51 protein-coding genes and 2 pseudogenes (2 of these 53 only partly in view) are annotated in these 56,165 nt (G+C 71.7%); 31 read left to right on the plus strand and 22 right to left on the minus strand.

Annotation, left to right across the window (positions count from 1 at the left end; genetic code table 11):
- The 9 genes from lepB (OG410_RS29470) to OG410_RS29510 all read left to right on the plus strand — a co-directional run.
- Nucleotides 1-376: the 3' portion of a signal peptidase I gene (gene lepB / locus OG410_RS29470; protein WP_329301867.1), read on the plus strand. 566 nt of this gene lie to the left of the window's left edge; 376 of the gene's 942 nt are visible here — the last part of the coding sequence; the start codon falls outside the window, past its left edge; it ends in the stop codon at nt 374-376.
- 149 nt (nt 377-525) lie between these two features.
- Nucleotides 526-1,299 (plus strand): signal peptidase I, encoded by a 774-nt coding sequence (gene lepB / locus OG410_RS29475; protein WP_329301868.1) that lies wholly within the window; start codon nt 526-528, stop codon nt 1,297-1,299.
- The gene (locus OG410_RS29480) at nt 1,289-1,813 is read left to right on the plus strand and encodes an NUDIX hydrolase (RefSeq protein ID WP_329301869.1); all 525 of its coding nucleotides are present in this window, start codon (nt 1,289-1,291) and stop codon (nt 1,811-1,813) included. Before lepB (OG410_RS29475) ends, OG410_RS29480 begins: the two co-directional genes overlap by 11 nt.
- 55 nt (nt 1,814-1,868) lie before the next feature.
- The gene (locus OG410_RS29485; RefSeq protein WP_069765426.1) at nt 1,869-2,177 is read left to right on the plus strand and encodes a DUF2469 domain-containing protein; all 309 of its coding nucleotides are present in this window, start codon (nt 1,869-1,871) and stop codon (nt 2,175-2,177) included.
- A 204-nt stretch (nt 2,178-2,381) separates the two neighbouring features.
- Nucleotides 2,382-2,753, plus strand: coding sequence for a YraN family protein (locus OG410_RS29490; protein ID WP_329301870.1), 372 nt, complete (start codon nt 2,382-2,384; stop codon nt 2,751-2,753).
- Nucleotides 2,753-4,378 carry a YifB family Mg chelatase-like AAA ATPase gene (locus tag OG410_RS29495; protein ID WP_329301871.1) on the plus strand — a complete coding sequence of 542 codons (1,626 nt, stop codon included), beginning with the start codon at nt 2,753-2,755 and terminating at the stop codon, nt 4,376-4,378. Before OG410_RS29490 ends, OG410_RS29495 begins: the two co-directional genes overlap by 1 nt.
- On the plus strand, nt 4,375-5,520 hold the full coding sequence (gene dprA / locus OG410_RS29500; RefSeq protein ID WP_329301872.1) for a DNA-processing protein DprA: 1,146 nt from the start codon (nt 4,375-4,377) through the stop codon (nt 5,518-5,520). The genes OG410_RS29495 and dprA overlap by 4 nt, the downstream gene beginning before the upstream one ends.
- Before the next feature lie 271 nt (nt 5,521-5,791).
- Nucleotides 5,792-6,634 carry an RNA polymerase sigma factor WhiG gene (gene whiG, locus OG410_RS29505; RefSeq protein ID WP_326785273.1) on the plus strand — a complete coding sequence of 281 codons (843 nt, stop codon included), beginning with the start codon at nt 5,792-5,794 and terminating at the stop codon, nt 6,632-6,634.
- A gap of 155 nt (nt 6,635-6,789) precedes the next feature.
- Entirely contained in the window at nt 6,790-7,347 is a 558-nt protein-coding gene (locus OG410_RS29510) for a TetR/AcrR family transcriptional regulator (protein WP_329304286.1), read from the plus strand.
- Between the two features lie 158 nt (nt 7,348-7,505).
- Here the strand turns inward: OG410_RS29510 and OG410_RS29515 are convergent, their stop codons facing one another.
- On the minus strand, nt 7,506-8,105 hold the full coding sequence (locus OG410_RS29515) for a murein hydrolase activator EnvC family protein (RefSeq protein ID WP_329301873.1): 600 nt from the start codon (nt 8,103-8,105) through the stop codon (nt 7,506-7,508).
- A gap of 269 nt (nt 8,106-8,374) precedes the next feature.
- On the opposite strand from OG410_RS29515, the gene rpsB reads away from it, so the two are divergent.
- From rpsB to OG410_RS29540, 5 genes are all read left to right on the plus strand, one after another.
- Nucleotides 8,375-9,319, plus strand: coding sequence for a 30S ribosomal protein S2 (gene rpsB, locus OG410_RS29520; RefSeq protein WP_329301874.1), 945 nt, complete (start codon nt 8,375-8,377; stop codon nt 9,317-9,319).
- Between the two features lie 96 nt (nt 9,320-9,415).
- On the plus strand, nt 9,416-10,252 hold the full coding sequence (gene tsf / locus OG410_RS29525; RefSeq protein WP_329301875.1) for a translation elongation factor Ts: 837 nt from the start codon (nt 9,416-9,418) through the stop codon (nt 10,250-10,252).
- A 182-nt stretch (nt 10,253-10,434) separates the two neighbouring features.
- Complete coding sequence (gene pyrH / locus OG410_RS29530) at nt 10,435-11,205, plus strand: UMP kinase (protein WP_037625128.1); 771 nt, start codon at nt 10,435-10,437, stop codon at nt 11,203-11,205.
- Nucleotides 11,206-11,377: 172 nt separating this feature from the next.
- Nucleotides 11,378-11,935 carry a ribosome recycling factor gene (gene frr, locus OG410_RS29535; protein ID WP_037625129.1) on the plus strand — a complete coding sequence of 186 codons (558 nt, stop codon included), beginning with the start codon at nt 11,378-11,380 and terminating at the stop codon, nt 11,933-11,935.
- Nucleotides 11,935-13,074, plus strand: a complete 1,140-nt coding sequence (locus tag OG410_RS29540) for a phosphatidate cytidylyltransferase (protein ID WP_329301876.1) — start codon at nt 11,935-11,937, stop codon at nt 13,072-13,074. Before frr ends, OG410_RS29540 begins: the two co-directional genes overlap by 1 nt.
- A gap of 71 nt (nt 13,075-13,145) precedes the next feature.
- Here OG410_RS29540 and OG410_RS29545 read toward each other — a convergent pair whose 3' ends face one another.
- Both OG410_RS29545 and OG410_RS29550 read right to left on the minus strand, forming a co-directional pair.
- The gene (locus tag OG410_RS29545; protein WP_443063809.1) at nt 13,146-13,469 is read right to left on the minus strand and encodes a hypothetical protein; all 324 of its coding nucleotides are present in this window, start codon (nt 13,467-13,469) and stop codon (nt 13,146-13,148) included.
- A complete protein-coding gene (locus OG410_RS29550) occupies nt 13,466-13,816 on the minus strand; it encodes a DUF6233 domain-containing protein (protein ID WP_329301877.1) in 351 nt (116 codons plus the stop codon). Before OG410_RS29550 ends, OG410_RS29545 begins: the two co-directional genes overlap by 4 nt.
- Nucleotides 13,817-13,968: 152 nt before the next feature.
- Between OG410_RS29550 and OG410_RS29555 the strand changes: the two genes are divergently transcribed.
- The 3 genes from OG410_RS29555 (at nt 13,969) to OG410_RS29565 (ending at nt 15,834) form a co-directional block, all read left to right on the plus strand.
- A complete protein-coding gene (locus OG410_RS29555) occupies nt 13,969-14,442 on the plus strand; it encodes a carboxymuconolactone decarboxylase family protein (RefSeq protein WP_328671758.1) in 474 nt (157 codons plus the stop codon).
- A gap of 449 nt (nt 14,443-14,891) precedes the next feature.
- Nucleotides 14,892-15,212, plus strand: a complete 321-nt coding sequence (locus OG410_RS29560) for a GYD domain-containing protein (protein ID WP_329301878.1) — start codon at nt 14,892-14,894, stop codon at nt 15,210-15,212.
- A gap of 85 nt (nt 15,213-15,297) precedes the next feature.
- Entirely contained in the window at nt 15,298-15,834 is a 537-nt protein-coding gene (locus OG410_RS29565) for a DUF4240 domain-containing protein (RefSeq protein ID WP_329301879.1), read from the plus strand.
- 62 nt (nt 15,835-15,896) lie between these two features.
- On the opposite strand, the pseudogene OG410_RS29570 reads toward OG410_RS29565, so the two are convergent.
- A pseudogene (locus OG410_RS29570) lies at nt 15,897-16,124 on the minus strand (hypothetical protein); the annotation flags it as partial.
- An 18-nt stretch (nt 16,125-16,142) separates the two neighbouring features.
- Nucleotides 16,143-16,796 (minus strand): hypothetical protein, encoded by a 654-nt coding sequence (locus tag OG410_RS29575; RefSeq protein WP_329301880.1) that lies wholly within the window; start codon nt 16,794-16,796, stop codon nt 16,143-16,145.
- A gap of 852 nt (nt 16,797-17,648) precedes the next feature.
- Here OG410_RS29575 and rlmN point away from each other — a divergent pair.
- The 4 genes from rlmN (at nt 17,649) to OG410_RS29595 (ending at nt 22,953) form a co-directional block, all read left to right on the plus strand.
- Nucleotides 17,649-18,755, plus strand: coding sequence for a 23S rRNA (adenine(2503)-C(2))-methyltransferase RlmN (gene rlmN / locus OG410_RS29580; RefSeq protein WP_329301881.1), 1,107 nt, complete (start codon nt 17,649-17,651; stop codon nt 18,753-18,755).
- A 314-nt stretch (nt 18,756-19,069) separates the two neighbouring features.
- Nucleotides 19,070-20,128, plus strand: coding sequence for a thiamine ABC transporter substrate-binding protein (locus OG410_RS29585; RefSeq protein ID WP_329304288.1), 1,059 nt, complete (start codon nt 19,070-19,072; stop codon nt 20,126-20,128).
- A 167-nt stretch (nt 20,129-20,295) separates the two neighbouring features.
- The gene (locus OG410_RS29590) at nt 20,296-21,894 is read left to right on the plus strand and encodes an ABC transporter permease (protein WP_329304289.1); all 1,599 of its coding nucleotides are present in this window, start codon (nt 20,296-20,298) and stop codon (nt 21,892-21,894) included.
- Complete coding sequence (locus OG410_RS29595) at nt 21,895-22,953, plus strand: ABC transporter ATP-binding protein (RefSeq protein WP_329301882.1); 1,059 nt, start codon at nt 21,895-21,897, stop codon at nt 22,951-22,953.
- Between the two features lie 72 nt (nt 22,954-23,025).
- On the opposite strand, the gene OG410_RS29600 is transcribed toward OG410_RS29595, so the two are convergent.
- The 7 genes from OG410_RS29600 to OG410_RS29630 form a co-directional block, all read right to left on the minus strand.
- A complete protein-coding gene (locus tag OG410_RS29600) occupies nt 23,026-23,685 on the minus strand; it encodes an LAETG motif-containing sortase-dependent surface protein (protein WP_443063810.1) in 660 nt (219 codons plus the stop codon).
- A gap of 186 nt (nt 23,686-23,871) precedes the next feature.
- Nucleotides 23,872-24,987 carry an LOG family protein gene (locus tag OG410_RS29605; protein WP_329301884.1) on the minus strand — a complete coding sequence of 372 codons (1,116 nt, stop codon included), beginning with the start codon at nt 24,985-24,987 and terminating at the stop codon, nt 23,872-23,874.
- 405 nt (nt 24,988-25,392) lie between these two features.
- Entirely contained in the window at nt 25,393-25,800 is a 408-nt protein-coding gene (locus OG410_RS29610) for a VOC family protein (RefSeq protein ID WP_329301885.1), read from the minus strand.
- Between the two features lie 141 nt (nt 25,801-25,941).
- Nucleotides 25,942-27,609 (minus strand): hypothetical protein, encoded by a 1,668-nt coding sequence (locus OG410_RS29615; protein ID WP_329301886.1) that lies wholly within the window; start codon nt 27,607-27,609, stop codon nt 25,942-25,944.
- Nucleotides 27,591-28,328 carry an ABC transporter ATP-binding protein gene (locus OG410_RS29620; RefSeq protein WP_329301887.1) on the minus strand — a complete coding sequence of 246 codons (738 nt, stop codon included), beginning with the start codon at nt 28,326-28,328 and terminating at the stop codon, nt 27,591-27,593. The genes OG410_RS29615 and OG410_RS29620 overlap by 19 nt, the downstream gene beginning before the upstream one ends.
- 272 nt (nt 28,329-28,600) lie before the next feature.
- Nucleotides 28,601-29,983 carry an aspartate aminotransferase family protein gene (locus OG410_RS29625; protein ID WP_326785221.1) on the minus strand — a complete coding sequence of 461 codons (1,383 nt, stop codon included), beginning with the start codon at nt 29,981-29,983 and terminating at the stop codon, nt 28,601-28,603.
- Complete coding sequence (locus tag OG410_RS29630) at nt 29,968-30,483, minus strand: Lrp/AsnC family transcriptional regulator (protein WP_329301888.1); 516 nt, start codon at nt 30,481-30,483, stop codon at nt 29,968-29,970. The genes OG410_RS29625 and OG410_RS29630 overlap by 16 nt, the downstream gene beginning before the upstream one ends.
- Nucleotides 30,484-30,670: 187 nt before the next feature.
- Here OG410_RS29630 and OG410_RS29635 point away from each other — a divergent pair, with 187 nt between their 5' ends.
- A complete protein-coding gene (locus tag OG410_RS29635; RefSeq protein ID WP_329301889.1) occupies nt 30,671-32,110 on the plus strand; it encodes a gamma-aminobutyraldehyde dehydrogenase in 1,440 nt (479 codons plus the stop codon).
- Nucleotides 32,111-32,216: 106 nt separating this feature from the next.
- On the opposite strand, the gene OG410_RS29640 is transcribed toward OG410_RS29635, so the two are convergent.
- Nucleotides 32,217-32,876: a hypothetical protein gene (locus OG410_RS29640; protein WP_329301890.1), complete on the minus strand. Its 660-nt coding sequence runs from the start codon at nt 32,874-32,876 to the stop codon at nt 32,217-32,219.
- A 314-nt stretch (nt 32,877-33,190) separates the two neighbouring features.
- Between OG410_RS29640 and OG410_RS29645 the strand changes: the two genes are divergently transcribed.
- Genes OG410_RS29645 through OG410_RS29655 form a run of 3 tightly spaced genes read left to right on the plus strand, consistent with a single transcriptional unit; the run spans nt 33,191 to nt 36,501 of the window.
- The gene (locus tag OG410_RS29645; RefSeq protein ID WP_329301891.1) at nt 33,191-33,847 is read left to right on the plus strand and encodes a response regulator transcription factor; all 657 of its coding nucleotides are present in this window, start codon (nt 33,191-33,193) and stop codon (nt 33,845-33,847) included.
- Nucleotides 33,844-35,259 carry a sensor histidine kinase gene (locus OG410_RS29650; protein ID WP_329301892.1) on the plus strand — a complete coding sequence of 472 codons (1,416 nt, stop codon included), beginning with the start codon at nt 33,844-33,846 and terminating at the stop codon, nt 35,257-35,259. The genes OG410_RS29645 and OG410_RS29650 overlap by 4 nt, the downstream gene beginning before the upstream one ends.
- A gap of 51 nt (nt 35,260-35,310) precedes the next feature.
- Nucleotides 35,311-36,501, plus strand: coding sequence for a polyamine ABC transporter substrate-binding protein (locus OG410_RS29655; protein WP_329301893.1), 1,191 nt, complete (start codon nt 35,311-35,313; stop codon nt 36,499-36,501).
- A gap of 13 nt (nt 36,502-36,514) precedes the next feature.
- Here OG410_RS29655 and OG410_RS29660 read toward each other — a convergent pair whose 3' ends face one another.
- The 4 genes from OG410_RS29660 to OG410_RS29675 all read right to left on the minus strand — a co-directional run bounded on the left by OG410_RS29660 (nt 36,515) and on the right by OG410_RS29675 (nt 46,932).
- Nucleotides 36,515-37,573 (minus strand): PucR family transcriptional regulator, encoded by a 1,059-nt coding sequence (locus tag OG410_RS29660; RefSeq protein ID WP_329301894.1) that lies wholly within the window; start codon nt 37,571-37,573, stop codon nt 36,515-36,517.
- Between the two features lie 373 nt (nt 37,574-37,946).
- The gene (locus OG410_RS29665; protein ID WP_329301895.1) at nt 37,947-41,285 is read right to left on the minus strand and encodes an ATP-binding protein; all 3,339 of its coding nucleotides are present in this window, start codon (nt 41,283-41,285) and stop codon (nt 37,947-37,949) included.
- Nucleotides 41,286-41,404: 119 nt separating this feature from the next.
- Complete coding sequence (locus tag OG410_RS29670; RefSeq protein ID WP_329301896.1) at nt 41,405-44,374, minus strand: FG-GAP repeat domain-containing protein; 2,970 nt, start codon at nt 44,372-44,374, stop codon at nt 41,405-41,407.
- Entirely contained in the window at nt 44,374-46,932 is a 2,559-nt protein-coding gene (locus OG410_RS29675) for a S8 family serine peptidase (protein WP_329301897.1), read from the minus strand. The genes OG410_RS29670 and OG410_RS29675 overlap by 1 nt, the downstream gene beginning before the upstream one ends.
- A 347-nt stretch (nt 46,933-47,279) precedes the next feature.
- Here OG410_RS29675 and OG410_RS29680 point away from each other — a divergent pair, with 347 nt between their 5' ends.
- The 3 genes from OG410_RS29680 to OG410_RS29690 all read left to right on the plus strand — a co-directional run bounded on the left by OG410_RS29680 (nt 47,280) and on the right by OG410_RS29690 (nt 48,877).
- Nucleotides 47,280-47,645 carry a sortase-dependent protein gene (locus tag OG410_RS29680; protein WP_329301898.1) on the plus strand — a complete coding sequence of 122 codons (366 nt, stop codon included), beginning with the start codon at nt 47,280-47,282 and terminating at the stop codon, nt 47,643-47,645.
- The gene (locus OG410_RS29685) at nt 47,642-48,274 is read left to right on the plus strand and encodes a class F sortase (protein WP_329301899.1); all 633 of its coding nucleotides are present in this window, start codon (nt 47,642-47,644) and stop codon (nt 48,272-48,274) included. The genes OG410_RS29680 and OG410_RS29685 overlap by 4 nt, the downstream gene beginning before the upstream one ends.
- 111 nt (nt 48,275-48,385) lie before the next feature.
- Entirely contained in the window at nt 48,386-48,877 is a 492-nt protein-coding gene (locus OG410_RS29690) for an RNA polymerase sigma factor (RefSeq protein ID WP_329304290.1), read from the plus strand.
- An 84-nt stretch (nt 48,878-48,961) separates the two neighbouring features.
- Here OG410_RS29690 and OG410_RS29695 read toward each other — a convergent pair whose 3' ends face one another.
- Nucleotides 48,962-49,267 carry a hypothetical protein gene (locus OG410_RS29695; protein ID WP_329301900.1) on the minus strand — a complete coding sequence of 102 codons (306 nt, stop codon included), beginning with the start codon at nt 49,265-49,267 and terminating at the stop codon, nt 48,962-48,964.
- A gap of 271 nt (nt 49,268-49,538) precedes the next feature.
- Between OG410_RS29695 and OG410_RS29700 the strand changes: the two genes are divergently transcribed.
- Nucleotides 49,539-50,903 (plus strand): FAD-dependent oxidoreductase, encoded by a 1,365-nt coding sequence (locus tag OG410_RS29700; protein ID WP_329301901.1) that lies wholly within the window; start codon nt 49,539-49,541, stop codon nt 50,901-50,903.
- Between the two features lie 63 nt (nt 50,904-50,966).
- Nucleotides 50,967-51,221, plus strand: a complete 255-nt coding sequence (locus OG410_RS29705; RefSeq protein WP_329301902.1) for a hypothetical protein — start codon at nt 50,967-50,969, stop codon at nt 51,219-51,221.
- On the opposite strand, the gene OG410_RS29710 is transcribed toward OG410_RS29705, so the two are convergent.
- From OG410_RS29710 to OG410_RS29720, 3 genes and pseudogenes are all read right to left on the minus strand, one after another.
- Nucleotides 51,214-52,404 (minus strand): serine hydrolase domain-containing protein, encoded by a 1,191-nt coding sequence (locus OG410_RS29710; RefSeq protein WP_329301903.1) that lies wholly within the window; start codon nt 52,402-52,404, stop codon nt 51,214-51,216. The genes OG410_RS29705 and OG410_RS29710 overlap by 8 nt on opposite strands.
- A 254-nt stretch (nt 52,405-52,658) precedes the next feature.
- Entirely contained in the window at nt 52,659-53,342 is a 684-nt protein-coding gene (locus OG410_RS29715) for a glycerophosphodiester phosphodiesterase (protein WP_329301904.1), read from the minus strand.
- Between the two features lie 17 nt (nt 53,343-53,359).
- Nucleotides 53,360-54,535, minus strand: a pseudogene (locus tag OG410_RS29720) (adenosine deaminase).
- Nucleotides 54,536-54,788: 253 nt separating this feature from the next.
- Between OG410_RS29720 and OG410_RS29725 the strand changes: the two are divergent.
- Nucleotides 54,789-55,643: a hypothetical protein gene (locus tag OG410_RS29725; protein ID WP_329301905.1), complete on the plus strand. Its 855-nt coding sequence runs from the start codon at nt 54,789-54,791 to the stop codon at nt 55,641-55,643.
- Nucleotides 55,644-55,709: 66 nt separating this feature from the next.
- Here the strand turns inward: OG410_RS29725 and OG410_RS29730 are convergent, their stop codons facing one another.
- Nucleotides 55,710-56,165 carry the 3' end of an MFS transporter gene (locus OG410_RS29730; RefSeq protein WP_329304291.1) on the minus strand. The gene runs 1,140 nt beyond the window's last position, so only the last 456 of its 1,596 coding nucleotides appear in the window; its start codon lies beyond the right edge, outside the window — the gene reads right to left on this strand; the stop codon is at nt 55,710-55,712.

Consider the following 56,165-nt stretch of genomic DNA (forward strand, 5'->3'; position numbering starts at 1 on the left):
GAACGAGTCGTCGTACGTGTACGCGGGGAACACCCCGTGCAGCCAGGACGAGGACGGCGGTCAGTTCAAGGTCAAGGTCCCCAAGGGCATGATCTGGGTGATGGGCGACCACCGCCAGAACTCGCGGGACTCGCGCTACAACCAGGCGGACAAGCACCACGGCATGGTGCCGGTGAACGACGTCGTCGGCCGCGCCATCGTCAAGGCCTGGCCCATCAACCGCTGGGGCACCCTCCCGGTGCCGGACACTTTCGACCAGCCCGGTCTGAGCGCCCAGGCGGCCGCGGCGGTCACCTCGCCGGGGTCGGTGGCCCTGCTGGGCGCCGTGCCGCTGGTACTGGTGCGACGCAGGCGCAAGGCGTCCAAGGACGACTGAACCGCCGCACGGCCTTCGGGGCCGGCCTCTCCGGACATGTCCGGAGAGGCCGGCCCCGCTCGTTTCCCCGCACGGATCCGGTCCGCTCCGGCGATCGTGATCCAGCGGGGGCTGACCCCGCACCGTACCCCCGGGTAAGGTGCGGGCCCATGGGTGGCGAGAGCGCAACACGTACGGCCCCGCGCAGCGGCGGCACCGGCAAGGCCCCGGTGGGCAGCAAGACCGGACAGCGGTTGTCCGGGCTGGCTGTCGCACTCGGTCTGGTGCTGTTCCTCGGCGGATTCGCCTGGGCGGCGTTGGTCTACCGGCCGTACACCGTTCCCACGAGTTCGATGGCACCGACGATCAAGATCGGCGACCGGGTCCTGGCGCAGCGTGTCGACGGCAGCGAGGTCCGCCGCGGTGACGTCGTCGTCTTCGAGGACAAGACCTGGGTCACGGGCTCGTCCGTGGTCAAGCGCGTGGTCGCCGTCGGCGGCGACACCGTCGCCTGCTGCACCGACGGCAAGCTGACCGTCAACGGCAAGAAGATCGACGAATCGTATCTGCCCGAGGGAAGCCTCGCCGAGCTCACGGGCTTCCCGACCGTGAAGGTCCCCGAGGGACGGCTGTTCCTGCTGGGCGACGAGCGGCGCGGCTCCCTGGACTCCACCGCGCACCTCACGGACGCGGCCGGTGGCACCGTGGCGCGCGGCGCCGTCGAGGCCCGGGTGGAAGCCGTCGCCTGGCCGATGAACGGCATGCTCGCCCGCCCCGACGGCTTCAAGGAACTCGGTGCCCTGTCCCGGCCCGGACCGCTCCCCACGATGATCGCCCTGGTGATCGCGGGCGCCGTCCTCGTACTGGGCGGCGCGGCGTACGGGCCGGTCGCCAAGCTGGCCGGCCGTTCCCGCGCGCGCACGGAGTCCGCCGGTGCCCGCTGAGGCGGCTGTTTCGGACGAGGGCCCCGGCCGGGACGGGCTGCGCAAGGTCGCCCGGGTCGTGCTGCTCGACCCGAGGGACCGCGTCCTGCTGCTGCACGGTCACGAGCCGGACGATCCCTCCGACGACTGGTGGTTCACGCCCGGCGGCGGCGTGGAGGGCGACGAGACCCGGGAGCAGGCGGCCCTGCGGGAACTCCTGGAGGAGACTGGGATCACCGAGGTCGAACTGGGCCCCGTGCTGTGGCGGCGGACCTGCTCGTTCCCGTTCGCGGGCAGGCGCTGGGACCAGGACGAGTGGTACTTCCTCGCCCGTACCACCCAGACCGCCACGGCGGCCACGGGCCTGACGGAGCTGGAGCGGCGCAGCGTCGCCGGATCGCGTTGGTGGACGTGCCGGGAACTGACCGAGGCACATGAGACGGTGTATCCGACCAAGCTCGCCGAGCTGCTGCGCAGGGTGCTCGACGAGGGGCCCCCGGCCACGCCCGAGGTCCTCGACACGGAAATCGTCTAGGGGCTCTCCGGGCTGGCGCACAATAGGGGAACGCACGGCTGAAGGGGAACATGCCATGAGCGCCGAGGACCTCGAGAAGTACGAGACCGAGATGGAGCTGAAGCTCTATCGGGAGTATCGCGATGTCGTCGGTCTGTTCAAATATGTGATCGAGACCGAGCGGCGCTTCTATCTCACCAACGACTACGAGATGCAGGTGCACTCGGTCCAGGGTGAGGTGTTTTTCGAGGTGTCCATGGCGGATGCCTGGGTTTGGGACATGTATCGGCCCGCCCGCTTCGTGAAACAGGTGCGCGTCCTTACTTTCAAGGACGTGAACATCGAGGAGCTGAACAAGAACGATCTGGAGCTGCCGGGCGGCTGAGATCCGGGTGACGGAGATGCGGATGGGTGAGGTCCGGCGGCCGAGGTCGGGCCGGCCGGACCCAGGCCCGCCCGCCAAGGGTGAGCGGCGATCACGGTGGTGACTCGTACGGGTGACGGGGTTCTCCACAGCCGCCCGCTCGTCCACCAAGATCCAACAGCTGGGTGACAAGGCCTCAGTGTCGGTGCCGGAGGTGGTGCCGACATGAAGACACCCGAGGCACGTAAGGCACTGGGAGCCTACGGCGAGGAACTGGCCGCACGACGGCTGACCGGGGCCGGAATGACGGTCCTGGCACGCAACTGGCGCTGCGGCAGGACCGGCGAGATCGACATCGTCGCCCGGGACGGCGACGCGCTGGTCGTCTGCGAGGTCAAGACCCGCGGGGCGGGGGCGTTCCAGCATCCGATGGACGCCGTCACACCGGCCAAGGCCCGCCGGCTGCGCGGTCTGGCCGAACGCTGGCTCCAGGAACACGGTGGAGCCCCGCCGGGTGGCGTCCGCATCGACCTGGTCGGCGTCCTGATCCCCGAACGCGGCGCGCCCGTGGTCGAGCACGCGCGGGGGGTGGCCTGATGGGATTCGCGCGTACGTGTTCGGTCGCCCTGGTGGGCGTGGAGGGCGTCGTCGTCGAGGTCCAGGCCGACCTGGAGCCGGGCATCGCCGCCTTCACACTGGTCGGACTCCCCGACAAGAGTCTGACCGAGAGCCGGGACCGGGTCAGGGCGGCGGTGGTCAACTCCGGCGCGTCCTGGCCGCAGAAGAAACTGACGGTGGGGCTGAGCCCGGCCTCGGTGCCCAAGGGCGGTTCCGGCTTCGATCTCGCCGTGGCCTCGGCGGTGCTGGGCGCCTCCGAGCGGATCGACCCCCGCGTGCTCGCCGACATCGTGATGATCGGGGAACTGGGGCTCGACGGCCGGGTGCGGCCGGTCCGCGGCATCCTCCCGGCCGTCCTCGCCGCGGCGGACGCCGGGTACGTACAGGTGGTGGTGCCGGAGTGCGCGGCGGCCGAGGCCTCACTCGTGCCGGGGGTCTCGGTGCTCGGGGTCCGCAGCCTGCGCCAGCTGATCGCGGTACTGGCGGACGAACCGGTGCCCGAGGAGGAGCCGGACGAGCGGGGCCGCCCGGACCCGCTGTCCGCCGGCCTGCGCCTGCCCGGCACGGGCGAGGCCACCGGCCTCTGCGGCATCGCCGTGCCGGAACACGACCGGGGCCACGACCTCGGCGACGTCGTCGGCCAGCTCTCGGCACGCACCGCGATGGAGGTGGCGGCGGCCGGCGGCCACCATGTCTTCCTCCAGGGGCCGCCCGGCGCGGGCAAGACGATGCTGGCCGAGCGGATGCCGCTGATCATGCCGCGCCTCACCCGGCAGGAATCCCTGGAGGTGACGGCGATCCACTCCGTCGCGGGCCTGCTGCCGCCCGGCAAACCGATGGTGGACGTCGCGCCGTACTGCGCACCCCATCATTCCGCGACCATGCAGTCGCTCGTCGGCGGCGGCAAGGGGCTCGCACGGCCCGGAGCGGTGTCCCTGTCACATCGTGGCGTGCTCTTTCTGGACGAGGCACCGGAGTTCAGCGGCTTCGCGCTGGACGCCCTGCGGCAGCCGCTGGAAGCGGGACACGTGGTGATCGCGCGCAGCGCCGGTGTCGTGAGGTTCCCCGCGAAGTTCCTGATGGTGCTGGCCGCCAACCCCTGCCCCTGCGGCCGCTTCAGCACGACGAACGACTTCTGCGAGTGTCCGCCCTCCGTCATCCGCCGCTATCAGGCGAGGCTCTCCGGGCCGCTGCTCGACCGGGTCGACCTGCGCGTGGACGTCGAACCGGTCAGCCGGGCCGAACTCACCGCGCGCGGGGCGCGGGGCGAGTCGACGAAGACGGTCGCGGACCGGGTCCTCGCCGGCCGTGAACGGGCCGCCGAGCGCCTGAAGGGGACCCCCTGGCACACCAACAGCGAGGTGCCGGGGCGCGAGCTGCGCGGACGCTGGCAGGCGCGGGCGGGAGCGATGGACGAGGCCGAGCGGGGCCTGGAGCGCGGGCTGCTGACGGCTCGTGGCCTGGACCGGGTGCTCCGGGTCGCCTGGACGGTCGCGGACCTGTCCGGACACGACCGGCCCGACGCCGGGGACGTCGCCCTGGCCCTCCAGCTGCGCACCGGCATCCCGCGCGGTGTGCCGATGGCGATCGGCTCGCCGGCATGACAGCCGTCGAACGCGAGGCCCGCGTCACGCTGTCCCGGGTCGTCGAACCGGGTGACGAGGTCTGCGGCCGCTGGATCCGGGAGGTCGGGGCCCCGGAAGCGGTCCGGTGGCTGTACGGGAACCTGGGACAGCCACGGGGAATGACCGACAGAAGGTGGGCCGGGCTGCGGGCCAGGGCCGCGCGGGCCGCCCCGGAGCGCGACCTCGCCCTCGCCCGGGGCGCCGGGGTGAGGTTCGTCTGTCCCGGTGAATCCGAATGGCCCGCGCAGCTCGACGACCTGGGGGACGCCCGGCCCGTCGGACTGTGGGTGCGCGGGCCGGCCGGTCTGCGGTTGTGGGCCCTGAGATCGGTGGCCGTCGTCGGCGCCCGTGCCTGTACGGAGTACGGCGCGCACATGGCCGCCACCCTCGGCGCCGGTCTTGCGGAGCGGGGCTGGGTGGTGGTGTCCGGCGGCGCCTACGGCATCGACGGCGCCGCGCACCGCGGCGCCCTCGGGGCGGGCGGGGCCACGGTCGCGGTGCTCGCCTGCGGCGTCGACCGGCCCTATCCGCGCGGACACACCCAGCTGATCACCAGAATCGCGGAACAGGGTCTCGTCGTGGGGGAGCTGCCGCCGGGCGAGCACCCGACGCAGAGCAGATTCATCCTTCGCAACCGGGTCATCGCGGCGCTCACCCGGGGCACCGTGGTCGTCGAGGCGGCGTACCGCAGCGGAGCGCTCGTCACCGCCCGCGCCGCACAGCGGCTGGGCCGGTTCACGATGGGCGTGCCGGGTCCCGTCACCAGCGCGCTGTCGGCCGGGGTGCACGAAATGCTGCGCGGGGAGGCCGTCCTGGTGTCCGACGCCGCGGAAGTCGCCGAACTGGTGGGCGACATGGGGGAGCTGGCTCCGGACCGGCGTGGTCCCGTACTGCCGCGCGACCTGCTGCCCCCGGACGCGGTGCGTGTCCTGGCCGCTCTGCCGGCGCGGGATCCGGCCGGGACCGAGGAGATCGCCCGGCGGGCGGCGACCAGTACGGACGACGCGGTCGGGAGACTGTACGAACTCCGAGCACTTGGATTCGTCGAACGACACGGCGACGGCTGGAAGTTGACACGCCAGGCGACGGCCTCCGGCGGAGGTGATCGGGAGGGATGCTGACCGAGCGTGTTCGGCCGTCCGGGGGAATGCCGACACGCCTGGGAATCCTCGCAGTTGGCGGCCCCTGACGGTCACGCAGGGCGACCGCCGTGACTCCGGGGGACGTCCCGGGGAAAGGTTTCGCGTGCGGGTGACAGCCTGCCCTTCGCGCACTGCGACAGCCCAGTCACGCTACGCTCACAAGAATCCGAAGCAGGCACGCGATCTCGGCACGGCGCCGACAGGACACCCAGGTCATCCCAGTTCACGGCAGAACGGCACAAGGCGACGAATGCCCCAGCACACCTCCGGGTCCGACCGGACGGCGATCCCGCCAGCCGCCCGCGACGGCGGCAGCGTGCGCCCGCCCGCGCCCTCGACACTCGACGAGCTGTGGCGGTCGTACAAGTCGACCGGTGACGAGCGGCTGCGGGAACAGCTGATCCTGCACTACTCGCCGCTGGTGAAGTACGTCGCGGGCCGGGTCAGCGTGGGCCTGCCGGCCAATGTCGAGCAGGCCGACTTCGTCTCGTCGGGGGTGTTCGGGCTGATCGACGCGATCGAGAAGTTCGACATCGAGCGGGAGATCAAGTTCGAGACGTACGCGATCACCCGCATCCGCGGGGCGATGATCGACGAACTGCGGGCGCTGGACTGGATCCCGCGGTCGGTGCGTCAGAAGGCGCGCAATGTGGAGCGCGCCTACGCGACGCTGGAGGCGCGGCTGCGGCGCACCCCCTCCGAGGGTGAGGTCGCCGCCGAGATGGGCATCGGTGTGGAGGAACTCCACGCGGTGTTCAGCCAGTTGTCGCTGGCCAACGTGGTCGCTCTGGAGGAGCTGCTGCATGCCGGCGGCGAGGGCGGCGACCGGCTGAGCCTGATGGACACCCTGGAGGACACCGCCGCCGACAACCCGGTCGAGGTGGCCGAGGACCGGGAGCTGCGGAGGCTGCTGGCACGGGCGATCAACACGTTGCCCGACCGGGAGAAGACCGTGGTCACGCTGTACTACTACGAAGGGCTCACGCTCGCGGAGATCGGCAATGTGCTCGGGGTGACCGAGAGCCGGGTGAGCCAGATCCACACCAAGTCGGTGCTTCAGCTGCGCGCCAAGCTGGCCAGTTTCGGACGCTGAGCCGGGCCGTGCCGTGATGCCGGGCGGTGCCGCCCGGCCGTCCTGGCGGCGGGCCCGTAGTGGCGGACGCCATCGGGGCGGCTCGGCGGAGTGGTTCCCGTCGGCGGCACCGCGTCCGTACAGTGGTTGACGTGCCAAGGATTCGAGCGGCCTCCGTGGCCGAGCACCGGTCGATGCAGCGAGCCGCCCTGCTGGACGCGGCGCGATCCCTGTTGTCCGAGGGCGGGACGGAGTCGCTGACCTTCCCCGCGCTCGCCGAGCGCACGGGGCTCGCGCGTTCCTCCGTGTACGAGTACTTCCGGTCCAGAGCGGCCGTCGTCGAGGAACTGTGCGAGGTCGACTTCCCCGTCTGGGCGGCCGAGGTCTCCGCCGCGATGGCCGCGGCGGACGGCCCCGAGGCCACGGTCGAGGCCTATGTGCGCCGGCAGCTGGCCCTGGTCGGGGACCGGCGGCACCGCGCCGTGGTCGCCATCTCCGCCAGCGAACTCGACGCGGGTGCCCGGGAAAAGATCAGGGCCGCGCACGGCGGGCTGGTCACGATGATCGGTGAGGCGCTCACGGAGATGGGGCACGCCGAGCCGCGGCTGGCCGCGATGCTCCTCCAGGGCGTGGTGGACGCCGCGGTGCGCCGTATCGAGCTGGGCGCCGCCGAGGACCCCTCCGCGATCACGGAGGCGGCCGTGACGATGGCCCTCCGGGGCGTCCGGGGCTGACCCCCGCCGTCCCCCGGGATCAGGGCTGAACCCGGCTGTCCTCCCGGGATCAGGGCTGAGCCCCGCCGTCACGGGCCGGGGTGACTCGCCCGCTGGACCGCCTCCCCGCCTTCCCGCTCCCTGCAACCTCGCCCCCTGCCTGGTCGGTGTCCGGCCGGTCAGGGACGGGTGTCGGGGGTGTCGAGCGGCAGCAGGCGGGACGGGCCCGTGCCCAGGAGCCACGGGGGGAGCAGCGACAGCGGGTTCAGATAGGCCGTGCCTCTGCGCAGGCCCCAGTGCAGACAGGGTGTCGGCCCGCAGTGTGTGTCCGGTGTTTCCAGGGTGCCGAGCACCTGGCCCGCGAGGACCTCGTCGCCCTTGCGCACCGAGGCCCGCACCGGTCCGTACGTCGTCCGCAGCGGCGGTGCCCCCGTACCCGGCAGCTCCACCGAGACGGCCCCGCGACCCGCGACCCGGCCCGCGAAGGACACCCGGCCGGACGCGACGGCCCGTACCTCGGCGCCGGGCCCGGCCGCCAGGTCGACCCCGCGATGCCCCCGCGAGTAGGCCGTCTCCGGCGGTTCCCAGCCCCGTACGACGAACGGCCGGACGCCCACCGGCCAGGCGCGGGCGAGCGTGGGCACCGAGGGGTCGGCCGTCGGCGGGGAGGCCGGGACCCTCGGCCCGGGGCCGGTCCCGGGAGCCGGCGCCGACGCACCCAGGACGGTCACCGCCAGGCACAGCAGGAGCCACGCACGCACACATCGCTTCACTCGCATGCAGGAACCGTCCCGCACCGAGCGGATCATGGCCGGGATCTGTGGAGTACCGACCGGTTGTGGACAGCGGCGTCACCTGCCCCCTCTCGGGTCCCGTACACTTCTGATGGCGATTCGGGTCACCGAGTCGACTTCGCACGCCCCGGCACCTGGTCGTCACAGATCGGTGTCAGCGCCTCTCGGTCCTTTGTGGCAAGGCGCATCGCGGGCGTCAGGCGCGTGTGCCGTCCGGCATACGCGGTACAACCGAGAACACTAGGAGAACGGCCATGGCCGTCGTCACGATGCGGGAGCTGCTGGAAAGCGGCGTCCACTTCGGTCACCAGACCCGTCGCTGGAACCCGAAGATGAAGCGCTTCATCTTCACCGAGCGCAACGGCATCTACATCATCGACCTGCTCCAGTCGCTGTCGTACATCGACCGCGCCTACGAGTTCGTCAAGGAGACCGTCGCCCACGGCGGCACGGTCATGTTCGTCGGCACGAAGAAGCAGGCGCAGGAGGCCATCGCGGAGCAGGCCACCCGCGTCGGCATGCCCTACGTCAACCAGCGCTGGCTGGGCGGCATGCTCACCAACTTCTCCACCGTCTACAAGCGTCTGCAGCGCCTCAAGGAGCTCGAGCAGATCGACTTCGAGGACGTCGCGGCCTCGGGTCTCACCAAGAAGGAGCTTCTCGTGCTCTCGCGCGAGAAGGCCAAGCTGGAGAAGACCCTCGGTGGTATCCGCGAGATGCAGAAGGTGCCCAGCGCCGTCTGGATCGTGGACACCAAGAAGGAGCACATCGCGGTCGGCGAGGCCCGGAAGCTCAACATCCCGGTCGTCGCCATCCTCGACACCAACTGTGACCCGGACGAGGTCGACTACAAGATCCCGGGCAACGACGACGCGATCCGCTCCGTCACCCTGCTCACCCGCGTGATCGCCGACGCTGTCGCCGAGGGCCTCATCTCCCGCTCCGGCGCCGGCAAGGCCGCGGGCGACAAGGCCGCGGGCGAGCCGCTCGCCGCGTGGGAGCGCGACCTGCTCGAGGGCGAGAAGAAGGCCGACGACGCCGAGGTCCAGACCTCCGCCGAGACGGAGAAGGTCGCCGACGCCGAGCAGGCCGAGGCCCCCGCCGAGGCTGAGGCCGTCGAGGCCCCCGCCGCCGAGGCCGAGGTTGCTGCCGAGGCGCCCGTCGCCGAGGCCCCCGCCGCGGACGCCGAGCAGGCCTGACCCCTCACCCTTTCGGGTTTGTGAACGGCGGGGGCCCACAAAGCCCCCGCCGTTTGTCCCGTAGATCTTCAGACTTCGAGAGAGACTCCAGGAATCATGGCGAACTACACCGCCGCCGACGTCAAGAAGCTTCGTGAGCTCACCGGCGCCGGCATGATGGACTGCAAGAAGGCGCTGGACGAGGCCGACGGTCACGTCGACAAGGCCGTCGAGGCGCTGCGGATCAAGGGCCAGAAGGGCGTCGCCAAGCGCGAGGGCCGCTCCGCCGAGAACGGCGCCGTGGTCTCCATCATCGCTGACGACAACACCTCCGGTGTCCTGGTCGAGCTGAAGTGCGAGACGGACTTCGTCGCCAAGGGCGAGAAGTTCCAGGCTGTCGCCAACGAGATCGCCCAGCACGTCGTCAAGACGTCGCCGGCCGACATCGAGGCGCTCCTCGGCTCCGAGATCGAGCCGGGCAAGACGGTTCAGGCGTTCGTCGACGAGGCCAACGCCAACCTGGGCGAGAAGATCGTCCTGGACCGCTTCGCCCAGTTCTCCGGCGCCTTCGTGGCCTCGTACATGCACCGCACCATGCCCGATCTGCCCCCGCAGATCGGTGTTCTGGTCGAGCTGGACAAGGCCGACGCCGACCTCGCCAAGGGCATCGCGCAGCACATCGCCGCCTTCGCGCCGAAGTACCTCTCCAAGGAGGACGTTCCGGCCGAGGTCGTCGAGACCGAGCGTCGCGTCGCCGAGGAGACCACCCGCGCCGAGGGCAAGCCCGAGGCCGCCCTCCCGAAGATCGTCGAGGGTCGCGTCAACGGCTTCTTCAAGGAGGCCACCCTCCTCGGTCAGCCGTACGCGCTCGACAACAAGAAGTCCGTCCAGAAGGTTCTGGACGAGGCCGGTGTCACCCTGAAGCGCTTCTCGCGCATCAAGGTCGGCATCTGAGTCCGTACAGCGATCGACGCGCGACCCCGATAGGGTCGACAGCAGTCGTCCGCGTACGTCGGCACTCACACGTGTGTGCCGGACGACAGCAGATCTGACGAGGAGGCCATTGCCGAGCATGGGATGCGAACACACCCCAGCGGCAATGGCCTTCTTCGTATGTGCACCATGAGGAGATCTCCATGACCACCACCCAGGCCGGCAACGGCGAGAAGAGCGACGACGGCAAAGGCGCGGGCCGCTTCCTGCTGAAGCTTTCCGGCGAGGCGTTCGCCGGTGGCGGAGGACTGGGCGTCGACCCCGACGTGGTGCACAAGATCGCCCGCGAGATCGCGGCCGTCGTGCGCGGCGGTGCCCAGATCGCCGTCGTCATCGGCGGCGGCAACTTCTTCCGCGGGGCCGAACTCCAGCAGCGCGGTATGGACCGGGCGCGCTCCGACTACATGGGCATGCTCGGCACGGTCATGAACTGCCTCGCCCTCCAGGACTTCCTGGAGAAGGAAGGCATCGACAGCCGCGTCCAGACCGCCATCACCATGGGCCAGGTCGCGGAGCCGTACATCCCGCTGCGCGGCGTGCGGCACCTGGAGAAGGGCCGTGTGGTCATCTTCGGCGCCGGTATGGGCATGCCGTACTTCTCCACCGACACCACTGCCGCCCAGCGTGCCCTGGAGATCGACGCCGAGGCGCTCCTCATGGGCAAGAACGGCGTGGACGGGGTCTACGACTCCGACCCGAAGACCAACCCCGAGGCGGTCAAGTTCGACGCGCTCAGCTACGGCGAGGTCATCACCCGGGACCTCAAGGTCGCCGACATGACCGCCATCACGCTGTGCCGGGACAACAAGCTGCCGATCCTGGTCTTCGAACTCCTGGCGGAGGGCAATATCGCGCGGGCCGTCAAGGGTGAGAAGATCGGCACACTCGTGGGCGACCAGAGCGGCCGAGCCTGACAGGGAACGCGCTGGACCGGATACACCTTCCGGTCCGGGACGGACCCCGACCGGGGGATGGACAATGTCCTGCCGGTCCGGAACCGTGCAGGAACAAGACGCGACGCAGCCGGCCGCCGGACTCCGACGAGGAAAAGCTGCCGGGCCTACTCAAGACACGCAGGAGCAAGTGGTGATCGAAGAGACCCTCCTCGAGGCCGAGGAGAAGATGGAGAAGGCCGTCGTGGTCGCCAAGGAGGACTTCGCCGCGATCCGCACCGGTCGTGCGCACCCGGCGATGTTCAACAAGATCGTGGCCGACTACTACGGCGCGCTGACGCCGATCAACCAGCTGGCCTCGTTCTCCGTTCCGGAGCCGCGCATGGCCGTGGTGACCCCGTTCGACAAGAGCGCGCTGCGCAACATCGAGCAGGCGATCCGCGACTCCGACCTGGGCGTCAACCCCAGCAACGACGGCAACATCATCCGGGTGACGTTCCCCGAGCTGACGGAAGAGCGCCGCAAGGACTACATCAAGGTCGCGCGGACCAAGGGCGAGGACGCCAAGGTCTCGATCCGCGCCGTGCGCCGCAAGGCCAAGGACGCTCTCGACAAGCTCGTCAAGGACAAGGAGTCCGGCGAGGACGAGGTCCGCCGTGCGGAGAAGGAACTCGACGACACCACGGCGAAGTACGTCGCCCAGGTGGACGAGCTCCTGAAGCACAAGGAAGCGGAACTGCTCGAGGTCTGATGAACGACTCTTCCTGGGGGGCGCCGCCACAAGCCGGGTACTGGGGGCCGTCCGAGCAGGGGCCACTCCAGGGGGCGGCCCCGGCGGGTCCCACGTACGATGCGCATGACGCGCAGCACACTCGGCCCATGCCCACCGCGCCCGACGTACCCGCTCATGGCGGGGACCAGGATGACGACCAGGGGGCCGCTCGGCTGAGCGGCCCCCCGGTCCGCAACGACTCACCGCCGACGGCGCCCTACGGGGATCCGTCGCACAATCCGCAAAGCCCGCAGGAGCCCATGCCCAGCACCGCACCCGAGCCCGCCCCCGCACCGCAGAAGAAGAGTGCGGGACGCGACCTGGGTGCGGCCATAGGAGTGGGCGTCGGGCTCGGCGCCGTGATCGTCGCGTCGCTGTTCGTCGTCAAGGCCGTCTTCGTCGGTGTGATAGCGGTGGCCGTGGTGGTGGGGCTCTGGGAGCTCACCTCACGGCTGGAGGAGCGCAAGGGCATCAAGGCGCCCCTCGTGCCGCTCGCGCTCGGCGGGGCCGCCATGGTCGTCGCCGGATACGTGCGCGGAGCCGAGGGTGCCTGGGTGGCCATGGCGCTCACCGCGCTGGCCGTGCTGGTCTGGCGGATGACGGAACCGCCCGAGGGCTACCTCAAGGACGTCACCGCGGGGGTCTTCGCGGCCTTCTACGTGCCGTTCCTGGCGACCTTCGTGGCCATGATGCTCACCGCCGACGACGGCCCGCGCCGCGTTCTGACCTTCCTGCTCCTGACGGTCGTCAGCGACACGGGGGCGTACGCCATCGGCTGGCGCTTCGGCAAGCACAAGCTGGCTCCGCGGATCAGCCCCGGAAAGACCCGCGAGGGTCTGTTCGGAGCGGTCACCTTCGCGATGGCGGCGGGTGCGCTGTGCATGCAGTACCTGATCGACGACGGCACCTGGTGGCAGGGTCTGATCCTCGGCCTCGCGGTCGCGGCCAGCGCCACGCTCGGTGACCTCGGCGAGTCCATGATCAAGCGGGACCTCGGCATCAAGGACATGGGCACCCTGCTGCCGGGCCACGGCGGCATCATGGACCGCCTGGACTCTCTGCTCCCGACGGCTCCGGTCGTCTGGCTGTTGCTCGTCCTTTTCGTCGGTTCCGGCTGATCGTTTCTCCGCACGCGTTTACGACGTACGTATCCGCGACGCGCGCACATCCACGACACCACCCCTTCGGGTCATCCGATCACCTCACCGTGATCGCCGTGACCCGGAGGGGTGGTGTCGTATGTGCGGGGCCGGCCGTCCTGCCACTCCACCCAGCGCGGATCGTCCAGGTACTCCCAGGCGTCGGGCAGGCCGGCGCGGCGCAGGAACTCGACCACGTCGGCGTCGCTGTGGGCGATACCGGCGCTCCGCCCGCGGATCGTCACGCGGCGCCCGCCGGCACCGACCGGGCGGCCGACGGTGATGGGTGCGGTCGGCGCGTGCGCGTCGTCGGGCTGTGCGCCTTCGTGGTCGGGGCGCGAGTCTTCGTTCGGCTGTATGTGTTCGTGGTTCACAAAACACCCGGATCCGTGTCGGGGCGGCAGTACGGGCAGGCCGTGACGCCGTCTTCGGTGATCGCCCGGAGAGCCTGCTCGCGGGCGAGCGGCCTCGTGTTCTTCCCTGCCATGCCGCAGGCGCCGGTGTGGACGGCGCCGGGGGTCGCGCCGGTACCGCCGCCGCCCGCCCGTCGCATCGCGAGCTTCCAGCCGCGCGGCGGCGGGGGCGACGTGCGGGCCGCACGCGTGGCCGCGACCTCTTGGCGCTCCACCTCGGCGATGGTGTCGTCGGTGCGGCGCAGTTGCCGGAGCAACCACGCGCGGACGCTGCGCAGATGCTGCGGGCGGGACGCTTTTTCGGACACGTGTTCGATTCTAGGCCCTGGCGAAACGTCGCGACAGCATTCCTCGCGCGCCGCCGATCGTAGAGACGCAGGTCACATTCAGGTCGGTCACATCGTGCCGGGTCGTTCCGTCAACCAGGTGTAACCACGAGAAACGACACAGGGAGCACACCATGGAAGCTCGTCTGAACCTCTTCGCCAGCCCGGTGGCGGCCAAGTTCATGAAGCACATCGTCGCCGCGGGCAGGCCGCTCGCGGAGTCGACGCTGCCGCTCGCGACGCAGGAGTTGGTGAAGCTTCGTGCCAGCCAGATCAACGGCTGCGGGTTCTGCACGGACATGCACAGCAAGGACGCGGAGGCCGCGGGGGAGACCTCCGTGCGCCTCAATCTGGTCGCGGCCTGGAGGGAGGCGACGGTGTTCACCGACGCCGAGCGCGCCGCCCTGGAGCTGACGGAGCAGAGCACGCGCATCGCCGACGCGGCCGGCGGCGTCACGGACGAGTGCTGGGCGAACGCCGCCAAGTACTACGACGAGGAGCAGCTCGCCGCGCTGGTGTGCTGCATCGCGCTCATCAACGCCTTCAACCGCGCGAACGTCATGATCCAGCAGCCCGCCGGCGACTACAGGCCCGGCCAGTTCGCGTAGCCGGGAGACGTGGGGGGTCCGGCGGCTGGGACCTGAGTCACGGGGAGGGCCGCGCCGGTTCGGGCGGGGACCGGGACGGTTGGGGCGGGGGCGGGGACGGGAACGGTTCGGGAGAGGGCGGGGCGGGGGCGGGGACGGGAACGGTTCGGGAGAGGGCGGGGCGGGGGCGGGGATGGCGGCGGAATGGTGACGATGCCGCCTTCCTCCTCCTCTTGCTCCTCCTTCTCTTCCTCGTCCTTCTCGGCCGCGCAGGTTGTTCATGCGGTGAGCTCATGCGGCGAGCGGCCCACCGGAATCGTCCGGCGGCTGTCTCACGAGCGAATGCCGCCGTTCTCCGACCGACGGCTGGTGTCTTACGAGTGAATCCCGGCGTTCTCCGACGGGCGGCCGAGGCGTCGGCGGGAAGAGCATCCACGTACCGGACACCTCAATGGCAGGGAGCAGCCCCTATGCCGAAGTTCCTCATCCAGGCCCGCTACACCCCCGAGGGGGCGAAGGGCCTGCTCAAGGAAGGCGCGAGCGGCCGCCGCGCCGCCGTCGAGCACGTCGTCGCCGGCCTCGGCGGGAGCGTCGAAGCCATGTACTTCTCCTTCGGAGAGGACGACTTCGTGTGCATCCTCGACTTCCCCGACGCGGTCTCCATGGCCGCCGTCAGCCTCAGCGTCAAGGCCAGCGGTGCCCTCCACACCCGGGCCACACCGCTTCTCACCCTCGACGAAGTCGACGAGGCCGCCCGCAGAGAGGTCGCCTTCCGTCCTCCGGGCGCGTAGCCCGAGCCGGCCGGGGACACTCCACCGCAGGCGCTCAGGCTGGACCCTCGCCGCCGAGTCCAGCCCGGGTGCCATGCTCTGCCCCATGGACGCGGAAGAGTTCTGGAACCTGATCGGGCGGGCCCGCGGCATGGCTGTCGACCCGGCCGACGTCGAGGACATCGCCGAGCAGGCCACCGTGCTGCTGGCCGGGTACGCCCCCCGGGACATCCTCGGCGCCGAGCAGGTCCTGCAAGAGCTGATGGCCGCGTCCGACCGAGCTTCCCTCCGGGCCGCGGCCTGGGTCATCAGCGGTGGCAGCCCCTGTTTCGACGAGGGTTTCGACTACTTCCGCGGATGGCTGATCGCCCAGGGCCGGGAGGTCTTCGAAGGCGTCGTCGCGCACGCCGACCGGCTGGCCGAGCTCCCGGAGATCTCTGCGTCGGCGCCCGAGGGGATCGAACCCGACGGTGAGGAGATTCTTGGCATCGCCCAGGACGCCTACGAGAGGGCGACCGGCGCCGAACTGCCCGAGGGCGCCTTCACCTTCGACGACCCAGCAGTCGATCCGGACCACGACTTCGACGACCGTGAGCGTATGACCGCCCTGCTGCCCCGGCTCACCGCCCTGTACCCGGGCTGACCCGGACCGGCCCGCAGCCTCGACGGGGCCGAGTCGGTGGGGAGGGTTTGTCGTTCGAAGCCGGCGGCGGTCACGGCGAGGCTTCCGATCATGACCAGCACCACGCCGACCATGAAGAGGCCGCTGGAGTCGTCCGACCAGTCGTAGTAGGCGGCGACGGTGAGGCCGGCCGTGGTGCCGAGGACAGCGGCTCGGGTGTAGTGCCGGGATGTCGCCCAGTACACCGGTGCCAGCAGAATCAGCACCAGCCCGATCACCTGCCACGCCTCGTACGGACCGGTCGTCGTGCCGCCCGCCGGGTCTGCTCCTCAGTTTCTGAGTGGACCGCACGTCAGTCGGTAGGCCTCCTGGATCCAGGGCTCCTTGGTGTGGGGGTTCACGCCGCAGGCCAGCGATGCACTTGTACCGCCGAACCAGGTGCTCACGCTGCCGTAGACGTCACCGCCGGGGCAGTTCACGGTGAAGCTCGCGTCGACGGCCTGGACTCCCTCGGCCTCGACGAAGCGCCCCGCGTGTCCGAGGGAGTCGACCTTGACGGGGTAGCGCCGACGATCGGCGGACTCCTTCCCCGGAGCGGCCAGTTGATCGACGTCCCACCACTTGAGGCGCTTGGCGAGCGCGGCGAGGACCTGGTGCGCTGATACGCGGTCGTCGCTCGTGCTGACCTGGGGCACTATGTTGCGCACGAGCCCGGGGTGAAACGTGACCCAGCCGTCGCTCTTGCGGACGTTCACGACCGGCGAGACTTCGGTGAGTCGCTGCTCCCGGTGCACCGAGGTCCACCGGACGGCCCCGCCCGCGCAGGACGGCGTGGACGCGATGGCCTTCGTCTCGGCCTCGGTCGTCTTCCTCGCCGCCGGCTTCCCGGTCGCTGTCGTACAGGCCGCCGCCGACGGCACCACCGCGCACAGCAGCGCCGCTGTCGCCCACCCATGACGTCGCGTCATCCTGCTGCGTGCCATTCGCTGTCGTTCCGCTCGCTCAAGTGCCGGACCCGCCGTTCGGACGTTGGGTCCAAGATCCAGGAGTCTGTGAATATAGGCCGTCTGACCAGCAGAAACAGAGTTTGTGATGCAGTCGCAACGCACTGGTGCGGTGTCCCCGGGATACAGCAGGGCGGACGACACCGAAACCGTCTTCACGGGAGAGCCGCCGTCCCCACCACGACGTGCTCTCGTTCTGCAGATCTACCGACGGATGCCAGGCGCAGGACGCCAGCTGCTCGCTGTCGATGTCTTCGCCGTGACTTCGAGTGGATCGGTACGGCAGATCTGACGGCCGGGGTTCCCGGCACTGAAACCGGCTGATGTGTCAGAGCAGTCGGGTGCCATCACGGCGGTGCCAAGGAGCCAAGGTGCCGCTGGAGACGGACTGACCTGGGGTACGGCGCCGCCGGTCACGTCCGTAGTACGGGCCAGACGGATCACCGCGCGGCGACTGGGCGTACCCCTTCGGGAGGCCTTGCAGCGCACTGAGGTCGGTTGAACGGAGTCGGTGACCGGACCCGGGTGCGGGTCCATCTGCTCACCGGCAGGCACATCTGTGCATCGTCGCAGCAGGTGAGAGGCATACACCGGCACGCACACCTGTGGATCGTCGCAGCAGGTGAGAGGCGCACCGGCACTGACATCGCCAGGAGGGTCCGGACGAGTGCCGCGCCGGGACGCCCCCGGGCGGTGCGAGGTCGGGGGACGCCCCCGGGCGTGCGAGGCCGGGCGAGGTCGGGCGAAGCTGACCGGTGGCACCCGTGGGTGACGGCCCCCACCCCGCTGTGGCCTGGGCCGGTGGTATTGATCTGCGACACTGGAAGGGTTATGCCGAAGCCCGGAGAACTCACCTTTGTCGCGCCGCGCGGAGCCAAGAAGCCGCCGCGGCACCTTGCCGATCTCACGCCCGCCGAGCGCAAAGAGGCGGTTGCCGCGATCGGTGAGAAGCCGTTTCGTGCCAAGCAGCTCTCGCAGCACTACTTCGCCCGGTACGCGCACGACCCCGCCGAGTGGACGGACATCCCGGCCGCCTCGCGCGGCAAGCTCCAGGAAGCGCTGCTTCCCGAGCTGATGACGGTCGTGCGGCACCTGTCGACCGACCAGGACACCACCCGCAAGACGCTGTGGCGGCTCTTCGACGGCACGCTCGTCGAGTCCGTGCTGATGCGCTACCCGGACCGGGTGACCATGTGCATCAGCTCGCAGGCGGGCTGCGGGATGAACTGCCCGTTCTGCGCCACCGGACAGGCCGGCCTCGACCGGAACCTGTCCACCGGCGAGATCGTGCACCAGATCGTCGACGGTATGCGGGCGCTGCGTGACGGCGAGATCCCCGGGGGTCCGGCGCGGCTGAGCAACATCGTCTTCATGGGGATGGGCGAGCCGCTCGCCAACTACAAGCGGGTGGTCGGAGCGATCCGGGCCCTGACCGACCCCGAGCCGGACGGCCTCGGGCTCTCGCAGCGCGGTATCACGGTGTCGACGGTCGGGCTCGTCCCCGCCATCAACCGGTTCGCGGACGAGGGCTTCAAGTGCCGGCTCGCGATCTCCCTGCACGCCCCGGACGACGAGCTGCGCGACACCCTCGTCCCCGTGAACACGCGGTGGCAGGTGCGCGAGGTGCTGGACGCCGGATGGGAGTACGCGGCCAAGTCCGGGCGGCGCCTGTCGATCGAGTACGCCCTGATCCGGGACATCAACGACCAGGCGTGGCGTGGGGACCGGCTCGGGCGGATGCTCAAGGGCAAGCCCGTACATGTCAACCTCATCCCGCTGAACCCGACCCCGGGCTCGAAGTGGACCGCGTCGCGGCCCGAGGACGAGAAGGCGTTCGTCGAGGCGATCGCGGCCCATGGTGTCCCGGTCACTGTCCGGGACACCCGGGGGCAGGAGATCGACGGAGCGTGTGGCCAGCTCGCCGCGACCGAGCGGTAGTCTGAACCGAGTCGGCCCGTGCGGTCGTCCGACATCGTCATGGTCGGACAATCCCATCGTCCGGCATCTTCACCGTCCGACATCTTCATATTCCGACAGGGGAGCGCCACAGCGCTGAGAGTGCGGGACAGACCGCAGACCCTCTGAACCTTGCCCAGGTCATTCTGGGTAGGAAGTTCGGTCGTTACTCAAGCTGTTGCGCCCTGCCCGGGAACCGTCAGAGGTCCTGGGCAGGGCCGCGTCTCTTCCTGGTCACCCAGGAGGAATCAGTGAGCATCACCACCACCGTCAGCAGTGGCAGACGGTTCGCCGTCATGGCCGCCGGGCTCGGCCTCGTCGCGCTGCCCGTGCTGTCCGCGTGCGGCTCGTCCGGCGACTCGGGCTCGGGCGATTCGAAGACGGTCACGCTCGTCAGCCACGACTCGTGGCTCGTGTCGAAGAGCGTGCTGGCCGACTTCGAGAAGCAGTCAGGCTACAAGGTCCGCGTCCTCAAGGACGGCGACGCCGGGCAGGCCGTGAACAAGGCCGTTCTGACCAAGGACAACCCCCAGGGCGACGTCTTCTTCGGCGTCGACAACACCCTGCTCTCCCGCGCGCTCGACAACGGGCTGTTCCAGCCGTACGAGGCCAAGGGCGCGGAGCAGGTCCTGCCGGAGTACCGGACCGACCAGGACAAGCACCGGGTCACGCCCATCGACACCGGCGACATCTGCGTCAACTACGACAAGGCCTGGTTCAGCGAGCACAAGCTGGCGCCGCCGCGGTCCTTCGACGACCTGGTCAAGCCCGCGTACAAGAACCTCCTCGTCACCGAGAACGCCGCCACCTCCTCGCCCGGCCTCGGCTTCCTGCTCGGGTCCGCCGCGCACTACGGCGACAAGGGCTGGGAGGACTACTGGACGAAGCTCAAGGCCAACGGCGTGAAGGTCGTGGACGGCTGGGAGCAGGCGTACAACGAGGAGTTCTCGGGGTCCGCCGGAGGCAAGAAGGCCAAGGCCGACCGGCCGCTCGTCGTCTCGTACGCCTCCTCGCCGCCCGCCGAGGTCATCTACGCCGACCCGAAGCCCGCCACGGCCCCGACCGGCGTCGCGGACGGCACCTGCTTCCGGCAGGTGGAGTACGCGGGCCTGCTCAGCAATGCCAAGAACGCCAAGGGCGGCAAGGCGTTCCTGGACTTCCTGCTCACCAAGGAGTTCCAGGAGGACATGCCGCTCAACATGTTCGTCTACCCGGTCCGTGAGGGCGCGCGGGTGCCCGCGGAGTTCACCCGGTTCGGTCCGCAGGCCAAGGATCCCGAGATCCTGGCGCCCGCGAAGATCGCCGCCGACCGCGACCAGTGGGTCAAGTCGTGGACCTCACTCGTACTGAAGTAACGGACAAGGCCGGTCCCACCGACCCTGCCGGTGGGACCGACCCTGCCGGTGGGACCGGCGGGGTCGGCGACATCGGCCCCGAAGCCGCCGCCGCCGCCGCAGCAGCAGAAGCCGCAGCCGTGGCCTCGCGCGGCGTGCGTCGGCGGAGCGCGGTGCGGTTCGGGCTGATGGTCCTGCCCGTCGCGTTCTTCGCGGTGTTCTTCGCCTGGCCGGTCGCCGCGATCGTCTCGCGTGGGCTCCACGGGGACGGCGGCTGGGAGCTCGGCCGGATCTGGGACGTGGCGACCCGCTCCGACATCCGGCACGTGCTGTGGTTCACCACCTGGCAGGCGCTCGCCTCGACGGCGCTCACGCTGCTGGTCGCGCTCCCCGGCGCGTACGTCTTCGCGCGCTTCGACTTCCGGGGCAAACAGATGCTCCGGGCCGTGGTGACGGTGCCCTTCGTGCTGCCGACCGTGGTCGTCGGCACGGCGTTCCTCGCGCTGGTCGGCCGGGGAGGGCTGCTCGACGAGCTGTGGGGCGTACGTCTGGACACCACGGTGTGGGCAATCCTGCTGGCGCATGTCTTCTTCAACTACGCCGTCGTCGTACGGACCGTCGGCGGGCTCTGGTCGCAGCTCGACCCGCGTCAGGAGGAGGCCGCGCGCATGCTCGGGGCCTCGCGTCTCGCGGCCTGGCGCAGGGTGACGCTGCCCGCGCTCGGGCCCGCCGTGGCCGCCGCCGCCCTCATGGTCTTCCTCTTCACCTTCACCTCGTTCGGTGTGGTGCAGATCCTCGGCGGCCCGACCTTCTCGACCCTCGAGGTCGAGATCTACCGGCAGACCTCCGAGATCTTCGACCTCACGACGGCGGCGGTGCTCACGATCGTCCAGTTCGTGGCCGTCGGCGCGATCCTCGCCGTGCACGCGGCGACCGTGCGCCGACGGGAGACCGCCCTGCGGCTGGTGGCGCCGGCGACGACCGCGCGCCGGCCGCGCGGTGCCGGGCAGTGGGCGCTCCTCGCGGGTGTGCTGGTGAGCATCGCGGTTCTGCTCGTTCTGCCGCTCGCCGTCCTCGTCCAGCGCTCCCTCGGCGCCCCGGGACTCGGCTACTACCGGGCCCTGGCCGACGACGACGGAGGTGTCTTCCTCGTCGCCCCGATCGAGGCGGTCGGCAACTCGCTGGAGTACGCGCTCGCCGCCACCGCCATCGCCGTGCTGATCGGCGGTCTGGCCGCGGCCGCCCTCACCCGGCGCGCGGGCCGGCTGATGCGGGGCTTCGACGCCCTGCTGATGCTGCCGCTCGGCGTCTCCGCGGTGACCGTGGGCTTCGGGTTCCTGATCGCCCTGGACGAGCCGCCGCTCGACCTGCGCGCGAGCTGGATCCTCGTGCCGCTGGCGCAGGCGCTGGTGGGCGTCCCCTTCGTCGTACGGACGATGCTGCCCGTGCTGCGAGCGGTGGACGGGCGGCTGCGGGAGGCCGCGGCCGTCCTCGGGGCGTCGCCGTGGCGGGTGTGGCGCGAGGTCGATCTGCCGATGGTGCGGCGGGCGCTGTTGATCGCGGCCGGGTTCGCCTTCGCCGTCTCCCTCGGCGAGTTCGGGGCGACCGTCTTCATCGCACGGCCCGACAACCCGACGCTGCCGGTCGCCGTCGCCCGGTTGCTCGGGCGCGCGGGAGATCTCAACTACGGCCAGGCGATGGCCCTTTCGACCATCTTGATGGTGGTGTGCGCGGTGGCGCTGCTGCTGTTGGAGCGGGTACGGACCGACCGGACCGGGGAGTTCTAGATGCTGCTGAGCCTCCAGGGCGCGACCGTACGCTTCGGCGGGCGGCCCGTGCTCGACGCCGTCGACCTCGATGTCGCCGAGCACGAGATCGTGTGCGTGCTCGGGCCGAGCGGCAGCGGAAAGTCCACACTGCTGCGGACGGTCGCCGGACTGCAGCCGTTGGACGCGGGCCGTGTGGTGCTGGACGGACGGGACCAGGCGGCCGTTCCCGCGCACAAGCGGGGCGTCGGCCTGATGTTCCAGGACCATCAGCTCTTCCCGCAGCGGGACGTGGGCGGCAACGTGGCCTTCGGACTGCGGATGCGGGGCACGTCGAGGAGCGGACAGGCCGCCCGGGTGGGGGAGCTGCTGGACCTCGTCGGGCTGCCCGGAGCCCGGGACCGCGCCGTCGCCTCGCTCTCCGGCGGTGAGCAGCAGCGCGTGGCGCTGGCCCGCGCCCTCGCGCCGAGCCCCCGGCTGCTGATGCTCGACGAGCCGCTCGGCCAGCTGGACCGCTCGCTACGCGAACGGCTCGTCGTCGAACTCCGCCAGCTCTTCGGCGAGTTGGGGACGACGGTGCTCGCCGTCACGCACGACCAGGGCGAGGCCTTCGCGCTCGCGGACCGGGTCGTGGTGATGCGCGACGGGCGGATCGCCCAGTCCGGTACGCCACTCGAGGTCTGGCAGCGGCCCGCGGACTCCTTCGTGGCCCGCTTCCTCGGCTTCGACAACGTGGTCGAAGCGACCGTGAGCGGGAGTGCCGCCGACACCCCCTGGGGCAAGCTCCCGGTGCCCGAGGGCGCCCCCCAGGGGCCCGGAAGCCTCCTCGTGCGGCCCGCCGGTGTACGGCTCGTGGCCGTGGCGGACGGGCTGCCCTGCACGGTCGCCGCGCGCACCTTCCGGGGCACGCACGTCGCCGTACAGCTCCAGCCGGAGGGCGCGCCCCGGCTGGAGGCCGCGTGCGCGTTGCGGGACGCTCCGGAGCCCGGGGACGTGGTCGGGGTGGAGTTCGACGCCGCGGAGATCGTCGTCCTCGGGGCACCGGCCCCCGCGAAGCGGCCGGCGCGGCAGGCGGGTTGAGCGGGACGTCCGGACAGCCGTGTGGCCCGCCCCCTCGACGGGGGCGGGCCACACGGTCGTTCAGGAGGTGGTTCAGCTCGCCTTCGAGGCGCCACGGCGGCGCATGCCGAAGAAGACCGCTCCGCCACCGACGACGACGAGCGCGCCGGCGATACCGGCGATCACCGGGGTGTTGGAGTTCGCACCGGTCTCGGCGAGGTTGGACTCACCGGCGGCCGCGGACGGCTGGTTGTCGCCCGGGGTGGCCGGAGCGGCGCTGCTCTCCGAGTCGGACGGGCTGGCCGAGTCCGAGGGAGTGTCCGAGGAGGCGGACTCCGACGGCTCCGGGCTCGCCGACGGGGACGGCGACTCCGACTTCGTCGTGCAGGCCTCGTCCTTGGTCACCAGGTTCGGCGAGATGTCCTTGTCCACGATGTTCGGGACGCTGACGTGGATCCGGTACTCGGCCTTGGGCGCCCAGTCCTCCGAGAAGGAGATGGTGGCGCCGTCCTTGCTGCCGATGACCTTCTGGGCGGACCCGACCTGGTGGTCGTCGGCGCCGTTGCGCTCGAGGAAGACCGTGATGGTGGCTTCCTTGGCGGAGGAGTCGACATCGGTCACGGTGATGATGCCCTTCCCGTTGCCGTCACAGGTGGCGGCGGCCGAGAAGTCCTTGATGTTGCAAGCGAGTGCGTTGCCGGCGACGCCGAGCGCGAGCGCGGCAGAGGCGGAGGCAACGCCGAGGATTCGCACGGAACGTGCGGTGCGTCGAGATATGGACACGATTGCCCTTCACAGGTTGAGCAACTGCGGGGGGTGTGGGGGGATTTGCTGCGGTATTTCCAGCAACAGCGCCCCCAGGAGTCTCACAGGTCTATAAGCGCGACCTAAGTGCTGTCAATGCGTAGACCGTGCCCCGCTGTTGGCTTTGCCGAGTTGTTAAGGTCCCAGGTGTTTGAGCGCTTCCGGAGCGTCATCGACGCCGTCGACGAGGGCGATGCGCGACTCCATCGGGCGCTCCCTGGCCAGCGACGTCAGCAGCGCCCAGGCGGGGTACTTCTCGGTCCAGTGCTCCCGGTCCACCAGGACCATGGGGGTCGGCTCGCCTCTGGATCCGTAGTAGTTGGGGGTCGCGTTGTCGAAGATCTCCTGTACGGTCCCGGCGGCGCCCGGAAGGAAGACGACCCCCGCGTTCGAGCGGGCCAGCAGTCCGTCCTCACGGGTCGCGTTGGCAAAGTACTTGGCGATGTGCGCGGCGAAGGCGTTCGGCGGCTCGTGGCCGTAGAACCAGGTGGGGATGCCGACCGAGGCGCCGCCCGAGGGCCAGCGCTCGCGCACCTCGAACGCCGCGCGCGCCCAGTCCGTGACGGAAGGGGTGAACGAGGGGACGGCGGCCAGTACACGCAGAGCCTCGTCGAGCATGCCGTCGTCGAACGGGGCCGCGTACGCGCCGAGGTTCGCCGCCTCCATGGCGCCGGGGCCACCGCCGGTGGCGACCATGAGGCCGGAGCGCGCGAGGGTGCGGCCGAGCCGTGCGGCCCCCGCGTACGCCTCCGTGCCGCGCGCCATCGCGTGGCCGCCCATCACGCCCACCACCCGTACGCCGACGAGGAGTTCTTCGAGCGCGTCCGAGACGGAGTCGTCGTGGACCGCGCGCACCATCGACGCGAATATGTCGCCGTCGGCCTTGGTCCGCTGGAACCAGGCGTACGCGCGGGCGTCGGGCGTCGACTCGTACCCCGCGTCGAGCGAGGCGAAGAGCTCGTCGGGAGAGTAGAGCCGGCCCCGGTAGGGGTCGAGGGGGAGGCCCGGTACGGGCGGGAAGACGAGCGCACCCGAGAGCCGGACCCGCGCGGCCGCCTCGGGCTCCATCGGACAGCCGAGGAACACGGCACCCCCGGTGTCCGCGGACAGCAGGTCCCGCGTACGGCCCGTCAGATCGACGGCCTGGACCCGGAACCCGGCGAGCGAGCCGCCCGCCGAGACGGCCTCGTCGAACTCGGCGAGGGATTCGATCTCACGGTCGTGGGAGACGTGAAGAGGAGTTGGCAGCACCCGGCCATGCTAGGGGCTGCCGCCCAAGGGGCACCGGGGTTCCGGACCTCCGCCCCCCGGGACGTGACCCCGGGGCACCCCCGGCCTCGCGACCAGACCCCGGGTCACCCCCGGCCTCGCAACCGACCGCGGCCCGACCGCTGACCGCGACCCCGCCCGGAAATCGGCCCTGGCCTCGGCCGGCTCTGGCCGAGCGTCCAGCCCCGGCCGCCTCACGGCCCGCCGCACCAACGACCTTCCTTCGCCCCCTCCGCCCCTACCCGACCCGAACCTGGGGCTCCGCCCCGGACCCCGCTCCTCAAACGCCGGAGGGGCTGGATCTTGTGCCCGTACCCGACGAGGCGGGCCGGCGCGCGGACCCCTGTACCGCGCGCCGGCCCCGGAACGTCGGCCGGGTGGTGAGGCTCAGCCCTGGACCGCCGCCGGGTCCATCCACATGACCTCCCAGGTGTGGCCGTCGAGGTCGTCGAAGGCACGCCCGTACATGAAGCCCTGGTCCTGTGCCTCGCCGGTGCCCGAGCCGCCCGCCACGATGGCGGCGTCGACCAGCTCGTCGACCTTCTCGCGGCTCTCGGCGCTCAGACACAGCAGCACCTCGCTGGTCTTCGTCGCGTCCGCGATCTCCTTTTTGGTGAAGTCCGCGTAGCGCTGCCGGCCGAGCAGCATCGCGATGATCGTGTCGCTGATCACCACACAGGCGCAGTCGTCGGTGGAGAACTGGGGGTTGATCGTGTAGCCGAGCTCCGTGAAGAACTTCCTCGAGGCGGCGACGTCGGACACGGGCAGGTTCACGAAGATCATCTGCTGGTACATGCGAGGTACTCCCGTCGGTGTTGTGCCGTTCGCAGGGATAGACCGGGGGTCCGCCCGGAAATCATCGCCCGGTACGGACTTTTCCCGGAGGACCGCGCCGGGCGGCCCGCGGGCGCGTCAGCTGACCGGCCCGCGGGCCGGTCAGCTGATGAGCGGAAGCGCGGCCAGTTCGGCGACCGCCCAGGTCAGCGGGGCGAACGCGACGAACAGCGCCCCGGCGCGCAGGGCCGCGGCGCCGCGCAGCATCGTGGCGGGCGCCCCGAGCTGCAGCAGGGCCGCCGTGGTGTCGGCACGGGCCTGCCGCGCCTCGACGGCGGCGGTCGCCAGGGTCAGCAGCGTGCACCCGGCGACCAGCAGGGCGCCGAGCGTGGTCAGCGGACCGAAGGCGGGCCGGGCGCCGGTGTACAGCGTCGTCATGGCGAACCCGCCCGACGCCACCGCGCACACCACCCCCAGCGGCTGCCCGATGCGCCGCGCCTCCGCCTGGAGCACCCGCCCGGCCAGCAACCGCATCGCGCCCGGACGTACGGCCTGGAGCAGCCATCCGCACAGATACGTGATCGCGGGCCCGGCGAGGGCCAGACCGACCGCCGTCAGCACCCAGCCGAGCAGCACCCCGGCCGGACCGCCGACGAATCCGCCGGGCAGCGCGAGCGCGGGCGCGGATCCCGGACGGCTCGCGTACGTCTCCACGGCCAGCCCGGCCGCCAGTGTGGCCGCACCCCAGGGGAGCCCGTTCGGGCAGCCCTGCGCGGGCCGCAGCGCGCGGGAGCCGGCCTCGGCGGCCCGACGCCGGTCCGGGCGCGCACCGGGCACGAGGGCACCCTCGTACGCCGGTTCCGGGTGTGCGTACGAGGGTGCCGTGTTCCCGTACGCGATGTCCGGGCGCTGGTACGAGGGCGGCGTTCCGTGGGCGACGGCGGGCGGCAGGTCCTCCGCGGCCGTCCTCCCGGTCTCCCCGGAGGCGTACGCCTCGGCGGTCCAGTGGAAGTCGGGGCCGCCGGAGCCGTCGGCCGCGGGGGCCCGCGGGTCGGGTGCCGGCAGGGCGCCGTCATGGGCGCCCGCCGACGCGTCCCGGAATCCCGCGCCCGTGCCGGTCACGGTGAGACCCGCGGTCGTGCGGGTCGCCGCGGAGGTTGTGGGACCGCCGGGCGCGGTGATGGGCGCGGGCGTACCGGGGGTGCCGTCCGTGGGCCGTCCGCCGCCTCGGGTACCGGGCCGCGGAGCGCCCGAGACGGCGTTCTGCCGCGCCGACATCCAGGTGCGACCGTACGACCACGCGGCGCGCACCGGGCCGCTGCCCCGGGGGCGCAGGGCCAGGGCGGCCGCGCCGGAGGCCGCGACCGGTACCACGACGAGCAGGGTGAGGGCCGCGGGCAGGGGCAGGGACCGGCCGGAGGCGAGGAAGTCCGTGGCCGCGCCGCCGAACGGGATACCGGTCAGGTCGCCGCGCAGGTGGAGGAAGAGGACCAGGGCGAGCAGAGAGCCGAGGAGCGTGGACAGGGCGGTGGTGGCGGCGGAGATCGCCATCAGCCGGCCCGGACCGAGGCCGATGGCGGACAGGCCGGGCCGGGGCCGGGTGGCGGGGTCGGTGCGGGCCACCGCGACGGCGAAGTAGACCGTGGCGGCGAGGGGAACGACGCACCAGGCCAGGCGCAGCGCGCCGGCGGCCGAGGCGTCCGGATGGCTCAGCGCGTACCCCAGCGTGCACAGCAGCAGGAACCCGGTGCCCGCGGAGGCGGCGGCGACCAGGAGCCTGCGGAGCTGGACGAGGGGGTGGCCCCCGCGGGCTAGACGGAGAGCGAGCACGCGGCCCGGCCTTCCGTCTCGGCGACCGGGGGCAGGTGGACGGTATTCACACGCCGTCCGTCGAGCAGGTTCACCGTGCGGTCGGCGAGGGCCGCGGTGTCCGGGTCGTGGGTGGCGAGGACGACGGTGATGCCGTGCGAGCGGGCCGCCGAGGTCAGGGTGCGCAGCACATGAGCCTGGTCGGCGCGGTGCAGAGGGGCCGTCGGCTCGTCGGCGAACAGCACGGTGGGGGCGGGGGCGAGGGCGCGGGCGACGGCCACGCGCTGCCGTTCGGCCTGGAGCAGGGCGTGCGGGCGTTTGCGGGCGCAGTCGCCGACGTCCAGGCGCTTGAGCCACTCCAGGGAGGCGGTCTTGGCGGCCCGGCGGGTCCAGCCGCGCAGCATCAGCGGGAGGGCGGTGTTCTCCCAGGCGTTCAGCTCGGGGACCAGTGTCGGGACGGGGCCGATCCAGCCGAACCGGTCCCGGCGCAGCCGCTCGCGGGTGAGCGGGCCCATGGTGTGCACGGGCGAGCTGTTGAACCAGACCTCGCCCTGCTGCGGCAGGAGCTGGCCGGACAGGCACAGCAGGAGGGTCGTCTTGCCGCTGCCGCGCGGGCCGCCGACGGCGAGGATCTCGCCCTCACGGACGCCGAGCGAGACACCGCTGAGCGCGGGCGAGCCGTTGTGCTTGACGTGCAGGGCGCGTGCCCAGAGCACGTCGTTGTCAGGCGGGGCCACCATCGCGTACACCTCGTTCAGAGCTGATGTGCCGTGCCGGGCGATCTCTTCGAGGTCGCTCGGTCCCCCGGACGGGGGAACGAAGGCAGGGCCGATCGGTCAAGGGGCACGCTAGGGAGTCGGGGCCGGGAGGCCGGACAGCACGCGGCCCCGGGCCGCCCATTCTCACTCGAACGGGCGCCACCGGGGCCGGTGTTGATCAGTCAAACGGAAGACCGGAGCCCGCCGGGGGGAACCGGCGGGCCGAGCTCACGGCCGGGGCCGACGGGGTGCGGTCAGAGCTTGGTCCACGCCTCCGTCAGGACCTGACGGACGATCCCCTCGATCTCGTCGAAGGTCGACTGGTCGGAGATCAGCGGCGGCGACAGCTGGATGACCGGGTCACCGCGGTCGTCGGCGCGGCAGTAGAGGCCGTACTCGAAGAGCTTCTTGGAGACGAAGCCGTAGAGCACGCGCTCCGACTCCTCGTCCGTGAAGGTCTCCTTGGTGGCCTTGTCCTTCACCAGCTCGATGCCGTAGAAGAAGCCGTTGCCGCGGACGTCGCCGACGATCGGCAGGTCGTGCAGCTTCTGCAGGGTCTGCAGGAAGTTGGCCTCGTTGTCCAGCACGTGCTGGTTCAGGCCCTCACGCTCGAAGATGTCGAGGTTGGTGAGCGCCACGGCCGCGGAGACCGGGTGGCCGCCGAACGTGTAGCCGTGCAGGAAGGTGTTGTCGCCCTTGTAGAACGGCTCGGCGACGCGGTCGGAGACGATGCACGCGCCGATCGGGGAGTAGCCCGAGGTCATGCCCTTGGCGCAGGTGATCATGTCCGGTACGTAGCCGAACTTGTCGCAGCCGAACATCGTGCCGAGGCGGCCGAAGGCGCAGATGACCTCGTCGGAGACCAGCAGCACGTCGTACTTGTCGCAGATCTCGCGCACGCGCTGGAAGTAGCCGGGCGGCGGCGGGAAGCAGCCGCCGGCGTTCTGCACCGGCTCCAGAAAGACCGCGGCGACGGTGTCCGGGCCCTCGAAGAGGATCTCCTGCTCGATCTGGTCGGCGGCCCAGCGGCCGTAGGCCTCCGGGTCGTCGCCGAAGAGCGGGGCGCGGTAGATGTTGGTGTTGGGGACCTTGTGGGCACCCGGGACCAGCGGCTCGAAGGGGGCCTTCAGAGCCGGCAGGCCGGTGATCGACAGGGCGCCCTGCGGGGTGCCGTGGTAGGCGACCGCACGCGAGATGACCTTGTACTTGGTCGGCTTGCCCTGCAGCTTGAAGTACTGCTTGGCCAGCTTCCACGCGGTCTCGACGGCCTCGCCGCCACCGGTGGTGAAGAACACCTTGTTCAGGTCGCCCGGCGCGTGGTGCGCGAGACGCTCGGCCAGCTCGATGGCCTTGGGGTGGGCGTAGGACCACACCGGGAAGAAGGCCAGCTCCTGGGCCTGCTTGAAGGCCGTCTCGGCCAGCTCGGTGCGGCCGTGGCCGGCCTGGACCACGAACAGGCCCGCGAGACCGTCGAGGTAGCGCTTGCCCTTGTCGTCGTAGATGTAGGTGCCCTCACCGCGGACGATGGTGGGGACGGGCGCGTTCTCGTACGAGGACATGCGGGTGAAGTGCATCCACAGGTGGTCGTACGCGGTCTTGCTGAGGTCCTTGGTGCTCACGGCTATCGGGTTCCCCACATGTAGGTCTGCTTCTTGAGCTTGAGGTAGACGAAGCTCTCGGTGGAGCGCACCCCGGGCAGGGCCCGGATGCGTTTGTTGATGACGTCCAGCAGGTGGTCGTCGTCCTCGCAGACGATCTCGGCGAGGATGTCGAACGAGCCCGCGGTCATCACCACGTACTCGACTTCCGACATGGCAGTCAGCGCTTCGGCCACCGGGTCGAGGTCGCCTTCGACGTTGACACCGACCATCGCCTGCCTGCGGAACCCCACGGTGAGCGGGTCCGTGACGGCGACGATCTGCATGACGCCCTGGTCGAGCAGCTTCTGGACCCGCTGGCGCACGGCGGCCTCGGAGAGGCCCACGGCCTTGCCGATCGCGGCGTACGGGCGGCGTCCGTCCTGCTGGAGCTGCTCGATGATGGCGAGGGAGACGGTGTCCAACTGGGGACTGCCGTTCCTGGACTCGCGGGAGTCCCTGGGTTCCGCACTTCGACTGGCCACGAGCTCACTGTGCACGACGTCTCGACAGTTCCGCAAGCATGCGGCGATGAAATTCGTTGTTTACGGCTACGCGTCTTGCGGATTTCGCAGCTCTGGGCCGTTCGGGGGTGTTGAAAACGTGGAGCCACGGATTAGGGTGGGGCCCAGGCATCTCAGGTAGTGGACACCTGGGCCGTTGGACATCCGACAGGAGGGCCGGGCAGTGAGCACCGAGCTGCGTCGTCTGCGCAATTACATCGACGGAGAGTTCCGCGATGCCGCCGATGGACGGACCACGGAGGTGGTCAACCCCGCGACCGGCGAGGCGTACGCGACCGCGCCGCTCTCCGGCGAGGCGGACGTGGACGCCGCCATGGCGGCCGCCGCCGCGGCCTTTCCGCAGTGGCGGGACAAGACCCCCTCCGAGCGCCAGAAGGCGCTCCTGAAGATCGCGGACGCGTTCGAGGAGCGGGCCGAGGAACTGATCGCGGCCGAGGTGGAGAACACCGGCAAGCCGATCGGTCTGACCCGGTCCGAGGAAATCCCGCCGATGGTCGACCAGATCCGCTTCTTCGCGGGTGCCGCCCGCATGCTCGAGGGCCGCTCGGCCGGCGAGTACATGGAGGGCATGACCTCGATCGTCCGCCGCGAGCCCGTCGGCGTCTGCGCCCAGGTCGCGCCGTGGAACTACCCGATGATGATGGCGGTGTGGAAGTTCGCCCCGGCCCTCGCGGCGGGCAACACGGTCGTCCTGAAGCCGTCGGACACCACCCCGGCCTCCACCGTCCTGATCGCCGACATCCTCGGCGGCATCCTGCCCAAGGGCGTCTTCAACGTCATCTGCGGCGACCGCGACACCGGCCGCGCGATGGTCGAGCACCCGACCCCGGCGATGGCGTCCATCACCGGCTCCGTCCGTGCCGGCATCTCGGTCGCCGAGTCGGCGTCCAAGGACGTCAAGCGCGTCCACCTGGAGCTGGGCGGCAAGGCCCCGGTCGTCGTCTTCGAGGACACCGACATCCCCAAGGCCGTCGAGGACATCTCGGTCGCGGGCTTCTTCAACGCCGGCCAGGACTGCACGGCCGCGACCCGCGTCCTCGTCCAGGACTCCATCCACGACGAGTTCGTCGCGGCGCTCGCCAAGGCCGCCGCCGAGACCAAGACCGGTCAGCCGGACGACGAGGACGTGCTCTACGGCCCCCTGAACAACCCCAACCAGCTCAAGCAGGTCGCCGGGTTCATCGAGCGCCTGCCCGCGCACGCCAAGGTCGAGGCGGGCGGTCAGCAGGTCGGCGACAAGGGCTACTTCTACGCCGCCACCGTCGTCTCCGGCCTCAAGCAGGACGACGAGATCATCCAGAACGAGGTCTTCGGCCCGGTCATCACCGTGCAGTCCTTCTCGGACGAGGCCCAGGCGATCGAGTGGGCCAACGGCGTCGACTTCGCCCTCGCCTCCTCGGTGTGGACCAAGGACCACGGCCGGGCGATGCGTCTGTCCAAGTCCCTCGACTTCGGCTGCGTGTGGATCAACACCCACATCCCGCTGGTGGCCGAGATGCCGCACGGCGGCTTCAAGAAGTCCGGCTACGGCAAGGACCTGTCGGGCTACGGCTTCGAGGACTACACGCGCATCAAGCACGTGATGACGTCGCTGGACGGCTGACCGCCGGCCGGTCGAGCGGCGTTCACGCTCTGCTCGTACGCACCACGTGGCCCCGGACGGGAGTCGATCCCGGCCGGGGCCACGGTGTTCCCCCCGGGTGTTCGGCTCAGACGCTCTCGGTCACGCTGGAGAGCGTGGGTCCGCCGGGTGCGCCCGCTTTCCCGTCCCCCTTCTCCGTGTGGAAGCCGGGCAGCTCGCCGGAGCCTCCGACGGAGCCGCCGACAGGGCTTCCGCCGGATCCGGTGCCGGGCTTGCCGGGCTTGCCCGGAACGGGCAGCGGAGGCAGACCGGCGCCCGGCGAGAGGGTGATGCCGGCCTTCTTCAGGATCGGCGAGCACGCCTTCACGGCGGCCCGGTAGCTCTTGGACGCCGGGTCGAATCCCTTCGACGCCCCCACCCTCACGTTGAACCGGATGTGACCCCGCTTGTCCTTCGAGGCGTGGAACGCGGGGAAGACCTTCTGGCCGTGGCCGCGCATGCACGCCGCGAACGCGTCGTCGGCGGTGTTCACGTCGCCGGGCGCGTGCGAGGTCGGCCGGTAGCCGATGGCCGGCACGGCTCCTCCGGGCGGCAGACTGCCCTTCGGCGGCTGCCCGGTCACGTGCTGCGTGAGCCGGGCGGACGCGGCGGTCCACGCCGTCGCCGTGGTCACGGTGGACCTGTCGGACGCCGAAGCGGCCGAGGCGCTGACGGTCCCGAGGGTGGCGGCCGAGATCAAGGCGCAGGCCAGGGCGAGTCGTTGTGGCCGAGTGGCCAGTGCACGCATGAGTTTCCTCCATGGGGCGGGCGGCGGTGCCGCCGGGTCGGACGCGTTGGCGCACGGTGGCGCACCACCGCGCCGTCACGTGTCGTGGCTCGACCGTCAGGGCGGGGTGCGCGGTGTCGTGTTGTGCTCCAGCCAAGCCCGGCGGCGGTTACGGCACGGGAACAGCCGTCCTTATCGCGAACCGACGGCGAACCGACGGCGAACCGACGGCGAGCCGGAGGCGTACGCCGCGACGGCCGGGCCCGGCCGGGGGGCGGGGCTCGCACAGGGAACGCTTATCCCCGTGTAACCCCCGGGCCGCCACACTGACCGCCATGCGTGTGCTGGTGGTCGAGGACCATGAGGAACTGGCCGAGACCGTGGCCGCCGGGCTGCGCCGCGAGGGCATGGCGGTCGATCTCGCGCTGGACGGGCCCACGGCGCTGGAGCGCGCCACGGTCAACGCGTACGACGTCGTCGTGCTCGACCGCGATCTGCCCGGCGTCCACGGCGACCAGGTGTGCCGCACGCTGGCCGCGGGCGGCAGCCGGGCGAGGGTGCTGATGCTGACCGCGTCCGGCACGGTGGCCGACCGGGTCATGGGACTCGGCCTCGGTGCCGACGACTATCTGCCCAAGCCGTTCGCCTTCGCCGAACTCGTCGCACGGGTACGGGCCCTGGCGCGACGCGCGCAGCCCGCGCTGCCCCCTGTCCTGGTCCGCGGGGAACTGCGGCTCGACCCGGCGCGGCGGCAGGCGACCCGGGGCGGTTCGGGGCTCGCCCTCAGCCCGAAGGAGTTCGCCGTGCTCGAACTCCTGCTGGCTGCGCAGGGTGCCGTGGTCTCCACCGAGGAACTCCTGGAGCGGGCCTGGGACGAGGCGGCCGACCCCTTCAGCCAGACCGTGAAGGTCACGGTGAGCCGGCTGCGCCGCAAACTGGGGGAGCCGCAGCTGATCGCGACGGTGGACCGGTCGGGGTACCGGATCGCATGACGGACGCATCCGCCGGAGCCCACCGCCCGGCCCCGCACGGCACGCGCCCGCGGCCGGCACCGCCCGGCCGCCTTCGGTGGCGGGCATCGCGGACCACCAGCGGGTGGCCGGCCCTCGGCGGTGTCCGGTGGCGGCTCGCCCCGCGCAGCATTCGCTGGCGGCTGACCCTGCTCTACAGCGCGCTGTTCGTGGTGGCGGGGGCCGCCCTGCTCGGCTTCACCTATCTGCTGGCGTCGCGGACCGCGCCGTCGACGGCGGTCGGGGGATCGTCCTTCGCCCCCGGGCAGCCCGGGGGCGAAGGACAGACCCCCGATCCGCCGACGCTGACGATGTACGCCGAGGCCCTGCGCGCCGATCAACTGCACCAGTTGCTCGTCGAGGCGGGCGTCGCGCTCGCCGTGATGACCTTCGCCTCCGTGGCCCTGGGCTGGCTCATGGCGGGACGCGTCCTCGCGCCGCTGCGCACGATGACCTCGGCCGCCCGGCGGATCTCCGCGGACAACCTCCGCCAGCGGCTGGCGGTGCCGGGGCCCGAGGACGAACTCAAAGCCATGGCGGACACCTTCGACGACGTACTGGGGCGGCTGGAGGGCGCGTTCGAGGCGCAGAAGCAGTTCGTCGCCAACGCGTCCCACGAACTGCGCACTCCGCTCACGCTCCAGCAGGCGATCGTGGACGTCGCGCTCGCCGACCCGGGGGCGTCGGTGGAGAGCCTGCGGGCCGCGTGCCTGCGCGTTCGTGCCGCCGGGCAGGAACAGGAGCGCCTCATCGACGCCCTGTTGACCCTCGCGCGCAGTCAACGCGGGCTTCAGTGCAGGGAGTTCGTCGACCTCGCCGAGACGGTGCGGGAGCTGCTGCCGGACGGCGGGCCCGGGACCGGCGGGCCGCGGGTGCGGGCCGACCTCGGCTCCGCGCCCGTGCTGGGCGACCCCCAGCTGATCGAACGCCTGGTGGTCAACCTCGCCGACAACGCCGTACGGCACAACACCCTTGGGGACCAGGAGAGCTGGGTCCAGCTGTGGACCGGGACGGAGGCGGGGCGCCCGGTCCTGCGGATCGACAACACCGGCCCGGTGATCCCGCACGACCAGGTGGCCGGACTCTTCCAGCCGTTCCGGCGGCTGGGAGCGGAACGGACCGGGACGCACCCGCGCGGGAAGGGCCGCCCCCGCGATGGCCTCGGGCTCGGCCTGTCCATCGTCACGGCCGTCGCCACCGCCCACGGCGGCACGGTCGAGGCATGGCCCCGTCCGCGCGGCGGCCTGTCCGTGAGGGTCGCGTTCCCGCCGTGCGCACCGCCCGCGTCGAGGCCGGGCCAGGCGCAGGGCCGGGGACGGGCGGCCGTCGCGCGCGCGGAGTTCCCGGAACCCAGGGAAACGGATCGACAGGGTGTCGGGCCGACGGGCGACTGATCGACGCAGCGTCCATTGTCCCGGCCGAGCCCGGGTCGGCATGCTTCGCGCGTGCCAGTGAATCGGAAGACCTCGCCCCCCTCCCGCCGGTCCCTGCTGCGCGCCCTGGGCGGCGGTGCCGCGCTCGGAGCGCTCGCGGGATGCGGGGTACCGGCGGCGTACGTGGGACCGGGCGAGCGGGCCGGAGTGGACCTCTCCGCCACGGACAAGCGGCTGACCTGGGCGAACTGGCCCCTGTACATCGACACCGACGACGAGGACAGCACCCGGCGGCCGACGCTGGAGGCGTTCGGGAAGCGCACCGGGATCTCCGTCGACTACATCGAGGAGATCAACGACAACGACGAGTTCTTCGGCAAGATCAGCCCGTCCCTGATGAACCACCAGCGGACCGGCCGCGACCTCATCGTCATCAGCGACTGGATGTGCGCCCGTTTCGTCCGGCTCGGCTGGGTCCAGGAGATGGACCGGTCCCGGCAGCCGAACGTCGTCAAGTACCTGGACCCGCTGCTGAGTTCGCCCGCCTTCGACCCCGGCCGCAAGTCCTCGGTGCCGTGGCAGTCGGGGATCACCGGTATCGCGTACAACCGCCGCAGGGTCGGCCGCGAGATCCGCCACGTCTCGGATCTGTGGGCCGACGACCTCAAGGGCCGGGTCACCCTGCTCTCCGGCCTGGACGAGGCGTTCGCGCTGCTCATGCAGGGCAACGGCGTCGACATCACGAAGTGGCGGGCCGACGACTTCCACCAGGTGTGCGATCAGGTCGAGAAGCAGGTACGCCGCGGCCAGATCCGCCGCTTCACCGGCAACGACTACATCAAGGACCTCGCCGGCGGGGACGTGCTGGCCTGCCAGGCCTACTCGGGCGACGTGATCCAGCTCCAGGCCGACGACCCCGACATCCGCTTCGTCGTCCCCGAGGAGGGCGCCGAACTGTGGGCCGAGTCGCTGATGATCCCCGACCTGGCCCGGCACAAGGCCAACGCCGAGAAGCTCGTCGACTACTACTACGAGCCCGAGGTCGCCGCCGAACTGGCCGCCTGGGTCAACTACGTCTGTCCGGTCCCCGCCGCCCAGGCCATCCTCGCCTCCTCCAAGGACAAGGACACCGCCGCCCTCGCCGAGGACCCGCTGATCTTCCCGGACACGACGATGCGCAGGCGTCTCGCGATCGCCCGCGACATCACCGCCACCGAACGCACGGAGTTCGCCAAGCGCTGGAACGCGATAGCCGGCCTGTGACGGACAGCCGGGGTCAGAGGTCCTGGGCGGGCCAGTCCAGCAGCCGTGCCCCGATCACCGCGGTCTGGAGCATGTAGCGGTGGGCCGGATCGGCCGGGTTGGCGCCGGTGAGTTTGTGGATGCGTTCCAGGCGGTAGGTCAGGGCGCGCACGCTCAGGGTCAGGCGGCGGGCGGCCTCGGCGGCGACGCAGCCGCAGTCGAAGTACGCGGTGAGGGTGTCCAGGAGGGGCTGGGCGCCGCCGCGGCTTGTTCTGAGCGGTCCCAGGGCGTCGAGGACGAGGTCGGCCATGGCCTGGCGGTCGCGGGTCAGGACCGGGTAGACGAGCAGGTCCGCAGAGCGCAGGACCGGTTCGTCGAGGCCCAGGCGCTCGCCCAGTTCCAGGGTGTTGAGCGCTTCCTCGTAGGACTGGACGACTCCGCCGGCTCCTGGTTGAGGGCGGCCGATGGCGACGCGTCCGCCGTCGGTGGCGGCATGAGCCTGCTGGGCGAAACAGGTGAGGATCTCGTCCTGATGGCCGGGGGCGACGCACAGCAGTCGTCCGTCCTTGGTGGTGATCAGGATGCTGCGGTCGCCGAAGCGGCCGATGAGCGCGTGCTCGACCTGTCGGGGCACCGCGTCGCCCTCGTCGTAGGCGGCCGGGCCCTCGGCGACGGCGACCGCGTGCGCGTGGGACAGCCGCAGGCCGAAGCGCTCGGCGCGCTCGGCGAGACGGCCCAGGTCGCTGCGGCCGTACAGGAGATCGTCGATGAACTCCCGGCGCGCGGCCTCTTCTTGTCGAACGGCCTGGCGCTGCGCGCGTTCGTAGCCCTCGGCGAAGGCGTCTATCGCCTGCTGCACGGCGGTGAGCGCGATGTCGACGGACCCGGGTGAGTGGGGCCAGGCGGAGCGCGCGGCGGTCAGGTGCTCGCTGACGAGGGTGCGCAGTCCGTGTCCGGCCTCCGCCGCCTGCTCACCCAGGGCGCGCCGGGACTCGATCTCCACGCGGGTGAGGCGCCGGCCGGTGGCCGAGACGGCGGCCAGGATCTCGGCGTAGCCGTGCAGATAGTGCGCGGGATTCTCCCGGTCGGTCACGTCGTCTCCCGGATCCTGACGCGTCGGTGACGGACTCTCAGCGGCTCACCGGCATGCAGACCCTAGTGAACATTGCCGGGAATCGGCAATGCGCCTACGCGCCCCGGCCGTGCACCATGACGTGCGGGGAGCACTGCGAACGGCTCTGGTGCCGGACACCGGCAGATGGTGCCCGGCCCGGGGCCTGGAGGTGAGCGGTCGCCGCCCAGGTGCGCCACGTGGGGGAGGGCGGTCGGGGGGATGGGGCCGGTCCTGCCGGGAACAGGCAATCTCCCGCCCCCCGGAGTGCCGGGCGACAAGAGGGCTCCTCGTGTGAGCGCGATCCCCGCGGCATCCGGCCCTTCTCGGCCTCGTGGCCGGTGCCGAGCCGGTGTCACGGTTCACGCAGCAGGTCCCGGGCCCGGGCCAGCCGGCGGGTTCCGGCCGGGTAGGGCAGCGCCCGGGCCAGCGACTCGGCCCGCGTCAGCTCCTTCGCGCCCTCCCGCGCCGGGGCGAGCCGCGACAGCGAGGTCCCGAGGACGATCCGTGCCTCCACCTCGGTGAGACGTTCCCCGGTCCGCTCGGCCCGGGCCGCCTCGGCGCGCGCGAGCCGCAGGGCGGCCTCGGTCCGCCCCGACAGGAGTTCCGCCCAGGCCACCAGGACCGGCGCGTCCTCGGTGTGACCGTCCAGGGCACGCAGCGCCTGGTCCGGGCGGCCGGTGCGCAGGGCGAGTTCGGCGCGCGCCGTGCGCACCTCGTGCTCCGCCTGCCGGTCCCCGAACTCGGCGGCGACCGCCTCCGCGCGGTCCAGCAGGGGCAGCGCCTCCCGCGCCGCGCCCGCGAAGACCCGTACGCGGGCCAGGGTCGCGAGGGCGTACGGAAGGCACCAGGCGTCGTACGCCTCCGCGCCCGCCACGGCTTGTTCGGCGAGGGCGAGGGCCGGCCCGGGTTCCTCGAGCAGCAGCCGCAGTTCCGCGAGGTTCCCGCGCTCGAACGCGGCGGCGGTCGGATCGCCGGACCGTTCGGCCAGGCCGAGCGCGCGGGTCCCGATCTCGACGGCCTCGCGCAGTCTTCCCGCCCGGCGCGCGTTCTCACGCAGCATCGACAGGACCGAGCCGAGGAGCGTCGGATCGCCGTAGGCCTCGGCCGGTGCCAGCGCCTGGTCGCCCGCTTCGCGTGCCTGGTCGAAGCGGCCGGCGAGCCCGAGGTTGGCGGCCTGCATCGCGAAGGCGCGGGCCACCAGCCTCAGGCCGGACGCTCCCGGTACGTTCCGCGCCGCGGTCAGGGCCTGCCGGGCGGCCTCGTGTCCGGCCGTGTACCGCCCCTGGACGCAGCGGACCACGGACAGGGCGAGGAAGTGAGCGGCGGCCGGTTCCGGCCCGGTGTCCGCGGTCACCGGGTGCTCCCGCAGCGTGCGGCGGGCGGAAGCCGTGGCGCTCGTCCTGACCAGGGTCTCGGCGAGCAGGGCCGAGGTGAGGACCGCGTCGTCGTGGTCCTCGCGCCGCTCGAACTCCGCCAGGGAGAGCAGCAGGGCGTCGGCCGCCTGCTCGAAGTGACCCATTCTCCGCAGGACATGGGCGTGCGCGAGCCGGGCGCGGGCCGCGTCGACGTCCAGCCGGGCCACCAGGTCGCGGTAGTAGCGGTCGGCGGTGTCGTTCGCGTACAGGGCCGCGGCCCGCTCCGCCGCGCGGCGCAGGTATTCGGCCGCGCGCGGATCGTCGGCGCGGGCGAAGTGGGAGGCCAGGGTGTCGACGGCATCGGGACGGCGCCGCCGGACCGCCTGCGCGAAAGCGGCGTGCAGTTGCCGGCGGCGGACCGCCGCGAGCTGTTCGTAGCAGGTCAGCCGGACCAGCGGATGCCGGAAGGCCACCCCTTCCTCGGACCGCCCGGCCACCACGACGGACCGTTCCTCGACGAGCGAGGCGGCGATGGCCTGTTCCAGGGCATCGGCCGCCGCGGCGCCGGCCACCGGAGGGTGCAGCCCGTGTTCGGCGACATCGAGCAGTTCGGACAACGCGGTGTCGCCGCCCGCCACGGAGAGCGCCTCGACGACGCGGCGCGCGTCCGCGTCGAGCCGTACGAGCCGGTCGGCCACCAGCCCCCGTACACCTTCGGGGGCGAGGCCTCCGCCGTTCTCGTCGGCCGGGCCATGAGCGAGTTCGAGGGCGAACAGCGGGTTTCCGAGGGAGAGTTCCCACACCTTCAGGGCCCGGTCGTCCCGCGACATGTCCGTGGCCGCGTCGCGGACGACGGCCAGGCACGCCTCCTTGTCGAGCCGGCCCAGTTCCTCGCGCACGGACAGGCGCTGACGCAGCAACGAGGCCACGATCGAGCGGCGCGGGTCACCGTCGGGGAGTTCTTCCTCGCGATACGTCACCAGGAACCGCAGCGCCGTCCCCCGCTCCGCGGACCGCCGGGCCAGATGGCCGAGCAACTGGTACGAGCCGGTGTCGGCGGCGTGCAGATCGTCGAGGACCATCAGTACCGGGCGCACCGCGGCCAGGTCGCCGAGCAGTGCCGCGCTCGCCCGGAACAGCCGGTCCCGTTCCTCCTCGGGACTGCGCTCGCCGGTCGTTCCCACCTGCCCCAGCGACGGCAGGAACGAGGCCAGTTCGGGATATTCGGCGCCGACCCGGGCGCGTTCGGCCGCACTGTGCCCGGCGAGCCATCCCTCCAGTGCCTCCGCGAAAGCCCCGTACGGTGTGTGCCCCTCCGCGTCCCGGCCCCCGCCCCACAGCACAGCGGTACCGGCGGAGGCGGCCCGCCGTGCCACCTCGCCGACCAGCCGGGTCTTGCCCACGCCCGCCTCGCCGGTGAGGAACGTGACCGGCGGGCCGTCCGCCGAGAGGAGCCGTTCGAGCACGGCGTCGCGGCCCCGCAGCACGGGCGCGCCGCGGCCGGTCCGCAGCGGGGCCGGGAGCAGGGGGGTGGCGGGGACGGGTGCGGGCGCCGCGGCCAGCGCGAGCCGGTGCAGCCGCTCCGTCTCCGGCCCCGGCCGCACGCCGAGTTCGGTGTCGAGCGTGTCGCGGCACACGTGGTACTGGTGCACGGCTCGCCGGCGCAGCCCCTGGCGCAGCCAGGCGTCGATGAGGAAGCGGTGGGCCAGCTCCTCGGCGGGGCTGGCGGCGAGGACCTGCTCGGCGAAGGCGGCCGCGTCGGCCGGGGCACCCCGTTCCAGGTGCTCGCCGGCGAGCCGGAGCAGCAGTTGTTCGCGCAGCAGCGTGAGACGGGCGCGCCGGTCGTCGGCCCAGCGCGCGTAGCGGTCCTCCGGGAGCATCTCACCGGTGAACCGTTCGAGGGCGCCGGTCAGTTCACCGATCCCGCCGTCGGCGAGGGCCGCGCGGGCCGCTGTCTCGGCCTCGTCGGCGTCGATCCACACGGTCGCGGGGTCGAGGTGGAGGAGCCCTCCGTCGGAGACGAGGTACGAGGAGGAGGCGCGTGGGGCGAGTTCGGGTTCGAGAGCGTGGCGCGCGGCGTGCAGGGCGACCCGCAGACTGCCCGCGGCGGCCTGCGGATCGGCGTCGGGCCAGCAGACGGCCATCGCCTGTTCGCGGTGCAGGCGGTGCGCGGGCGACACGGCGAGGAGTTTCACCAGGGCCCGGGCGCTGGGCCGGGGCCAACGTTCGGCGAGTGCGGGGCCGTCGTCCCGGGTGGCCCGAAAGCCGTTGAAAAGGTGCAGCCGCAGCAGAGGGGCCGACGGGGTCGTGCGGTGGGGCGGCTGCTGCGGACTCATCAGGGCGTCACTGTAGCCGAGCGTGCCGAGGACCCCCCGGGCGTGTGCCCGGGGGGTCCTCGGCCGAGCCGGCCGGCTCGGATCGGGTCAGGCCGGCTCAGGCCGGGTCGGGTACGCGCTCAGGAGAGCTTGTACGTGGTGACCTGGTGGATGGCGTTGTTCGGCAGGTAGTAGCGGCCGCCGAACTCCTCGGCCATCCGGTCGAGGCCGTTGTAGTCGCCCGTGAGCGAGAGCGCCTCGTCGGCCCCGTCGCCGTCCAGGTCGGCGGCGAGGTAGTCGCGCGCGCCCATGAGGGTCGCGCTGCCGACGCCGTTCGCCCAGCTGGCGTCGGACTCGAAGATGCTCGGGTCCCACAGGTAGAGCCCGCCCTCGACACCGGCGACCAGCAGCCTGCGGCCGCCGGGACCGGTCAGGAAGCCGCCGCCGTAGGACTGCGGCAGCACCCCGGCCTTGGAGTCCACGCCGTCGGCCTCGTACCGCCGGAAGGAGGCCGTGCCTCCCTCGTACAGCACACCGTTGTCGGCGAAGTAGCTGAAGTGCGTCCACAGGCCACCCGCGTAGCCGGAGTGCAGCACCTCACCGGTGCGGCCGTCGCGGATCTCGAAGTAGTTCCGCGGGCTGAGGGATTCGGCACCGTTGATCTCGATCGGGGCGGTGACGTTCCACTGGTAGACGACCGCGTGCCCGTCCGCGTACGGGATCTCCTGGGACGCGAGGATGCCGTCGTTCGGGGTGGCGGTGCGGACGCCGCCGACCGCCTCCGCCGGGGCCTTCGGTGCCACGTCCCAGCGGACCTTGCCGTTCCTGGCGTCGAGCGCGACGGCGTCGGTGACCGCGTCGGTCCGCTGGTACGCGTCGAGACTCGCGTAGGCCGCGTAGACCTTGCCGTCGTTCACGGACGGGTCGGTGAAGCGCACGTCGCCGGCGCTCTGGGGCGCGCTGTACGTCCACAGCGTGTGGCCGTCGCCGTAGTAGGCGCGCAGGGCGTCGGTCGGGACGAGGATGTCGAGCTCGCCGTCGCCGTTCAGGTCGGCCAGCTCGGCCGAGCGCACGTACTGGCCCGCGCCGCCCTCGATGGTGGCGAGGGTCCTGCCCGTCTTCCCGTCGAGGACGACCACGGCGGTGTCGGCCGCGACGACGATCTCCGGCTTGCCGTCTCCGTCGACGTCACCGGTCTCGATGTCGTGCACCGCGCCCGGCACGGTGGCCTGCCACAGCTTCTCGGGCTTGCCGCTCACCAGGGACGGACCCGAGTAGGCCCACACACCGTCGGACGATCCGGCCATGACGACGTCCTTCTTGCCGTCCTTGTCCAGGTCGGTGGCCTTGGCGTACGCGATGTCGCCCATCAGCGGCGTCACGTCCTCGGCCTTGCCGCTGCCGAGCTTGAACGTGCGGATGTTCTCCGCCTGGTCGACGACCCGCACGTGCGTGCCCCGGTCGTCGCTGAAGACGTCCTGGTACATCGGGGCGGCGGCGATGCCCTTCTGCTGCCACTTGATGTCGCCCTTGGCGGAGAAGACCGTCAAGGACGCGTACCGTGCGCCGCCGGGGTTGTTCGCCCCGTTGATCTCGCGGTCGTCCTGGGCGGAGGTGACCAGCCTGCCGTCGGCCATCTGCAGCCGCCAGACGCTCGCCGCGTCCTTGTCGTTGTCGGCGTCGCGCTTGACCGTGCTCGACCACAGCAGCGTGTCGGGGTCGGCGCCGTCGAGCACGCGCACGGTGCTGGCGTTGACCCAGTAGCCCTCGTCGAGCGAGGACTCGGCGACCGCGTACTCGGCGCCGTCCTCCGCGGTGAGGTCACCGACCGTCAGCGCGGTGGGCAGGACGTTGTCCCGGGTCTCCAGCGTGGCGCGGTGACCGGTTCTCAGATCGTAGGAGGCGACCTCGTAGCGCACGGCGTCCGTCGAGTCCTGCTGCTCCAGGGCGACGATCCGCTTGCGGCCCGCGTCCAGGCGCAGCTGACGGCCGTAGAGCATGCTGTCGGTCTGCCAGTCCACCGAGCCGTCCGCCGTGTCGAGCACGAGGGTGCGGCCGCGCGCGTCGACACCGGTGGCCTTGGCCAGGTTCCAGGTGAGGGCGACCTTGCCCTTGCCCAGGTCCTGGATGTCGCCCCAGTTGGCCTTGCGGGCCTCCCCGGTGTCGTACGTCCAGGTCTGTGCCGGGGTCAGCACGCCGTCCGCGGAGGAGAAGCGGATGCCGGTAAGGGTCATCGTGGCGGCGGCCGGGACCTTGGAGTCACCGCTCATCCGCGGCGCGTCGGCGACCAGCAGGGTGCCGTCGACGATCTTCACCATGGAGGCGCGGTTGTACAGCTTCGACCACACCGTCCTACCGGTCCTGCCGTCGAGGACCGTGACGAACGTGCCCGTGGTCAGCGACGAGCCCGGCGAGGTGAACGGACGCGGGTACGGCGTCGTGCCGACCTGCGCCGAGAAGACCATGTCCGGGACGCCGTCGCCGGTCAGGTCTCCGGTGGAGTACCCGTTGTCCGAGGTGGCGGAGAACGGCGAGACCGCGTTGTAGCCCATCAGGATCTGCGCCGGGTACGGCTCGGCCCGCCAGACCTGGGTCGGCTTGACCTGCCAGTCCGTGAAGAAGGAACTGCTGGTGCGGGCCCACACCTCACTGTCGTCGGCCGTGTGCCGCTGCACATAGCCCATGCTGTTGACGGTGAAGTAGTCGCCGTTCCTGCCGACGGGCACGGTGGCGCCCATACCGCGCACGCCTTCCAGCGTGGAGGCGCCGGTGAGCGTGACCTTGGTGGTCGGGTCGACGTCGGCGGTGGCGCCGTCGAGCTGGGAGCCGCTGTCGGTGTCGGTGCCGGAGCCGGTGTCCGTGCCGGTGCCTTCGTCGGCGGGCTTCGGGGCGTCGTCGGACTTCGGGCTGACCGTGCTCGTGCCGGTGGCGTCGGCGTACGGGTCGAGGCCGACGTGGGCGGCCAGCGTCTCAACCTCGGCGCTGGTCAGCTTCATGGCCGAGCCGCTGTCGTCGGCGGCCAGGGCCTGCGGGCTCGCGCTCAGGCACAGGCCCGCCGCGACCAGGGCGGAGGCGAGGCGCAGGGCCCGCCGGGACTGAGGGGCTCTCATCACTTGGCTCCCTGCGCGAAGCGGACGGCGGTGCCGTCGGCGATCACGGACTGGTTGTAGGAGTACTGGAGGGCGTCGGTGCCGGACTGGTTCGCGATGCCGACGGTGGCGCCCGCGCCCTTGTCGGCGACCGACTGGTACTGGACGGTCACGGAGCCGGTCGCCTCGTCGAAGACGACCTCGAAGGAGGAGCGCCCCGAAGTGCCGTTGGCGTAGGCGGCGTTGTTCCAGACGACGGCGAACCGGCGGCTGCCCGTGGTGCCGGTCGTGGCGGTCTGCACCGACGACTTCTTGTCGAGGGTCAGGTCGTCCCACAGCGGGGCGATGACACCCTTGACGCCGTTTGCGCCGGTCGTCGGCAGCGCGGTGTTGCCGTAGTCGCCGACGCGCGAGGACAGGAAATTGACCAGGCCGTCGGTGGTGACGGAGGCGGAGGAGTACGAGACCCCGTACAGGCTCACCGGGAAGGGCAGCGCGACGCTCGCGGAGTTCTCGTCACCGGTCAGCGCGACCTTCTTGGAGCCGGCGATCCAGGAGTACGCGGCCGGGGCGCAGCTGTTGCCGGAGCCGTCGGTGCGGGCCGGGACCCGGACGTCCTTGGCCAGGTCGGCGGAGGCGACGGTCGCGGTGCCGGTGTAGACGCCGTTGCACAGGACCGGCGCCGCGGGCTTCACCGTCAGGCCGTAGGTGCCCTCGGCGACCTTCGCGAAGCTGTAGGTGCCCTTGGCGTCGGTGGTGACGGCGGCGACCGGGGAGCCGGTCAACTCGACCGTGGCACCCGCGAGCGCCTTTCCGGAGACGTCGAGCACGGTGCCGCCGACCTCGTGCGAGGCCACCGCGGTCAGCGCGATGTCCTGGGTGAGGGCCTGGTTCTCGGTGACCGTGACGCCGCCGGCCGAGCCGGTCGCGTAGCCGTAGCCGCTGTAGGCGAGGGCGTATGTGCCGGCCGGCAGGGCGATCTTGTACGTGCCGTCGGCGGCGGTGGTGACGGTGCGGACGTCGCCGCCGGTACCGGTGGCGTTGACGGTGATGCCGGCGAGGGCCGCGCCGGTCGCCCTGTCGGTGACCGTGCCGGTGACGGTGGCCGCGGTGTGCGGGGCCAGGTCCACGGAGGCGAGGATGTCGAGCTTGCCCTCACCCCACACGTTGTTCATGCCGGCGGTGCCGCCGCAGTGGGTGTCGTCGACGTCGTGGGCGCCCTGGTCGAGCAGCGCACGGGTCTCGTCGATCTTGCCGATCAGCGAGGGGGCCGCCGACCACAGCAGCGCGACCGCGCCCGCGACGTGCGGGGTCGCCATCGACGTACCGGATATGGAGTTGTACGACGAACCCGGCCAGGTGGACCGGACGTTGACGCCCGGCGCCGAGATGTTCGGCTTCATCGAGCCGTCGACGAGAGAGGGGCCGAAGCCGGAGAAGGAGGCGATCGTGCCGGTGGAGTCGTAGGCGCCGACGCCGTAGGACGGGGCCTGCGAGCCGGGGGCGTGCGCGGTGGAGCAGGTCTTGCCGTCACCGTCGTTGCCGGCCGCGAACGCCTCGAAGATCCCGGCGGCGTTCCAGGCCTCGACGATGTCCTGGTAGAACGTCGTGTCGCCGCCGCCCCAGGAGTTGTTGACGATGTTCGGCGCGAGGTCCGGGCGCGGGTTCTGGCCGTTGTGGTCGGTCGGCGCGAGGATCCACTGTCCGGCCGCGAGCAGCGACGCGTCCGAGCAGGAGGAGGACTCGCAGCCCTTGGCGGCTATCCACTTGGCGTTCGGCGCGACACCGATGCCGTTCCTGCCGACCATCGTGCCCATCGTGTGGGTGCCGTGGCCGTTGTTGTCGCAGGGGACGCCGCCGGTGCCGCACTGGCCGGTCGGGTCGTACCAGTTGTAGTCGTGCGTGAAGGAGCCGTCGCCGTTGTTGCCGCGGTACTGGGCGACCAGGTCCGGGTGGTTGTACTGCACGCCCGAGTCGACGTTGGCGATGACGATGCCCTCGCCGCGGTCGTCGTACTGCTTCCACACGTCGTCGGCGTTGATGTCGGCGACGCCCCACTCGGGGGTGCCGTCACCGCTCGCCGAGGAGTCCGTGGCCGACTTGGTGATCCTGCTGTCGGCGGTCTCGATGTCGTCGAGCTTGTAGTGCTGCTCCTTGACGATCGACGCGACGTCCGAACGCCTCGCCAGCTCGTTCACGAGGTCCTGGTCACCGGTGACCTGGATCGCGTTCGCGATCCAGTAGTCCTGGTGGCCGATCTTCTTCTTGTCCAGGAAGGACGTGAGGGAGGCCTGGCTGTCCGCGGCGTTCGCGCGCAGCTCCTTGAAGGCGGCCCTGGCCCTCGCGGCGTGCGTCTTCTGCTTCTTGGCGCCGGACAGGTCCGCCTGATCCTTCAGGAGGACGAAGAACGTCGCGTCACCGCCCTTGGCCACGGCGGCGGTGAGCGTGGAGTCGACCTCGGCCGACGGGGCTGTGCCGGCGGCGAGCGCGGGTGTCGACGCGGTCAGCAGGGCGGTCGCGGTGAAGGCGGCCGCCGCCCAGACGGCGCGTCTGCGCCGGGGCGGTTGGGGCAGGTGCATCTGGGGTGCTCCTCCAGGAACGGTACGGGGGAGCTCGGACGCTAGGCAGACGCCGTTACTCGGGCATTACAGGGTTCGGCCCGGCCGTACAACTGCCCGCTTTCCAGGGCAAACCGGGCCGCGTACGCCCATACGGTCGCGTCAACACCGCAGTTGGACGGGGGAGATTGGCACCAGGACGGAGGCGGACAGCCGTCGGCGCGGCCGAGTTCCCGCACGGCGCGGCTTCCGCACAACGGCTTTGCCGTCTCTTTACAACCCCGTCCGCCGTCGGCTCGTCTCTCCGCTCGATCCGTAACCGGCCCGCCGCTCCGGCGGGCCGTCGGACCGACGAAAGAGAGCGATTCATGCGCCGAACCGTCTTCAGTGCCACGGCACTCGCGTGCACCGCCGTACTGGTGGGCACGGTGCCCGCGTTCGCCGACGGGACCTCCCCGAGCCCCAGGACCCGTCCGGGCGTCACCGCCGCCCCGGCCCCGGCGAGCCCCCGCGCGACCCGGGCGCCCTCCGCCGTTCCCAGCCCCGTGCCGACGCGGGCGCGGGCCTCGCGGCAGGTCTCCGTCCGGCCGAGCGGAGCGCCCGACACCGGTGTGGCGACGACCGCGACGCCGTCCTCGGTCCCGGGCGCGCTCGTCGGCGGGAGCGCCGCCGCCGTGTTCGCCGCGGGCGCGGCCGTCCTCGTCGTACGCCGTCGGCGGGCGACCGGGGCATGACGCCTCTCTCCAGGCGCGCGTTCGTCACCACGGCCGCGGCCGCGCTGCTCGTGGGCTGCGGCGGCCACCCGGCCGCCCCGCCCGCGCGGCCCGGCGGCACATCCGCGACCGCACGGCCCGGCGGCGCGTCCACGGCCGCAGGGCCGGCCGCGAAGCCGGCGCGTGCGCTCGGGCGTTCGGTGCCGGTCGGGCTGCGGATACCGGCCATCGGGGTCGACACCCCGCTGATCCGGCTCGGACTGGCCCCGGACGGCAGCGTGCAGGTGCCCCCGATCGCGGCACACGACCGGGCCGGCTGGTACCGGCACTCGCCGACGCCCGGCCAGAAGGGCCCGTCGGTGATCCTCGGTCATGTCACGGTCGGCTCGTACGGCGACGGGGTCTTCCGTCACCTCGCGCGGCTGCGCCACGGCGACCGGATCGTGGTGCGTCTGGAGAACGGTGGGTCGGCCGAGTTCACCGTCGGCGACGTCCGTACGGTCGCCAAGGTCGACTTCCCGGCCGACGCGGTCTACGGCGACGTGGACCGCCCGGAGCTGCGGCTCATCACCTGCGGAGGTCCCCGCTCCGGAAGCGTCTACCGCGACAACGTGATCGTGTTCGCGGCGCTCACCTCCGCGAACCCCTGACCCCCGACCGGCTGCTCGACGGGGCGCCGGGAGAGAGGATCCTGGGCCGCCGGTCCGTACCCCCGCGGCCCGGGATCCGTCCCACCGGCACCGTCACGACCATGGAGAATGTTGAAAGGGTCCCGTGAGAAGGCAGCGTCCGAGCTGTTCGCCGCCCTCTATCCGCGCCTCGCCGGCTGGTGCCGCCGTCTCGTCGACGACGACGGGACGGCCCACGAGATCGCCTCGGAGGCGTTCACCCGGCTCTGGTCCCGCTGGACCTCCGTCGCCGAGCCGCGGGGGTTCCTCTACGTCACGGCGGCCAACCTCGTCCGGGACCACTGGCGCAAGCTGGAGCGGGAACGCAGGGCGATGTACCGGGCCACCGCCGAGGCCGTCGTCGGCCCGCCCAACGAGCAGGCCGATCCGTCCGTACGTCTGCTCGTGCAGTCGCTGCCCGAACGGCTGCGCGTCCCGATCCTGCTGCACTACTACGCTGACATGCCGATCCGGGAGGTGGCCGCGCTGACCGGGCGCAAGGAAGGAACGATCAAGGCCGATCTCCACGCGGCCCGCGAAACGCTCCGCGCCCACCTGAGGAGAAGTCTTGATCACACACTCTGACGACGGTCCGGACTTCGGCCCCGACGATCCGCTCGCCGTCATCATGCGGCCCCCGTCCGAGTACCTCTCTCCACCGCCCGGCCGTTACGAGGCGATCCGCCGGGGTGCGGCCCGTCGCCGGCTGCTGCGCGCCGCGGCCGGGGCCGCGGCGGCGTGCGCCGTCGGCGCTCTCGTCGTGCTGCCGCTCCGGTCGGCCGTGCCCGAGGCACCCGTGTCCCCGGTGGTCCCGCTGGCCCCGCCCGCGAGCAGCCCGTCGGCCGAGCCCACTCCGTCGTCGTCGCCCGGGAGCGCCAGTCCCCGTCCCCGTGCGAGCGGACCGTCCCACCGGACGTCGGCGCCCGGTACCGCACCGACTCCCACGGCCCGGACGACCGGTGTACCTTCTCTCACCCGCACTCCGTCGGCGCCCCGGACCTCCGAGCCCGCGACCGCCGGACCGTCCGCGGTCCGTACCCGGGCCGTTCCCACAGCGACCAGGGGGGCTCAGCGGTAGGGATGCGGAGGGTACGCTCCGCCCTGCGGGCGCCACCCATAAAGCGGTCCTTCAGTACCCATAAGTCGGCCTTATGAGGTCATAGCCCGGACCCGCCTACTGACTTAGGTTTGCCTCAGTTTAGGCTTCCCGTCGAGTCCCCCGCCCCAGTTCGAAGGGAACCTGATCATGCCTCGCCCTCTGCGGGTAGCCATTGTCGGAGCCGGCCCCGCCGGAATCTACGCCGCCGACGCGCTGCTGAAATCCGCAGTGGCCGTCGAGCCCGGTGTCTCCATCGACCTGTTCGAGCGGATGCCGGCCCCGTTCGGTCTCATCCGTTACGGCGTCGCCCCCGATCACCCCCGGATCAAGGGCATCATCACGGCCCTGCACCAGGTGCTCGACAAGCCGCAGATCCGCCTCTTCGGCAACGTCGACTACCCGCGCGACATCGATCTGGACGATCTGCGCGCCTTCTACGACGCGGTGATCTTCTCCACGGGCGCGACGGCCGACCGGGCCCTCGACATCCCCGGCGTCGAGCTCGACGGCTCCTACGGCGCGGCGGACTTCGTCTCCTGGTACGACGGTCACCCGGACGTCCCGCGCACCTGGCCGCTGGAGGCCGAGAAGGTCGCCGTCCTCGGTGTCGGCAACGTCGCCCTCGATGTGGCCCGCATCCTGGCCAAGACCGCGGACGAGCTGCTGCCCACCGAGATCCCGCCGAACGTCCACGAGGGCCTCAAGGCCAACAAGGCGCTCGAGGTCCACGTGTTCGGCCGCCGCGGTCCGGCGCAGGCGAAGTTCAGCCCGATGGAGCTGCGCGAGCTGGACCACTCGCCGAACATCGAGGTCATCGTCGACCCCGAGGACATCGACTACGACGAGGGCTCGATCGCCACCCGGCGCGGCAACAAGCAGTCCGACATGGTCGCCAAGACCCTGGAGAACTGGGCCATCCGCGACGCGGGCGACCGCCCGCACAAGCTGTTCCTGCACTTCTTCGAGTCGCCGACCGAGATCCTCGGCGAGAACGGCGAGGTCGTCGGCCTGCGCACCGAGCGCACCGCCCTCGACGGCACCGGGAACGTCAAGGGCACCGGCGAGTTCAAGGACTGGGACGTCACCGCGGTCTACCGCGCGGTGGGCTACCTCTCCGACAGCCTGCCCAAGCTGCCCTGGGACGTCGACTCGGGCACGGTGCCGGACGCGGCCGGCCGGGTGCTGGAGGACACGGGCGAGCACCTGGCATCCACCTACGTCACCGGCTGGATCCGGCGCGGTCCCATCGGTCTGATCGGTCACACCAAGGGCGACGCCAACGAGACGGTCGCGAGCCTGCTCGACGACCACGCCAACGGCCGTCTGCTCGCGCCCTCCTCGCCCGAACCGGAGGCCGTCGAGGCCTTCCTCGGTGAGCGGGACGTCCGTTTCACCACGTGGGACGGCTGGTACCGGCTGGACGCCGCCGAGAAGGCGCTGGGCGAGCCGCAGGGCCGCGAGCGCGTGAAGCTCGTCGAGCGCGAGGACATGCTGCGGGAGAGCGGCGCCTGAGCCACTGGAGCCCCGGACGGGGGCGGTTTTGAACACGTTCAAGTCGGGGCGTACGCTCCCGGTATGAGCGACAGAGCCGCCCTGTCCCGGGGCATCCGTGCGTGGCTTGTCTTCTTCGTCGTCAGCCTGGTGCTCAGCGGCATCGTCCCGCTGGCCCTGATCTGCGGACCGATCCGCGGAATCCCCTTCTGGTGGACGGTCGTCGACCTGTCCTTCGGGATCTTCGGGGTGATCCCGCTGTATGTCGTACGGAAGAAGATCAAGCGCCTGGAGGCGCTCACCGCGGACCGGACGACCGCCCCGGCCCTGGCTACTTGAGCGCGGCCAGGGCGATCCGCTGGGCGACAGGGTTCATCGACTCGCCCTTGGCGTCCGTGGAGTTGACCGAGTACACGAGGGTACGGGACAGGTTCCGGGTGGCCGCGACGGCGGTGCTGTAGCCGTACCGGGCGCCCGACTTGAGCCAGTACACCGTGCCCGCGTACTCGAAGCGCTGGAGTCCGGCGCTCATGTCGGCGCCCTTGATGCCCGGGGGCACGGTGAACATCTCCTCCAACTGCCGTGCCGGGACCAGGTCTCCCTCGAACAGGCGCGTGATCAGCCGCTCCAGGTCCGCCGTCGTGGAGATCATGTCGCCGGCCGCCGATGGGGTCTCCCCTGCTCGAACGAAGTTGAGAGCTTGGGGAAGGTCCGCCTGGTTCCAGTCGGTGACGTCCACGAAGGCCGTCGTGCCGTCGGGCCGCCGCACCGCCTGGTAACCGTGGTTGTGCGGCCCGTGGATGTAGGGGGCGGTGCCGGGGAAGTACGTGTGGCGCATTCCGGCGGGCCCGAGGATCCGCCGGGCAGCCTCGTGCGCGTACGTGTGGCCGGTCACCTTCTCGATCATCAGGCCGAGGACCGTGTAGTTGATGTTCAGGTAGTGCTGCCGGGCGCCCGGCGTGAACTCCGGTCCCTTCGCCACCGCGGAGGCCACGACCTCGCGCGGTGTGAGGGTGTCGAAGCGGTGCGCGTACGCGTCCTCGAAGGCGTCGCCGAAGCCGTCACCGGACTGGATGCCACTCGTGTGGTTGAGCAACTGCCGCACGGTGATGGGCTCGAAGGCCGGCGACAGCAGCCCGGGGAGGTACTTCTGCACGGGAGTCCCCAGCCCGACCCTGCCCTCGGCCGCGAGCTGGAGGACGACCGCCGCCGTGACGACCTTCGTGGTGGAACCGGCGCGGAAGCGGGCGTCCGGATCGGCCGCGCGTCCGCTCTGCAGGTCGTGCACCCCGGCGCTGCCGCGCCACGTGCCGTCGCCGCCGCCGACCCGTACGAGTGCCGCCGTCGCGTTCGCGTCCGGGAGTCCGGCCAGCGCGGCGCCCAGCGCGTCGGCGTCGGGCCCGGCGGCCGTCCGTGCCGAAGCCGCGGCGGGGGAGGCGAACGCCGGAGCGCCCAGCGGTCCGGCCGCGAGACCGAGAGCGAGGGTGGCGGCCAGGACAACTGCTGGGCGGCGTAAGGGCATTGAGTGCTCCTGAGGATGGTGGGCCGGAAGTGGACACCGCTCATCCTCCGGCTTGGCACGACCCTCCGGATCCTCACCAGGCAGGGTGCCGCCCCCTGTATCCGGGCCGGGGTCGCCCCTAAGGGACGACCGCGACGACCCCGACCCCTGCGTATCGCGCGGCCGCCGCGCCGCGTGCGGGACTCCGGCCGAGGCTTCGGCGGGCGTACCCACCGCGTCCGGTGCGTCACCTGTCGCCTGCCGGGCCTGCTTGCTCAGTCCTTGCGCAGGGCGGTGAGCGCGTCGATGCGGTTGGTCGTGATCGAGTCGACCCCCGCGTCGAGCAGGCGGCGCATGGACCGGCGGGTGTCCGGGGTCCACACGGAGAGCAGGTGGCCGTCGCGGTGGACGCGCGCCGCCAGGTCGCGGTTCACCAGGGGGAAGCGGTAGTTGAGCCAGCGCGGGCGTACGACGTCGAGCAGGCCCGGACGCGGCGGGGCCAGGCTCGTCCAGGTCAGCGCGATCTCCGCGGACGCGTCGGCGGCCCGCACCGCGAGCATGGCGGGGGCCCCGGCGCAGTAGTACACCCGCTCCCCGGCCCCGCACGCCCGCACCACGTCCACGACCTCGCGCGCGACCCCCACATCCACCTGTCCCGGCAGGTCGACCATGACCCGGCTGTCGCCGGTCGCCCCGAGGGCCTGCGCCAACGTGGGCACACCGCCGGCCGTGAGTCCGCGCACCTCGTCGCCGGAGAGCGAGCTCAGCGGCCGGTCGTGTCCCCACAGACGCTTGAGCGTCGCGTCGTGCAGCAGGACGGGTACGCGGTCGCGCGTCAGCCGTACGTCGATCTCGACGGCGTCCGCGCCCCGGTGGAGCGCGGAACGCAGCGAGTCGATCGTGTTCTCACGGGCGCGATAGGGGTCGCCGCGGTGGGCGACTGCGGTCACGGTGCGCATGGGGCCATTGTGCTGGGTCAGAGCGCGAGCCAGTTGGCGGCGTACGTGTCGATCTCCGCGGCGAGTCCGGCCTTCTCCGCCTCGCCGAGGAACGAGGCGCGCACCGCGTTCTTGGCGAGTTCGGCGACGCCCGGCTCGTCGAGGCCGAGGAGGCGGGCGGTGACCGCGTACTCGGTGTTGAGATCGGTGCCGAACATCGGCGGGTCGTCGGAGTTGACGGTGACCGTGACACCCGCCGCCACGAACTCCTTGACGGGGTGCTCGTCCAGGGTGAGGACGGCGCGAGTGGCGATGTTCGAGGTCGGGCAGACCTCCAGCGCGATGCCGTGCTCGGCGAGATGGGCGAGCAGCCTCGGGTCCCGCGCGGAACTCGTGCCGTGGCCGATGCGCTCGGCGCCGAGCAGGTTCAGCGCGTCCCAGACCGTCTCCGGGCCCGTCGTCTCACCGGCGTGCGGCACCGACCGCAGTCCCGCCGCGCGGGCACGGTCGAAGTACGGCTTGAACTGGGGCCTCGGTACGCCGATCTCGGGGCCGCCGAGTCCGAAGGAGACGAGCCCCTCCGGCCGCAGCCGGTCGTCGGTCGCGAGCCGCACGGTCTCCTCGGCGGCCTCCAGGCCGGCCTCGCCCGGGATGTCGAAGCACCAGCGCAGGACGACACCCAGCTCGGCCTCGGCGGCCTTGCGGGCGTCCTCGATCGCGTCCATGAAGGCACGCTCGTCGATTCCGCGCCGTGTGGAGGACCACGGAGTGATCGTCAGCTCGGCGTAGCGCACCTGCTGACGGGCCATGTCGCGGGCGACCTCGTACGTCAGCAGCCGTACGTCCTCGGGCGTGCGGACGAGGTCGACGACGGACAGGTACACATCGATGAAGTGGGCGAAGTCCGTGAACGTGAAGTAGTCCGCGAGCGCCTCTGGGTCGGTCGGCACCCGGGAGTCGGGGTGGCGGGCGGCGAGCTCGGAGACGATGCGCGGGGAGGCGGAGCCGACGTGGTGGACGTGCAGTTCGGCCTTGGGCAGTCCGGCGATGAAGGTGTGCAGGTCGCGGGCGTCGTCGCGTGCGGTGATGTGCTCGGTCAACGGGTTCCTCCCCGGAACGGCGTCCCTGGGCCGTGTTCGGCCGGACGCGGGTGATCGGCTGATCGACGGTTCGGGATCATCGTAGGCGGCCGCCCCTGTCCGGGCCCGGTGCACCCTGCTGAGGACGAGAGGGCCGTCGTATGACGGAGATCCGGGGAGCGGCTTGGGCCGTAGCATGACGGAACGTACGAGAGAGGGGACCTCGCGCATGTCCGACGACGCCCAGAGGCCGACCGCCCCACGCGACGCGGGTGCGTGGGCTCCGCCGGGCGGGGCGAACCCGATGTCCGCGCACGGCGGGTCACCCGAGCGGAGCGGCTCGTCCGGGACGGATTCCGGTCCGGATTCCGGTCGCGCGGAGGACGCGATGTCCGAGGCGGATCGCGCGACCGCCGCCGGTCCGGACCGTGCGGTACCCGCGGCGCCCCCGGCGGGCGGCGCTTTCGGTGACGCGCCTGCGGGGTCCGTTCCCGCCCAGGGCGCCGCGCCCTTCGCCGTCCCCGCCCCCGACGCCCGGATCTCCCTCGGGAAGCGCGAGGCCGACCGGGAATCCGAGTTCAACCCCTGGGCCCCGCCCGAGGAACTCGCCTCGCCCGGGCCGGCCGCGCGGGGGAGTGCCGCGCCTCCTCCGGCGTACGGGCTTCCGGCGATCACCTCGCTGCCCGGCACACCCGTCCCGCCCGGACCCGGACACCTCGGCGGCCCCGCCTGGGACAACCCCTTCGCGCCGCCGCCCGCCCGCACCCCCTACCCGCAGCCCTTTCCCGGCGAGCACGTCCCTCCGCCGCCGATCGCCCCCGGAGGTCCCGGCCTCCCGTACGGCTACGGCCACCCGCGGTACCCCGGCGCTCCCGCGGGTGCCGTTCATCCGGGCGTACCGGGTTACGGCTGGCCCGTGGCGGGGCCCATGCCGAGCAACGGGCTGGGAACCGCCGGGCTCGTGCTGGGCATCATCGCGGCGGTCCTGTTCGTCGTGTGGCCGCTGGCGATCGTGCTGGGCGTCCTCGCCGTGATCTTCGGGCTGATCGGCGGGGCCAAGGCCCGTCGCGGCGAGGCCACGAACCCCGGGCAGGCGCTGGCCGGGGTCATCTGCGGAGCCGTCGGACTCGTTCTCGCCGTCGGCGTGTTCGTCCTGATCATCGTGTTCGCCGCGGACGACGACGGCGGCGGTGACGCGGGTGGCGACGACGGCTTCTCCACGTCCCTGGTGACACAGCGCTGACGGCCCGCGTGACCTGCCGGTGACGGCCCGCGCCCGGCACATCCGTGGACCGGTCCGACGGCGCTGTCAGCCGGCCGGCGGGGGTTCCTCCGGCTCCTTCGTCCCTCCTCGGCCGCCGGGGTGGCGCAGAGCGCAGAGGAACGCGACGGCGAGCGCGATCGCCATGCCGTAGAAGACCCGCTGGTTGGCCTCGGCGAAGTCCGTCCGCACGCCGGCCATCACCTCCCGCATGGTCGACGCAGTGACGCCGGTGCCCGTCGGCTGCCGTGTGTCGGAGTTGCCCGTGACCGCCTGGGCGATGTCGTCGGCCACGCTGTGGGCCTCGGCCGACGACAAGCCGTGGGACCGGAGCGTCGAGACGACCTTGTCCGTCATCGTGTGTGTCAGGACGGTCCCGAAGACGGCGAGCCCGACACTGGCCGCGTAGTTGCGGACGGTCTGCGTGATGCCGGTGACCTCGCCGTAGGAGGCTCCGATGGACCGGTTGACGGCGTCGGTGGAAGCGGGCGCCAGGAGGAAGCC

The organism is Streptomyces sp. NBC_00659 (assembly GCF_036226925.1).
Taxonomy (GTDB): domain Bacteria; phylum Actinomycetota; class Actinomycetes; order Streptomycetales; family Streptomycetaceae; genus Streptomyces.

What these genes read in the sequence shown, in the direction of transcription:
- lepB (WP_329301868.1), top strand. Translation starts at nt 526, where the DNA reads ATGGGTGGCGAGAGCGCAACACGTACGGCCCCGCGCAGCGGCGGCACC.
- OG410_RS29485 (WP_069765426.1), top strand. Translation starts at nt 1,869, where the DNA reads ATGAGCGCCGAGGACCTCGAGAAGTACGAGACCGAGATGGAGCTGAAG.
- OG410_RS29490 (WP_329301870.1), top strand. Translation starts at nt 2,382, where the DNA reads ATGAAGACACCCGAGGCACGTAAGGCACTGGGAGCCTACGGCGAGGAA.
- OG410_RS29495 (WP_329301871.1), top strand. Translation starts at nt 2,753, where the DNA reads ATGGGATTCGCGCGTACGTGTTCGGTCGCCCTGGTGGGCGTGGAGGGC.
- dprA (WP_329301872.1), top strand. Translation starts at nt 4,375, where the DNA reads ATGACAGCCGTCGAACGCGAGGCCCGCGTCACGCTGTCCCGGGTCGTC.
- whiG (WP_326785273.1), top strand. Translation starts at nt 5,792, where the DNA reads ATGCCCCAGCACACCTCCGGGTCCGACCGGACGGCGATCCCGCCAGCC.
- OG410_RS29515 (WP_329301873.1), bottom strand. Translation starts at nt 8,105, where the DNA reads ATGCGAGTGAAGCGATGTGTGCGTGCGTGGCTCCTGCTGTGCCTGGCG.
- rpsB (WP_329301874.1), top strand. Translation starts at nt 8,375, where the DNA reads ATGGCCGTCGTCACGATGCGGGAGCTGCTGGAAAGCGGCGTCCACTTC.
- tsf (WP_329301875.1), top strand. Translation starts at nt 9,416, where the DNA reads ATGGCGAACTACACCGCCGCCGACGTCAAGAAGCTTCGTGAGCTCACC.
- pyrH (WP_037625128.1), top strand. Translation starts at nt 10,435, where the DNA reads ATGACCACCACCCAGGCCGGCAACGGCGAGAAGAGCGACGACGGCAAA.
- OG410_RS29540 (WP_329301876.1), top strand. Translation starts at nt 11,935, where the DNA reads ATGAACGACTCTTCCTGGGGGGCGCCGCCACAAGCCGGGTACTGGGGG.
- OG410_RS29555 (WP_328671758.1), top strand. Translation starts at nt 13,969, where the DNA reads ATGGAAGCTCGTCTGAACCTCTTCGCCAGCCCGGTGGCGGCCAAGTTC.
- OG410_RS29560 (WP_329301878.1), top strand. Translation starts at nt 14,892, where the DNA reads ATGCCGAAGTTCCTCATCCAGGCCCGCTACACCCCCGAGGGGGCGAAG.
- OG410_RS29565 (WP_329301879.1), top strand. Translation starts at nt 15,298, where the DNA reads ATGGACGCGGAAGAGTTCTGGAACCTGATCGGGCGGGCCCGCGGCATG.
- OG410_RS29575 (WP_329301880.1), bottom strand. Translation starts at nt 16,796, where the DNA reads ATGGCACGCAGCAGGATGACGCGACGTCATGGGTGGGCGACAGCGGCG.
- rlmN (WP_329301881.1), top strand. Translation starts at nt 17,649, where the DNA reads ATGCCGAAGCCCGGAGAACTCACCTTTGTCGCGCCGCGCGGAGCCAAG.
- OG410_RS29585 (WP_329304288.1), top strand. Translation starts at nt 19,070, where the DNA reads ATGGCCGCCGGGCTCGGCCTCGTCGCGCTGCCCGTGCTGTCCGCGTGC.
- OG410_RS29590 (WP_329304289.1), top strand. Translation starts at nt 20,296, where the DNA reads ATGGTCCTGCCCGTCGCGTTCTTCGCGGTGTTCTTCGCCTGGCCGGTC.
- OG410_RS29595 (WP_329301882.1), top strand. Translation starts at nt 21,895, where the DNA reads ATGCTGCTGAGCCTCCAGGGCGCGACCGTACGCTTCGGCGGGCGGCCC.
- OG410_RS29610 (WP_329301885.1), bottom strand. Translation starts at nt 25,800, where the DNA reads ATGTACCAGCAGATGATCTTCGTGAACCTGCCCGTGTCCGACGTCGCC.
- OG410_RS29620 (WP_329301887.1), bottom strand. Translation starts at nt 28,328, where the DNA reads ATGGTGGCCCCGCCTGACAACGACGTGCTCTGGGCACGCGCCCTGCAC.
- OG410_RS29640 (WP_329301890.1), bottom strand. Translation starts at nt 32,876, where the DNA reads ATGCGTGCACTGGCCACTCGGCCACAACGACTCGCCCTGGCCTGCGCC.
- OG410_RS29645 (WP_329301891.1), top strand. Translation starts at nt 33,191, where the DNA reads ATGCGTGTGCTGGTGGTCGAGGACCATGAGGAACTGGCCGAGACCGTG.
- OG410_RS29650 (WP_329301892.1), top strand. Translation starts at nt 33,844, where the DNA reads ATGACGGACGCATCCGCCGGAGCCCACCGCCCGGCCCCGCACGGCACG.
- OG410_RS29665 (WP_329301895.1), bottom strand. Translation starts at nt 41,285, where the DNA reads ATGAGTCCGCAGCAGCCGCCCCACCGCACGACCCCGTCGGCCCCTCTG.
- OG410_RS29670 (WP_329301896.1), bottom strand. Translation starts at nt 44,374, where the DNA reads ATGAGAGCCCCTCAGTCCCGGCGGGCCCTGCGCCTCGCCTCCGCCCTG.
- OG410_RS29675 (WP_329301897.1), bottom strand. Translation starts at nt 46,932, where the DNA reads ATGCACCTGCCCCAACCGCCCCGGCGCAGACGCGCCGTCTGGGCGGCG.
- OG410_RS29680 (WP_329301898.1), top strand. Translation starts at nt 47,280, where the DNA reads ATGCGCCGAACCGTCTTCAGTGCCACGGCACTCGCGTGCACCGCCGTA.
- OG410_RS29685 (WP_329301899.1), top strand. Translation starts at nt 47,642, where the DNA reads ATGACGCCTCTCTCCAGGCGCGCGTTCGTCACCACGGCCGCGGCCGCG.
- OG410_RS29700 (WP_329301901.1), top strand. Translation starts at nt 49,539, where the DNA reads ATGCCTCGCCCTCTGCGGGTAGCCATTGTCGGAGCCGGCCCCGCCGGA.
- OG410_RS29705 (WP_329301902.1), top strand. Translation starts at nt 50,967, where the DNA reads ATGAGCGACAGAGCCGCCCTGTCCCGGGGCATCCGTGCGTGGCTTGTC.
- OG410_RS29710 (WP_329301903.1), bottom strand. Translation starts at nt 52,404, where the DNA reads ATGCCCTTACGCCGCCCAGCAGTTGTCCTGGCCGCCACCCTCGCTCTC.
- OG410_RS29715 (WP_329301904.1), bottom strand. Translation starts at nt 53,342, where the DNA reads ATGCGCACCGTGACCGCAGTCGCCCACCGCGGCGACCCCTATCGCGCC.
- OG410_RS29725 (WP_329301905.1), top strand. Translation starts at nt 54,789, where the DNA reads ATGTCCGAGGCGGATCGCGCGACCGCCGCCGGTCCGGACCGTGCGGTA.